This is a genomic window from Janthinobacterium sp. GW456P, assembly GCF_002127655.1.
Lineage (GTDB): Bacteria > Pseudomonadota > Gammaproteobacteria > Burkholderiales > Burkholderiaceae_D > Janthinobacterium.
Map to the genome: position 1 here is coordinate 1 of NZ_NEHB01000038.1, position 56,299 is coordinate 56,299.

The following is a 56,299-nucleotide window of genomic DNA, read 5'->3' on the forward strand; positions in this document are numbered from 1 at the left end:
GGCGCCGCGCCAGCCGCGGGGGCCGCCGCGCCGGCTCCCGCCGCCACGCCGGATGCCGGCATGCCGCGCGTGATCAATCTGCTGTCGATCGCCGCGCCGCAGCAGGTGATGCTGGAAGTGAAGGTGGCCGAAGTGTCGAAGGTGCTGGTCGACCAGCTGGGCGCCAGCCTGGGCATCAACAAGACCATCGGCAGCTGGTCGTATTCGCTGCTGTCCAGCCTGCTGAGCAACAATCCCAGCGGCTTGAGCGGCGCCAGCAAGAACAACTTCTTCAACCTCGACGCGCAAAAACGCGATGGCCTGATCAAGGTGCTGGCCGAGCCGAACATCATGGCCATCAGCGGCCAGGAGGCGAGCTTCCTGGCCGGCGGCAAGATCTTCATCCCCGTCAGCCAGACCAACAACGGCGGCGTGCCGACCATCACCTTGGAAGAGAAGGAATTCGGCGTGGCCGTGAAATTCACGCCCACCGTGCTCGATGGCGGGCGCATCAACCTGAAGGTGGCGCCGGAAGTGTCGGACCTGAACAAGGACGGCATCGGCATCACCGCCACAGGCATCTCGGCCACGGCCGTCCTGCCGTCGTTCACGACGCGGCGCGCCACCACCACGGTGCAGCTGTTCGACGGCCAGAGCTTCGCCATCGGCGGCCTGATCAAGAACAACGTGACCAGCAATATCAAGGCCCTGCCAGGCCTGGGCGAAGTGCCCGTGCTGGGCGCCCTGTTCCGCAGCACGGACTTCCAGACGGACCGCTCGGAACTGGTCTTCATCATCACGCCGCATCTGGTCAAGCCGCTGCCAGCCGACTACAAGCTGCCCACCGACGGCTACATCCAGCCGACGCGCGGCGACATGTTCATGCAGGGAAAAATGGAAGGCAGCGCGCCCGCCCCCGCAGCGCCGGCAGCCCCGATGCAGCCGCAAGCGGCCGCGCCCCAGCCTGCCGCCGGCTTCGACCTCAAATAGGAGAACACCATGAAAACCGCACATTGCCTGCCTTGCGCCGCCCTGTTATGCCTGCTGGCCGGCTGCGCCGCCACCACCACACCCGTGCTCGATTCACACTTCGGCGAATCGGTGGCCCTGCTCAAGGCGCAGCAGATCATGTATCCGGACGCCTACCGCAATGCCAACCCCGTCAGCGGCATCGATGGCAAGGCCGGCGCCAGCGCCTACCAGCGCTACCAGAAATCGTTCGCGGCGCCGGAACCGCAGCCGAATGTCTTCACCATCGGCGTGGGCGGACGCCAGTAGGCGCCAGTTTCGCGACGCACTCCCCCAGGCCACCAGGAGACAGCCATGAAGACCGCATTTCGCAGGCACGACAGGCAGCAGGGCGCGATCGCCATCGTGCTGGGGCTGACCCTGGTGGTGCTGTTCGCCATGGGCGGCCTGGTGCTGGACCTGGGCCACCTGTACATCGCCAAGACGGAACTGCAGAACGGCGCCGACAGCGCCGCCCTGGCGGGCGCCGTGGAACTCAATCAAAGCGCCGCCGGCATCGACAACGCGCAGACCAAGGCCATCGCCATCGCGCAAAAGAACCGCTATGACTTTTCCACCGCGCTGACCATCACGGCCGCCAACATCAGCTTTGGCCCCAGCCCGGACGGCCCCTGGACGTCCGGCGCCAGCGCCCGCACCAGCCCGCAGGGAATGACATTCATCCAGGTCGACACGGGCAGCAAGACCTTCGCCACCTACCTGATGGGCATTGCCGGCATTGCCAGCACCAGCACCTCGGGCGTGGCCGTGGCGGGCCGCTTCGTCAACGACGTCACGCCGATCGGCGTGTGCGCCGTCGATCCGGCCAACAAGACGGCGCAATACACGTATCCGGCCGCGCCGGCCGGCAGCGGCCTGACGGAGCTGGTGGAATTCGGCTTTCGCCGCGGCGTCACCTACAACCTGTTCGGCCTCAATCCGCTGGGCGGCTCGTCCGACCCTTACCTGATCAACCCGGTCGATGCGCCGCCCGGCAGCTGCAGCGCTTCGCACGCGAGCGCCGCCTCCACCGCGCCGTTCATGTGCACGGGCAGCAGCGCCGTCATCACCAGCGGCACGGGCCAGGTCTACACCAACACGGGCCTGACGGCCTCGCTGGCCGCCTCGCTCAACTCGCGCTTCGACGACTATTCCTCGCCCTCCGTGTGCGACCCCGCGTCGGCGCCGCCCGACACCAATATCAAGGAGTATCCGTGCGTGGGCGGCGCGTCCCCCTGCGCCGCCACTGCCGCCAACTCGCCGCCCACGGGCTGGATGCAGCCGGGCGCCAGCACCTTGCCCAGCCAGCAGCCAGTCAGCCTGGCCGGCAACAAGCCGAATTACCAGCTGCCATCGGCGGGCAGCGTGCCCGCGCCCTCGGCCACGTTCGCCCAGTTCGCCGGCTACGGCGTGCTGTGGTCCTACGGCCCCGCCTACCAAAGCAATGGCGCCACGCCGGCCAAGGCCGGCACGGCCTATACCGCAACGGACGGCAACGCCAATCCCATGTACAGCACAGCCAAGGCAAATTACTTCGACACGGCCAGCTACCCCGTCAGCGCCGGCGCCGGCTTTCCTGCCGGCACACCGCCGTCGCCGTACAACCAGACCAGCGGCCCCACGTTCCAGGCACCGTCGGTGGCCCATCCGGGCCAGCGCAACCGGCGCATCCTCAACGTGGTGCTGGTCGATTGCCGCACGGCGCCCGTGGGGCCGGCCTCGTGCGGCAGCATCAACGCGGTCGGCATCGGCAAGTTCTTCATGACGATGAAAGCCGATTTCAGCGGCGGCACCAAGCGCCTCGACGTCGAGTTCGCGGGCCTGATCGAGCCCGTGCCGAATTCCGAAATCAAACTCTACAAGTGAGGCGGCCATGCGCATCCCCCTTTCCCATCCCAGCCAGCGCGGCGGCGCCGCCGTCGAATTCGGCATCGTGCTGGCCCTGCTGGTTACCCTGCTGGCCGGCATCTTCGGCTTCGGCCGCGCCTTCTGGTACTACGACGCGCTGACCAAGGCCACGCGCGACGCGGCGCGCAATATGTCCGTCAAGGCCAAGGCCAGCATCGCCTCGCAGGGCGTGCCTGCCGCCAAACAGACGGTGGCCGATGCGGCCGTCAGCGCCGGCATCAGCGACTTCAGCACAGCCAACGTGACGGTCACCTGCCTGGACGCGGCGTTCAACGACAGCAGCTGCACCGATGGCACGGCGCCCGGCGGCATCCGCGTCGAAGTCGTCAACTACACGCTGTCGGTGGGCCAGTACCTGCCCTTCGTGATCGGCGCGGCCAGCAGCTATGCCACGCCGCTCTCGCCGCGCACCACCATGCGCTACATGCTGTAAGGAGAACGCCATGCGCCACCGCCTTTCATCGTCTCCTCCAGCCGGGCGCCAGCGCGGCGCCGCCGCCGTCGAATTCGCCCTGGTGTCGCTGCTGTTTTTCACGCTGCTGTTCGGCATCCTGGAATTCGGCCGCATGCTGTTCCTGTACAACACGGCGCAGGAAGTGAGCCGCCGCGCCGCGCGCGAAGCGGTGGTGCGCTGGATCGACCAGACCGACGCCGTCAAGACCCTGGCCCTGTTCGGCGGCACGGCCCTGCCGGCCGCGCCGGAACTGACGGCGGCCAACATCACCATCCGCTACCTGAACAAGAGCGGCGCCGAAGTGACCTTGCCGCCGACGGACCCGGGCGACAACCTGTCGGCCTGCGGCGACATCACGCGCACGGCCAGCTGCATCGACAGCGTGCGCGTCTCGATCGACAACGTCAGCTATACGCCGATGGTCAGCCTGTTCGGTTTTCTCAATATTGCCGTGCCCGCGTCGGTGGTCGTCATGCACGCCGAAAGCCTGGGTTTCCAGATCAACTGAACGCCATTACCGGGAGTGCCAAGTGAATATCGTCATCGTCTCGAAGAATGAAGCCCAGCTCAAGCGGCTTACCCGTTTGCTGCGCGAACGCAGCGCGGCCGACCGCGTCGCCCTGCTGGCGAGCACGCCGGACATGTTCGACAGCGGCGTCATGCCGGACCTGCTGCTGCTGGAACAGGAGCACATCGGCGAGGAAGAACTGGAACGGCTCGAACTGCTGGGAGGACGCCATCCGCACCTGGCCATCATCGTGCAATGTCCGCAGCAAAGTCCGCAATTTCTGCTGCGCTCGATGCGCGCCGGCGTGCGCGAAGTGCTGCAGCCCGACGACGATGCGGCCCTGTGCGCCGCCTTGCGCCGCATCGAGGACAAGCTGCACAAACAGGTCACGCGCAAGGGCCAGGTGCTGGCCTTCGTCTCGTGCAAGGGCGGCAGCGGCGCCACCTTCATCGCCGCCAACCTCGGCTACGCGCTGGCCGCCGGCGAACAGCGCAAGGTAGCGCTGTTCGACCTGAATCTGCAGTTCGGCGACGCCGCGCTGTTCGTCTCGGACCACAAGCCGGCCGCCACCCTGTCGCAGCTGTCGCAGCAGATCGTGCGCCTCGACGCCTCGCTGCTCAGCGCCAGCATGATCCAGATCACGCCCGCCTACAGCGTGCTGGCCGCCGCCGACGACCCGGCCCACGCGGCCGACGTCGAAGCCGACCATATCGACCGGCTGCTGACCCTGGCACGCAGCCAGTACGACTACATCCTGCTCGACGTGGGACGCGGACTCGATCCCGTCAGCGTGCGCGCGCTGGACCGGGCCGACCTGATCTTCCCCGTGCTGCAGGCAACCTTGCCGTATGTGCGCGACGGCAAGCGCCTGCTCGATGTGTTCCGCGGCCTCGGCTACCGCGAAGACAAGATCCGCCTGATCCTGAACCGCTATGCCAGCAGCGACAGCATCCGCGTGGCCGACCTCGAGGCGGCGTATGGCAAGCACGTCTACAAATCCATCCCCAACCACTACGAAGCGGTGGCGGCCTCCGTCAGCCAGGGCGTGCCCATCCTCAAGCTGGCGCCGCACAACGCCGTCTCGCGCGCCCTGCAGGAGCTGGCTGCCAGCCTGGCAGGCGAAACCCCGCCCGCCGCGCAAAGCTGGGTTTCGCGGCTGCTCGCGCGCGCCTGATACCGCCCCACTCACCGGAGACCGACCATGACTGCCGAAAAACTCACCCTGCGGGACCGCCTGGGCTATGCCCAGGATGACGCCAGCCTGAATGACGATGCCGCGCACCAGGGCGCAGCGAGCCACAGCTACCAGCAGCTCAAGCACCGCACCCACCAGGCGCTGCTCGACCGCGTCGACCTGGAGGGCATGCAGCGCCTGTCGCGCGAGCAGATCCGCGAAGAGCTGAAAATCCTCGTCAGCGACGTGCTCACGGAAGACAATGTGGTGATCAACGAGCTGGAACGGCGCTCGCTGATCCGCGACATCCAGGACGAGGTGCTCGGCTTCGGTCCGCTCGAACCGCTGCTGGCCGATCCCGGCGTGTCCGATATCCTCGTCAACAACAGCAGCCAGGTGTATGTCGAGCGCCATGGCCGTCTCGAACTGAGCGACATCCGTTTCACCGACGACGCCCACCTGATGAAAATCATCGACAAGATCGTCTCGCGCGTGGGCCGGCGCATCGATGAATCGAGTCCCATGGTCGATGCGCGCCTGCCCGACGGCTCGCGCGTAAACGCCATCATCCCGCCACTGGCCATCGACGGCCCCGTGATGTCGATCCGCCGCTTCTCGGCCCAACCGCTGCGCCTGGCCGACCTGCTGCTCAAGCACAGCCTGACCGAGGAAATGAGCACCACCCTGCAGGCGCTGGGCAAGGCCAAGGTCAACATCCTGATCTCGGGCGGCACCGGCAGCGGCAAGACCACCATGCTCAATGCGATTTCCGGTTTCATCAGCACGGCCGAACGCATCGTCACCATCGAGGACGCGGCCGAACTGCAGATGCAGCAGCCGCACGTGGTACGCCTGGAAACGCGGCCCGCGAACATCGAGGGCAAGGGCGAGGTGACGCAGCGGGCGCTGGTGCGCAACGCGCTGCGCATGCGTCCCGACCGCATCATCCTGGGCGAGGTGCGCGGCGCCGAGGCGCTCGACATGCTGGGGGCCATGAACACGGGCCACGAAGGCTCGATGGCCACCATCCACGCGAACACCCCGCGCGACGCCCTGACGCGGCTGGAAAACATGATCAGCATGGCTTCCGCGGCCCTGCCCGTGAAAGCCATGCGCCAGCAGATCAGTTCAGCCATCAGCGTGGTGGTGCAGGTATCGCGCCTGACGGATGGCAAGCGCAAGGTCACGTCGATCCAGGAAATCACGGGCATGGAAGGCGAGATGATCACCATGCAGGAAATCTTCACCTTCCGCCAGACAGGCATCGGCGAGGACGGCACGGTGCAAGGGCATTTCCATGCCAGCGGCGTGCGGCCGCGTTTCCTCGAACGCCTGCGCGCCTTCGGCATCAGCCTGCCGGAAACCCTGTTCGATCCCGCCCGCCAGTACCATTAAGGGGAGCATCATGGACTATCTCTATTACGTATTCGCCATCCTCACCTTCATCGCCGTGGTACTGCTGATCGAGGGCGTGTACCTGGCATGGAACACCTCGCGCGGTCCGGAAGCGGAAAGGGTCGCGCGCCGCCTGCGCATCATGTCGGCCGGCGCGCATGGCGACACGGGCAGCTCGATGATCAAGAAGCGCCTGCTGAGCGACACCCCGGCCCTGCAGCGCGTGCTGCTCAGCGTGCCCCGCGTGCATGCGCTCGACCGCCTGCTCGAGCAGTCGGGCCTGAGCTGGAGCGTGGCCAGCTTCGCCGGCGTGATGCTGGCCACGGCCGGCGCCGCATTTCTGTTGCTCAGCTACCTCAGCGTGCCGTGGCTGCTGCGCCTGCCGCTGGTGGCGGGCGCGGCCCTGCTGCCGCTGCTGGCGGTCTTGCGCGCCAAGGCCAAGCGCCTGCAGCGCATCGAGCAGCAATTGCCCGACGCGCTGGACCTGATGGCGCGCGCCCTGCGCGCCGGCCACGCCTTCCCCACCGCCCTGAAAATGGTCGGCGATGAAATGAACGCACCGCTGGCCGTGGAATTTCGCGCCACCTTCGACGAAGTCAATTTCGGCATCGCCATGCAGGACGCCCTGATGAACCTGGCCACGCGCGTGCCCAGCACGGACTTGCGCTACTTCGTCATCGCCGTGCTGATCCAGCGCGAAACGGGCGGCAACCTGGCCGAACTGCTCGACAGCATCAGCCGCATCATCCGCGAGCGCATCAAGCTGCTGGGGCAGGTACGCGTGCTGTCGGCCGAAGGCAAGCTGTCGGCCTGGATCCTGTCGCTGCTGCCCTTCGGCGCGGCGGCCATGATCCACCTGACCAATCCGCAGTTCCTGGAAATGCTGTTCGTCGACCCGGGCGGACGCAAGATGCTCGCCGGCGCCCTGGTGATGATGGTGTGCGGCATCCTGGTCATGCGCAATATCATCCGCATCCGCGTCTGAGCCCGCAAGGAGAACCCTCATGAATCCCGTGCATATCGCCTTTCTCGCCCTGCTCTTCATTGCCGTCTTCGGCACCGTGCTGGTGGCCATGCGCAGCTTTGCGCCCGATCCCTTGCGCCAGCGCATGGACAACGCCACCGGCAAGAGCGCGGCGGCGCCCGGCGCATCGGCGCCCAGCCCCTGGCTGGCGCGCATGGTGCGCCTGAGCGGCCCCCTGGCCAAACTGTCGCTGCCCGAGCAGGGCTGGGAAGGCTCGGTGATGCGCCGGCGTTTCATGAATGCCGGCCTGCGCCAGGCGTCGGCGCCCATCCTGTTCTTTTCCGCCAAGACCATGCTGGCCATCGGCCTGCCCCTGCTGCTGTTCCTGGGACTGAGCGCCTCGGGCAGCCAGATGGCGGGCAAGGCACTGCTGTTCTGGCTGCTGATCGTGGCCGCCGTCGGCTACTACCTGCCCAATATCGTGCTGGCGCAAATGATCAAGCGGCGCCAGCGCGATATCTTCGAAAGCTTTCCCGATGCGCTGGACCTGATGACGGTGTGCGTGGAAGCGGGCCTGGCCATGGATGCGGCGCTGGCCCGGGTGGCGGCCGAGATCGCCCTGAAAAGCGCGGTGCTGGCCGAGGAATTGCATCTGGTGATGCTGGAACTGCGCGCCGGTAACGCCAAGGAGCGGGCGCTGCGCAACCTGGCCCTGCGCACGGGCGTCGAGGATGTCGACGCGCTGGTGGCCATGCTGATCCAGGCCGAGCGCTTCGGCACCAGCATCGCCGCCTCGCTGCGCGTGCAGTCGGACCAGCTGCGCACCAAGCGCCGCCAGATGGCCGAGGAAGAAGCGGCGAAGATCGCCCTCAAGCTGCTGTTCCCGCTGATCTTTTTCATCTTCCCTTCGCTGCTGGTCGTCCTGATGGGACCAGCTTTCCTGCAAATCTACCGCGTGCTCCTGCCCAGCATGGGCAGCGGCAGCTGACCGGAGAACCGCCATGTCACAGCACACCACCCTGATGCTCATGCTCGCCTGCGCCGGCCTGCTGCCCGCCTGCGGTCACCTGCCCGGCCCGGCCAGCCAGCACAGCCAGGCCAATCACGCTGCGCCGCCCCAGGCGCGCAGCGATGACAGCCCCGCCACCCGCACGGCCGCGTTCTGCAAGCTGGGCAAGCGCCTGCAGGAACTGGGCGACCCGCGCGCGGCGTTGGCCGCATACCGCGAAGCGATGCTGCTGACGCCTGACTCGCCGGATGCACGCAATGGCGCCGCCGTGCTGCATGCGCAGCTGGGCCAGCTGGACACGGCGCGCGGCATGCTGCAGGCGCTGGCCCAAGAGAGCCCGACGGCCAGGACCTACAACAACCTCGGCTACGTGCTGTACCTGCAGGGCGACTACGCCCAGGCGGCGGCCGTGCTGCGCCAGTCGCTGCAGCTCGACAACGGCCAGCAGCCGGCGCGCGCCAACCTGGATCTCGCCATCGCGGCGCTGGCGCGCAGCGTCAGCACAGTCGATGCGGCCGATGCCACCGCGGACGCCGTCGCGCCCGACCTGACGCCGGCGCCCATGCCGGCGGCACCGGCCAGCCGCCTGCAGCTGACGCAATTGCAGCCGAATATCTTTGCGCTGAGCTGGCGCGACGCTCCCGTGGCGCCACGCGCCGCGCCGGCAGCCTTGCCCGCCCTGGCGAAGCAGGCGGCGCCGCTGCCACGGCTGGAAGTCATCAACGGCAATGGCGAAACCGGGATGGCGGCGCGCATGCGCGGCATGCTGGGCGGCATGGGCATCAGCGTACTGCGGCTGGGCAACCAGCGGCCGTACGGCATCCAGGCCAGCAGCATCGTCTACCGCCCCGGCCATGCGCAGGCGGCGGCCGCCCTGGCCCTGGCCTTGGGCGGCATGCCCCAGCTGCAGGCGGCGGACGACAGCGGCATCGGCGCGGGCGCCGATCTGCGTTTATTGCTGGGCAAGGATGCGGCGGCCAGCCTGCGCGCGCCGGACGTGCGCCTGGCATCAAACGCGCCGTAACGGCGACATCAGCGCGGCAGCAGGCGGCGGTCGGCGGGATCGATCAGGAAGCCTTGCAGGATGTCCTGCAGCTGCGGCAGCTGCGCCACGTAAGCGGGAATGCCCAGCTGGCGCGCGCCGAAGTAGTGGGCGATGATGTCGCCCTGCTGTTCCATGTTGAAATCGGACAGGATGCCGCCTGCCTGCGCATCGTAGCGGTAGGCGCGCTGGGCAATGTAGCCGCCGCGCAGCGCCAGCAGCACGCCATGCAGCAGCACGCTGTAGCCGAGCTGGTACTGCCACACATGCACCATTTCGTGGATGAAGAACAGCTTGCCGCTGTTGCCTTCGCGAGAAAAATCGTCGCGGTACTGGGCCGGCATGAAATGCAGGCTGCCGCGCGGCGTCATCGCCGTGTTCTGGTCCTGCAGGCCGAATGGAAGAAACGAGCCGCGCACGACGCGCACGCGCGCGTAGTCGATGGCGCCCTGGAAGACGCTGCGGGCCATGGCGGTTTCGCCGATGGTGAGGGGGCGGCGCAGTCTGCGCATGGCACTCCGTCAGAAGAAAGAAGCGGCAAGCACGCAAGCTTGCCGCTCCGGTGCCGCTTACGCGGATCGTAAACCGCTGGCAGCCTTGGCGATTTCCGTGATGCGGTCCCAGTTGCCGGCCGCGATCGCGTCTTTCGGCGTCAGCCAGGAGCCGCCCACGCAGGCGACGTTCTTGCACGCCAGGAACTGCGATGCCGTCTCTTGCGAGATGCCGCCCGTCGGGCAGAAGGTGATGTCCGGCAGCGGGCCGTAGATCGCGTTGAGCATGCCGATGCCGCCCGCCGGCACGGCCGGGAACAGTTTCAGCTGCTGGAAGCCGTTCTCGCGCGCCGCCATCACTTCGCCTGGCGTCATCACGCCTGGCAGCAAGGACAGGCCGCTGCTTTTCGCCGCCGCCACCAGGGCGGAAGTCAAGCCCGGCGAGACGCCGAAGACGGCGCCCGCGTCGCGCGCCTGGACGAATTCCTCGGGACGGGTCAAGGTACCCACGCCGACGATGGCGCCCGGCACGGCCGACATGGCGCGGATCGCTTCGAGGCCGTGCTTGGTGCGCAGGGTCACTTCCAGCACGCGGATGCCGCCCGCCACCAGCGCGCGCGCCAGCGGTACGGCGTGTTCAGGATCGTCGATCGCAATCACGGGGATCACGCTCGAGGTGCGCATAATTTCCAGTAGTGTCATGGTCATCTCTTATTTCCTAGCCAAAAAGTCTTCATCGGAACCCGGCACGGTATCGCCGACATTGTCGGCGTCGTGCAAGGCGACGGTGGTGGGAATCGGCGACGGCAGGCCGAAGGTGGTGGCACCCTCTTCCGCCGCGCTGACGGTGGAACGGAACATGGAAAACAGCTCGCGGCCCATGCCGATGTGGTTCGGCGACAAATCGGCCGTGACCAGCGAGCGGGCGTGCCAGACGTCGGCCGGCACCAGCGCTTCGAGCACGCCGGTAAAGGCGTCGAGGCGGATGATGTCGCCGTCGCGCACCAGGCCCAACGGGCCGCCGGCGAGGATTTCAGGAGAGACGTGGATGGCGGCCGGCACCTTGCCCGACGCGCCCGACATGCGGCCATCGGTGACCAGCGCCACGTGGCGGCCCGCATCCTGCAGGTTGGCCAGCGCGGGGGTCAGCGCATGCAGTTCCGGCATGCCGTTGGCGCGCGGTCCCTGGAAGCGCAGCACGGCGACGAAATCGCGGTCCAGCGTGCCGGCCTTGTAGGCGGCCATGAAGTCTTCCTGCGAGTTGAACACCAGCGCCGGCGCTTCCACCGTGCGGTGCTGCGGCTTGACGGCCGACACCTTCATCACGGCGCGGCCCAGGTTACCGGCCACCAGGACCATGCCGCCGTCCGGCGCGAACGGGTTCGAGGCCGGGCGCAGCACGCTGTCGTCGGCGCTGGCGGCCGGTGCATCTTTCCAGAAGACCTTGCCGTCTTCGCCGAGGAACGGCTCCATGCAGTGCGCGCGCAAGCCGTGGCCCAGGATGGTGTTGACGTCCTCGTGCAGCAGGCCCGCGTCCAGCAGTTCGCGGATCAGGTAACCGGTGCCGCCGGCCGCGTGGAAATGGTTCACGTCGGCGTCGCCGTTCGGGTAGATGCGTGTGAGCATCGGCACGATGGCCGACAGTTCATTGAAATCGTTCCAGTCGATGACGATGCCGGCCGCCTTGGCGATCGCCACCAGGTGCAGGGTGTGGTTGGTCGAACCGCCCGTGGCCAGCAAGCCGACGACGGCGTTGACGATACATTTCTCGTCGACGATATGGCCGACCGGCAAGTAGCTGCCGCTTTGCGCCGTGATGACGGCCGCGCGCTGGGCGGCGGCGGCCGTCAGCGCATCGCGCAGCGGCGTGTTCGGCGTGATGAAGGCGGCGCCCGGCAAGTGCAGGCCCATCACTTCCATCAGCATCTGGTTGCTGTTCGCCGTGCCGTAGAAGGTACAGGTGCCGGCGCCGTGGTAGGCTTTCGATTCGCCTTCGAGCAAGTCTTCGCGCGTCGCCTTGCCTTGCGCATACAGCTGGCGCACCTTGGCTTTTTCCTGGTTCGACAGGCCCGACGTCATCGGACCGGCCGGCACGAAGACGGCGGGCAAATGGCCGAAGTGCAGCGCGCCGATCAAGAGGCCCGGCACGATCTTGTCGCACACGCCCAGGTACAGGGCGGCGTCGAACATATTGTGCGACAGCGCCACGGCCGTCGACATGGCGATGGTGTCGCGCGAAAACAGCGACAGTTCCATGCCCGGCTGGCCTTGCGTCACGCCATCGCACATGGCGGGCACGCCGCCGGCGAACTGGGCCACGGCGCCCACTTCGCGCACGGCCTGCTTGATGATCTGCGGGAAGCCTTCGAAGGGCTGGTGCGCCGACAGCATGTCGTTGTACGAAGAGACGATGGCCACGGAAGGTTTCTTGTATTCCTTCAGCGACAGCTTGTCGTTGGCGGGAAAGGCGGCAAAGCCGTGCGCCAGGTTGGTGCACGACAGGGCGCCGCGCTGCACGCCCTGGATGCGGGCCGCATCCAGGTGCGCCAGATAGGCGCCGCGCGATGGCCGGCTGCGCGCGATGATGCGCGCTGTTACGGATTCGACTACTGGATGCAGCGCCATATGGATTTCCTTAAAAATGAGTATTTCGTGAAATTTTACTACAAAATGGTCGCGCAGAAGCACTCTTGCAGTGGACAGTGGCAGAAATAATCCATTTTCCCGCGACCTTTCAAGGCAAGACAACAGCGTGCCACGTTCACTCGTCTTGCTTGCCTATCTATTGCAGCACGGATAAAACGCTGAAAAAACGCTGAAAATGCCATGCGCCTGCACAAACTGTAGTGAAATTACGTTTTTCTGATGTATTATTCTCATACCAATGCCGGACCCGCTGTTCGCCACCACGAACGCGCCGCGCTCCTTTCAACCGAGACAAGCACCCAAGCCGACCGCCATGCGCCAGCCAGCACCTACTCCCGCCATCACCGCCACCGCCAGTTTCCAGTCCCTGCAAGCGCATAGCGCCAGCCTGCGCGAAGTGCATCTGCGCCAGCTGTTCGCCGCCGACCCCGCACGTTTCTCGACGATGACGGTCGATGCGGCCGGCCTGCTGCTCGATTACTCGAAGAACCGGATCGACGCCACCGCCATGGCGCTGCTGATGGACCTGGCCCGCGAGCGCGGCGTGGAAGCGCAGCGCGAAGCCATGTTCACCGGCGAGAAAATCAATCTTACCGAACATCGGGCCGTTCTGCATACCGCCTTGCGCGCGCCGCGCGGCACCAGGCTGGTGGTCGATGGCCAGGATATCGATGCCGACGTGCAAGCTGTACTGCAACGCGTCAAGGCATTTACGGACAAGGTCCGCAATGGCAGCTGGCTCGGCTACACGGGCAAACCGATCTGCGACATCGTCAACATCGGCATCGGCGGCTCGGACCTGGGCCCGAAAATGGCTTGCCTGGCACTGCGCTCGTATGCCAACCCGGGACTGGAAATGCACTTTGTTTCCAACGTCGACGGTCATGACATGGAAGCGACCCTGTCGAAAGTCGATCCGGAAACGACCTTGTTCATTGTTGCCTCGAAAACCTTTGTTACCGCTGAAACCATGCTCAACGCCAACACGGCGCGCGCCTGGTTCCTGCTCGAAGGCGAAGAAAAGGATTTGGCGCAACACTTCGTGGCCGTCTCGACCAACACGCAAGCCATCGTCGACTTCGGCATTTCGCCCGACAACATGTTCCCGTTCTGGGACTGGGTCGGCGGCCGCTATTCCGTCTGGTCGTCGATCGGCCTGGCCGTGGCCCTGTCCGTCGGTTTTGAATATTTCAGCGATTTCCTTGCCGGTGCGCATGCGATGGATCAGCATTTCCGCCAGGCGCCCCTCGAAGACAACATGCCCGTGGTGCTGGCCATGGTCGGCTTCTGGAACCGCCAGTTCCTCGATTGCGGCTCCGTGTCCATCGCGCCGTATCACCAGGACCTCTCGCGCTTCGCCGCCTATCTGCAACAGCTGGACATGGAAAGCAACGGCAAGCGCGTCACCAAGGATGGCGTGCCCGTCGACGTGCCGACCGGCCCCGTCATCTGGGGCGATTGCGGCACGAATGCGCAGCATGCGTATTTCCAGCTGCTGCACCAGGGCACGGACATCACGCCCATCGACTTTATTGCCGCCCTGCGCGCCACGCACGACTTGCCTGGCCACCACGACGCCCTGCTGGCGAACTGCTTCGCCCAGTCGGAAGCCTTCATGACGGGCAAGACGGGCGAGGAGGTGCGCGCGGACCTGCAGGCGCAAGGCTTGCCGGACAGCGAGATCGAAGCGCTAGTGCCGCACAAGACCTTCCCCGGCAACCGCCCCAGCAACACCATTTTGATGGACCAGCTGACCCCGACCACCCTGGGCGCCCTGATCGCGCTGTACGAACACAAGACCTTCGTGCAAGGCGTCTTGTGGAATGTCAACAGCTTCGACCAGTGGGGCGTGGAACTGGGCAAGGTGCTGGCCAAGAAAATCCAGGCCGAACTGACGGGCGAAGCCCGTCCCGACCACCACGACAGCTCGACCAATGGCTTGATTGCGCTGGCACGCGCAGCCAAGGCAGCTTACTAATAACGCATCACCAAACCTGCTGCGCGTCGGTATAGGTAGCCTGCGATGCTCACTGTGCTCAAGCACAGTTCCGCTTCTCGGCCACCTCTCCCTTCCGCTCGCTACGGTTTTGTTAAGCGTTCTCCACATTAAGAATAGATGAATATTTACGAAATCAAGGTAGTCAGCGACAAGCCCATGCAAGTGGGCGAATGCCCGCTATGGCATGGCAAGGAAGCGGCCCTGTACTGGGTCGACATCGACGGCCGCGCCGTGCACCGGCTGCACCCGGCCAGCGGCAAGCATGAACAGTGGAACATGCCGACGGAACCGTCGGCGCTGGCCATCAACGCGGGCGGCGGCCTGATCGTCGCCCTGCGCAGCGGCTTTGCCCACCTCGACACGAAGACGGGCAGCCTGGCGGAAATCGCGCCGGCGCCGTTCGACATGGCCACCACGCGCTTCAACGATGGCAAGGTCGACCCGGCCGGCCGTTTCTGGGTGGGCACGATTTTCGAGCCGCGCAACACTGATGCGGCGGAAATGTTCGTGCTGGAAAAGGGCCAGGTACGCAAGGTCTGGTCGGGCGGCATGACCGTCTCGAACGGCCTGGGCTTTTCCCCGGACAAGCGCACCATGTACCACGCGGACACCACCACGCACCGCATCGACCGCTTCGACTTCGACGCGGCCACGGGAACCATTTCCGCGCCGCAACCGTTCCAGCGCTTTTCCATGGACAAGAAAGCGTTTGATTACGGCGGGCGCCCCGATGGCGCGGCCGTCGACAGCGAAGGCAATTACTGGTCGGCCATGTTTGAAGGCGGCAAGATCTTGCGCTTCGCCCCCGACGGCCATTTGCTGGGCGAAATCACCGTGCCCGTGCGCTGTCCCACCATGGTGACGTTCGGTGGCCCCGACCTGCGCACCCTGTACATCACCAGCGCCAGCCACAACCGCTCGGCAGCAGAAATCGCCGACTACCCGTTGACGGGCCACGTGCTGTCCGTGCGCGTGGACGTGGCGGGACAAGCGGAAACGCCGTACCAGGCATAAGCGCCGCGGACATGAAAAAGCGCCGGCACCCGCGAGGGGCCGGCGCTTTTGTACGATAACGTAGCAGGTAGGTCGGATTAGCGGGGCAACGCCCCGCGTAATCCGACAATAGTGTTAGCCACGTCGGCGTCGGATTACCGCGACAATACCTTGCGGATCGTCTCGGCCAGTTCAGCCGCCACGAACTTGGCCACATACCCGTCGGCGCCCACGCCCTTGACGTGGTCTTCGTTGGTCGAGCCCGTCAGCGACGAGTGGATCACCACGGGGATGTTGGAGAAGCGGCCATCGTTCTTGATGTTGCGCGTCAGGGTAAAACCGTCCATTTCCGGCATTTCCAGGTCGGTCAGCACCAGCGCGACCTTGTCTTTCGCCGTCTTGCCTTCCGTTGCCGCCTGGACCGAGATCGCCTGCAGGCGTTCCCACGCTTCCTTGCCCGTCTTGGTCATGATGAAAGGCACGCCCATCGCTTCGAGGCCCTTTTCGATCAGCGAGCGGGCCAGCGAGGAGTCGTCGGCCGCGAGGACCACGGCGCCGGCCGGCAAGCGCACTTGTGGGCCGATGCTGTTTTCGTCCACGTCCGGGTCGCCCGACGGCAGCACGTTGCGCAGGATTTGCTCCACGTCCAGCACTTGCGCCAGGCGTGTCTTGTCCGTGTCGCCATCGAGGCGGGCGATGCTGGTGACGAGGCCGCCGCCGACGCTCGATTCGGCCGACAAGACCTGGTTCCATTCGAGGCGTACGATTTCATCGACCTCTTCCACGGCAAACGCCTGTGTCGAGCGGGCAAATTCCGTCACCATCAAAATCTTCAAACCGCTGCTCTTGCAGCCGACCGCCATCGGCAAGTCGATCACGGGAACGATCTGACCACGGATATTGACCACGCCCAGCATGTGCGGGTGCGAACCAGCCACCGCCGTGATGGCCGGCATTTCCATGATTTCACGGACTTTGAACACATTGATGCCGAACAGTTCGCGGCTGGCCGAGTGATCACTGGTCCCCAGCTTGAACAGGAACAGTTCGAATTTGTTATTGCCTGTCAGGCTGGTGCGTTCATCGACATCTTGCTGCATTGAATTCATTGCGTCCCCTTGAGCCGTCTTGTAAAGTTAAGTCGCCCGCCCCTGATGCTGCGGACAGTGCGGACTGCACGTCGCATGGACGCCGGACGGCGGGTTTGGGGCATGGCCGGCGCTAACGGTGCAGTGTATATCGTACAACTTCATACAACCAATAGTTGCTATCGATTCGAGCTTGAATTATACGGTTTTTTACTTTCTTCAAAGCTACTTTACGCTGCCAACGGCGATCCTGACAGCATTTCTTGATTTCCTTGTTGCTACAGCGCAAATGATGACGGAGAGAATGGGAAATTTCCCTGGCAACCATGGTTGCTTTGCAAAGCCGACAACAAGCATGCCACTGCGCCAGCGCCGGCGAACGGCATATAATGGCCATGCCGGCACCGCAGGCAGGCCTGCCGGGCAAAATGGCGACGGCGGCGGATGGAATGTAGTAAAATTTCTTGCAATTGCCTGTTCTACGTAGTAAATTTACACCATCGATTATAGTAGCGACAGACTGGCACTTCCGGTCGGCTTCCTCCCCGCTCCGGCCCTTTTACTTTTGCGACGACACTCACTTATGGCACTTACCGATTTTGACCTGGTCCTGTTTGGCGGCAGCGGCGATTTAGCAATGCGCAAGTTGTTGCCTGCAATGTATGCGCGCGACGTCGCGAACGATTTGCCGCCGACGGCGCGCATCATCTGCGTGGGCCGCCAGGACAGCGGCCAGGATGCCTTCCTGAAAATGGTGGAAAGCAACTCGCGCCCCCACATCAAGGCCAGCACCCTGAACGCCGCCACCTGGAGCAAGTTTTGCGCGCGCATCGTGTATGTGTCGCTCAACGCCAGCGATGCGGCCACATATGCGCCGCTGGTCGAAGCGCTGCGCGGCGACGCCGACCTGACGCGCGTGTACTACCTGGCGACGCCGCCGCATTTGTTCGCGCTGATCTGCGACAACCTGGAAGACAACGGCCTGGTCACGCCGAATTCGCGCGTGGTGCTGGAAAAGCCGCTGGGCCGCGACCTGGCCAGCGCCAAGCAGATCAATGCCGAAGTGGGCAAGGTCTTCCAGGAATCGCAGATCTACCGTATCGACCATTACCTGGGCAAGGAAACCGTGCAGAACTTGCTGGCCCTGCGCTTCGGCAACATCCTGTTCGAACCGCTGTGGCGCCGCGAATGGATTTCCGACGTGCAGATCACCATCGCCGAAAAGCTGGGCGTGGGCAACCGCATGGGTTACTACGACACCTCGGGCGCGCTGCGCGACATGCTGCAAAACCACTTGCTGCAACTGCTGTGCATCGTCGCCATGGAACCGCCGACCTCGATCGCGCCGGACGCCGTGCGCGATGAAAAGCTGCAAGTGCTGCGCTCGCTGAAAAAATTCACGCCGACCACCCTGGCGCAAAACATCGTGCGCGGCCAGTACCGCGCCGGCCACGTCGACGGCGCCACCGTGCCGAGCTACCGCGACGAGCCGGATGCGCCGGAACATTCGCGCACCGAAACCTTCGTCGCGCTGAAGGCGGAAATCGATACCTGGCGCTGGGCCGGCGTGCCGTTCTACCTGCGCACGGGCAAGCGCATGGCCGACAGCCTGGCCGAGATCGTCGTGCGCTTCAAGCAAATTCCGCATTCGATCTTCAACCAGCCGACGTCGAGCTTCCAGCCGAACTGCCTGGTGATCCGCTTGCAGCCGGACGAAGGCTTGCGCATGAACCTGATGGCGAAAACCCCGGGCGACGGCATGCGCCTGAAACCGGCGGAACTGGAACTCGATTTCCGCGAATCGTTCAAGACCCCGCGCATGGACGCCTACGAGCGTTTGCTGCTCGACGTCCTGCGCGGCCAGCTGACCCTGTTCATGCGCGGCGACGAACTGGAAGCGGCCTGGGAATGGGTCGAGCCGATTCTCGACAGCTGGGAACAGAACGACAGCGCGCCGATTCCGTACACGGCCGGCACCTGGGGCCCGGCAGCCGCCAGCGCCCTGATCGGCCGCGATGGCTTGCAGTGGCGTGAAGAAGCGCTTCCTGAAGACTAGTTTGGAAGCGCAAGGAACCTGGCCTTGCATGGCCAGGCCGTTACGCAGGCGCGGAGCGGTGCTCCACGAAACCCCTGCTCCACCCTTGCCTGAAGATAGAAGACTAATTTAATGCTGCTTGACTCCATCCGCACCCAGCTCGATTCGCTCTCCAAGTCGGAGAAGAAGGTCGCGCTGGCCGTGCTTGACCAGCCCAACCAGACGGTCAGCCAGAACATCACGGCGCTGGCGAAAAGCGCGCAGGTGTCGGAACCGACGGTGGTGCGCTTTTGCCGCACCCTGGGCTATGACGGCTGGCATGAATTCAAGCTGAAACTGGCGCAGGGCCTGGCGCTGGCCATGCCGGGCGCGAACGAGCAGCCGGCGCAGGACGACCTGGCGGCCGACCTGGTGAATAAAATCTGCAGCCGCTCGATCAACACCCTGCTCGACCTGCGCAACAACCTGAACCCGGAAGCGATCCAGCGCGCGCTCGACATCCTGTCGCGCGCCAGCAAGATCGAATTCTATGGCCAGGGCACGTCGGGCATCGTGGCGGCCGACGCGCAGCACAAGTTCTTCCGCTCGGGCGTGCCGACGGTCGCCTACAGCGATCCGAACATCCACAGCATCGCGGCGGCCCTGCTGCGCGGCGGCGACTGCCTGGTGGCCATCTCGCAGCGCGGCAACAGCCCCGCCCTGGTGCGCTCCGTGAAACTGGCGCGCCGCGGCGGCGCCGACGTCGTCGTGCTGGCCCCGTCGGGCACGCCGCTGGCCGACCTGGCCACCGTGCTGATCCCGATCGACCTGGTCTTCAACACCGACCCCTACACGCCGATTTCCGCCCGCCTGGCCTACCTGGTGGTGATCGACGTGCTGGCCGTGGGCCTGGCCCTGCAACGGGGACCGGAATTCCGCAAGAAGATGCAGAACGCGCAAAAAGCGCTGCAGGAATTCGACATGCAGTTTGATTCGTTTATTGGCTAAAAAGCGGCAATCAGGGGTCAGAGCCGCCGGGTCTGACCCCGGCACTTTAGCCCTTCGGTTAAAAGCGCCGCCACCGTCCCGCATTCGGTACAATACCCTGGCAAGCCCATTCACTCTTTCCTGTGCAGCCATGAACCAACTCGAACAACTGAAGCAATTTACTACCGTGGTGGCCGACACCGGCGACTTCCAATCGATCCAGGCCTACACGCCGCGCGATGCGACGACGAATCCGTCGCTGATCCTGAAGGCCGTGCAGAAGGATGAATACAAGCCGCTGCTGGAAAAGGCCGTGCGCGACCATCCGAACGCCTCGACCACCGAAATCATCGACCGCCTGCTGATCGCCTTTGGCGTGGAAATCCTGCAAACCATCCCCGGCCGCGTCTCGACCGAGGTCGATGCGCGCCTGTCGTTCGACACGCAGGGCACGGTGGCCAAGGGCCGCGACCTGATCGCCCTGTATTCGAACGCGGGCATTCCACGCGAGCGCGTGCTGATCAAGATCGCCTCCACCTGGGAAGGCATCCGCGCCGCCGCCATCCTGGAAAAGGAAGGCATCCGTTGCAACATGACCCTGCTGTTCTCGCTGGCCCAGGCGATTGCCTGCGCCGAAGCGGGCGCCCAGCTCATTTCCCCGTTCGTCGGCCGCATCTACGACTGGTACAAGAAATCGACGGGCATCGACTACATGGGCGCGGAAGACCCGGGCGTGCAATCGGTGCGCCGCATCTACAATTACTACCGCAAGTTCGGCTACAAGACCGAGGTGATGGGCGCGAGCTTCCGCAACACGTCGCAAATCCTCGAACTGGCCGGCTGCGACCTGCTCACCATCAGCCCCGACCTGCTGCAAAAGCTGGCCGACAGCGATGCGCCGGTGGAACGCAAGCTGAGCGCCGAAGCGGCGCCATCGACCAATATCGTGCAAATGTCGCTGAACGAAGAAGCTTTCCGTTTCATGATGAATGAAGACGCGATGGCGACGGAAAAACTGGCCGAAGGCATCCGCGCCTTCTGCGTCGATTCCGGCAAGCTGAAACAGATGATCGCGGCCTTGCGTTAAGCAGCGTCACGACGACGAAAAAAAAGCGGCGCCGTGCATTGCACGGACGCCGCTTTTTTCATGCGCGCGCGATCAGGAGCAGCGGAAGGTGGCCACGCCCTGGTAATTGGCGCCATTCGCCAGCTGCGCCTTGTAGGCGGCGACCAGCAGGTAGCGGCCAGCGCCGCCGTCGCCCAGCATCAGCTGCGCGCCCGTGCCGTTCGACAGGTAGCCGCCGGTGATGCTGCTCGACGCCGCCGACGCCATGGTCGTCGAGGCACTCACCTTGCCCGTGCTGCCGCCGGCGCTGGCGTCGATGGCCAGCACGACCTTGGCGCCGGAGGCATCGAAGGACATGCTGGCAATGCCGCTGGCCGTGCCGAAGTTGGCGGTCGACGAGACGCTGCTGCCGCCCGTATAGCTAGGCGCCGTGAACGTGCCCGCATCGCAGGTGAACGTACCGGTCGCTGGCAGCGCGGCGAGCACGTTATAGGCGACGTAATGCCCACTGGCATTGTTACCGCTCAACGTAGTGGCGCCCGTACTATTGCTGAACGCGCCCTTGAACCAGCGTCCCTGCGCAAAGGCCGCGTCGCCGCTGATTTCGCGCGTCACGGCCGGGTTGCCCGTCAGGACGATGCCGCCGATCGTGCTCAAGGCGCCGGAGGCATCCTGTACCAGCGGGCTGGCCTTGCCACTGCTCTGCAACCCGATCGACGTAAAGATGTAGCGGCTGTTGTCGCCATTGGCGAAACGGGCGCTGACGGCACCCGTGTTTTCGCCGGTGGCCGTTGGCACGACGGGAACGACGGGCGCCACCGGATCGGCAGGCTTGGCCGTATTCACGACAACCGCCGTGTCGGATGGGGAAGACGAACCGCCGCCACCGCAAGCGGCGAGCGCAGCGGCGATCAGGGTCAGCACAAAAGCGTGATTCAGTTGCATACGATTCCAATAAAAAAGCAAGACATAAGGAATCCTTGGCACATGCCAAAAATTCAACGTCCAATATTATGCAACATTTCTCAATAGGATGATTGCCTTAAAGAAATTTACTAATACTAACAATGTGACTATACCAAGCGCGTCTGTGCCGTGGCGCCGCGCTGACGGTAAAATACCCGGCTACAGGCCGCCAGCGACTACTCATGCAATCACCGATCACCATCCGCCTGGGCCGCCGCGCCCGGGCGCGCATCGCCGAAAACGGGGTGCGCGCCAGCGACATCGCCATCGTCCCCGCCGCCGCGGGCGGGCCGAAAGGCTTGATCCTGCACCAGCTCGATTGCTGGCTGTTCGGCGACTTCCTGCCGCAGGCGCCGCGCCAGCGCCAGTTCGTCGGCGCCTCGATCGGCGCCTGGCGCATGGCCGCCGCCGTGTTCCCCGACCCTGTCGCGGCGCAGCGGCGCCTGGTGCGCGAATATGTGGACCAGCGCTATCCCGACAAACCCGCTGCGGCGCATGTGAGCCGCACGTGCCGCGCCCTGCTCGACGCCGTCCTCGATGGCCAGGATGCGCAACTGCTGCGGCACGAGCGCCATAGCCTGTCGGTGCTGGCCGTGCGCGGCATCGGCGCGCTGGCGCAGCCTGGCAAATGGCGCGACCGGCGCGGCTTCCTGCTGGCCGCCGCCGGCAACGCCGTGGCGCGCGCGCGGCTGGCCGCCTCGCTGGAACGCACCGTATTCCATGCCGGACCGGACGGCGCCAGCTGGCTGCGCTCGCGCTTCGACGCCTTTCATTCGCATTTCGTGCCGCTGGCGCAGAACAACCTGCGCGACGCGCTGCTGGCTTCCGGCTCCATCCCGCTGGTGCTCGACGCGGTCACGGACATCGCCGGCGCGCCGCCCGGGCGCTACTGGGACGGCGGCCTGGTCGACTACCATCTGCACCTGCCCTACCAGCGTGAACCGGATCTGGTGCTGTACCCGCATTTTGCCGACCATATCGTGCCGGGCTGGCTGGACAAGACCATGCCCTGGCGCCGCGCGCGCCGCGGCGATAGCGCACTCGACAACATGATCCTCGTCTCGCCCTCGCCCGCCTTCGTGGCCAGCCTGCCCAACGGCAAATTGCCGGACCGGCGCGACTTCCCCCACTATGGCCAGGACCACGCGGCGCGCATGCGCGACTGGCGCCGCGCCATCGCTGAAAGCGAGCGCATGGCGGCCGCCTTCGCCCGCTGGGCCGAGCAGCCGGACTTGCGCCAGGCGGGCGACCTGTAGCACGGGCGTGGCTGCAACAGGCGCAAAGACCAGCGCGCTTTTCCCTCGCCTCTTGGTCACTTATCAGTGCATACTATGTCGCACAGGTAATTTAAATCCCCTCTGCGACAGGAGTTCCAACCATGCACGCCCTCTCCCACCTTCGTATCGGCACGCGCCTGGCTGCAGGCTTCGCGCTGGTGCTGCTGCTGTCCGTGATCTCCACCTCGTACGCGCTGTACAGCGCCAGCGTGAATGCCGAAGCGACGCGGCAAATGATGGAAAAGCCGCTGGCCAAGGAACGCCTCGTATCGGACTGGTACGTGCTGATTTACTCGGCCATCGCGCGCACTTCGATGATCGCCAGGAGCACGGATGAAACCCTGTCAAACGTGTTTGCCGACACCATCGCCGACAGCACCAAGCAGGGCGGCGAGCTGCTGAAGCAAATCGAAACCCTGCTCGTCAGCGACGAAGAAAAGGCCATTTTCAAGGCGTCCATTGCCGAGCGCGTCAAGTACCAGGATGCCAAGACCCTGGTGATGAATGCGCGCAAGGGCGGCAATGCGGCGCAGGCGGAGAGCGCCTACCGCGACAGCTTCGCGCCGGCCGCCGCCAAGTATCAGAACAACGTCAAGGCCCTGCTGTCGCAGCAGCGCCAGGCCATCGACACGACGGCGCACGCCATCGAAGCGGCCAACGCCCGCAGCTTCACCCTGCTGCTGACCTTGTGCGCGCTGGTGGTGGCGCTGGGCAGCGTCTGCGCCTGGCTGATCACGCGTTCGATCACGCAGCCCTTGAAGGCGGCAGTGAAGGTGGCCGAGACGGTGGCCGACGGCGACTTGCGCACGCATTTCGGCAAGGCGGCCAGCGATGAAATCGGCGACCTGATGCGCGCGCTGCACGGCATGAACGAGGCGCTGCGCAAGGTAGTGTCGGAAGTGCAGACGGGCACCAACGCGATCGCCACGGCCTCGGGCGAAATCGCCGCCGGCAACCAGGACTTGTCGGCCCGCACGGAGCAGCAGGCCAGTTCGCTGGAAGAGACGGCGTCGTCGATGGAAGAGCTGACCAGCACCGTCAAGCAGAATGCGGACAACGCGCGCCAGGCCAACCAGATGGCGGTGGCGGCATCCGGCGTGGCCGAACGGGGCGGCAGCATCGTCAGCCAGGTGGTCGACACCATGGGCGCCATCGATACGGCCTCGACGAAAATCGTCGACATCATCGGCGTCATCGACGGCATCGCCTTCCAGACGAATATCCTGGCACTGAACGCGGCCGTCGAAGCGGCGCGCGCCGGCGAGCAGGGGCGCGGCTTTGCCGTCGTTGCCACGGAAGTGCGCAGCCTGGCGCAGCGCTCGGCCGCGGCGGCGCGCGAAATCAAGACCCTGATCGGCGACTCGGTGGAACAGGTCAACAACGGCACGCGGCTGGTGCAGCAGGCCGGCAGCACCATGGGCGAAGTGGTCGACAGCGTGCGCAGGGTCACCGACATCATGGCCGAGATCACTGCCGCCAGCGCCGAGCAAAGTCTGGGGATCGACCAGGTCAACCAGGCCATCGCGCAGATGGACCAGGTAACGCAGCAAAATGCGGCGCTGGTGGAAGAGGCGGCGGCGGCGGCCGAAAGCATGCAGGACCAGGCGGCGCGCCTGGCGCAGGTGGCGGCCGGCTTCCAGCTCGACCACGTGGCCACGGCGGCGCCGGTGCGCCCTGCGGCGCGGCCGGCCAAGGCCGCTATTGCCACCACGCAAAAACTCGCGCCACGCCCGGCCCAGGCCAGGCCCGGCGAACCGGCAGCCCCCAAGGCGGCCAGTGCCGCGGCGCGCAAAACGCCATCGCACATCGCCGGCGAGCAGGACTGGGAGGAGTTTTAAGCCCGCGGTTTTAAGTCCGGCGTTAAACCCGCTTTGAAGCACCGTGCAGGCGGCGGCAAGGCGTTTGAAACCATTTGACAGCGGCGCCAGGCACGCCGATACTGGCTTCAGGTGGGACTGGCGCGCCACCGCGACATGAGACAGCCGGCGCCTCCAGGGAAAGACCATGCGCCCCTATCTTATTTTCGCCTCTTGCTTCCAGCGCCTGGGAGCCGCCCTGCTCTGCGGCGCTTTGGCGGCCTGCAGCGTAGCACCGCCCGCCAGCCTGCCCCCCATCTTCAACGACAGCGATTTCGCGCCGGCCGCCGCCATCGACGCCAGCCAGGTCTTTGCCATCGACGAGACCATGCGCCAGTATGTGCGCACGCAAGTGCGGCGCGAAGCGCGCAACAAGAATGACCGCGCGGCCCTGTATGACGCCCTGTACGACAAGAGCAGGCTGAAACTCGAGTACGATGCGGCCATGACCCGCAATGCGCGCGAAACGTTCGCCGCGCGTCAGGGCAACTGCCTGTCGCTGGTGATCATGACGGCGGCGCTGGCACATGAAATGGGCTTGCAGGTGCGCTACCAGGAGGTGCTCGGTGAAGAAAGCTGGAGCCGCAGCGGCGACATGTATTTTGTCGCCGGCCACGTCAACCTGGTACTGGGCCAGCGGCTGGACGACAAATCCGGCAAGTACGATGCCAAGGGCATGATGGTGATCGATTTCCTGCCGTCCGCGGAGATGGGCGGCTACCGCACGCGAGAACTCGACGAAGCGACCGTGCTCGCCATGTACATGAACAACCGCGCCGCCGAAACCATGAGCGAGGGCCAGCTGAACCAGGCGTACTGGTGGGCCCGGGCAGCGCTGCTGCAAGACCCCTCGTTCAGCGGCGCCTACAACACCCTGGGCGTGATCCAGTTCCGCCATGGCGACCTGGCGCAAGCGCGGCGTACTTTCACCCATGCGCTGACGCGCGCGCCGGACAACACGGTGCTGCTGTCGAACCTGGCGCAGGTGCTGGAAGCGTCGGGCCTGCCCGATGAAGCGCTGCCGCTGCGCCGGCGCCTGCTGGCGCTGCAGCCGCAGCCGCCTTTCCACTACTTCAACCTGGGCAAGGCCGCCATGCAGCAAAACGATTACGTGCGGGCGATACAGCTGTTTTCACGTGAAATCGCGCGCGACCCGTACTACCACGAATTTCACTTCTGGCTGGCGCAAGCCTATGCGCGCCTGGGCCAGATGGAGCAGGCCGGCAAGCAGCTGGAACTGGCGATGGACAACAGCACCACGCGCAGCGACCATACTCTGTATGCGGCCAAGCTGCAGCGCCTGCGCGCCGTCACCACGCATTAATCTTCCAGAAACATCTGCTGCAGGTCGTTCAGGAAGCACAATCCCCGTTCCGTCGGGCGGATGACTTGATGGTCGCGATACAGCAAGCCTTTCGCTTCGGCCGCATTCAGCGGCCGCTCGATGGCGTTGAAGGCCAGGCCCGTGCGCTCGGCGAACAGGTTCGGCGCAAAGCCCTGCGTCAGGCGCAGGGTATTCAACATGAATTCGAAGCCCATTTCCTCGCGCGCCAATTCGCGCTCTTCCTGCACCGGATTACCGGACAGTACCGCGTCCATGTAGGCGCGCGGCTGCTTGTAGCGGGCCTGGCGCAGCACGCGGTGCGGGAACGAAATCTTCGAGTGCGCGCCCGCGCCGATGCCCAGATAATCGCCAAATTCCCAGTAATTGCGGTTGTGGCGCGCCTGGCGGCCGCTCTGCGCATAGGCCGACACTTCGTAGCGGCCATAGCCGGCCTGCGCCGCACGCGCGGCCACCATGTCGGCGATGTCGGCGCTCTCGTCGTCGTCCGGCAGCGCGGGCGGATACTTGGCGAACAAGGTGTTCGGTTCCAGGGTCAGGTGGTACAGCGACAGGTGCGGCGGCGCGAACGACAGCGCCGTTTCCAGGTCCTGCCGCGCCTCGTCCAGCGTCTGCGTGGGCAGCGCGTACATCAGGTCGAGGTTGAAATTGTCGAAGTTGGCATGCGCGATCTCCACCGCGCGGCGCGCCTCGTTGTCGTCATGGATGCGCCCCAGCGCCTGCAAATGGCGCCCATTGAAACTCTGGATGCCGACCGACAGCCGGTTGATGCCGCTGGCCCGGTAGGACTTGAATTTTTCCGCTTCAAAGGTGCCCGGATTGGCTTCCATGGTGATTTCGCAATCGGGCTCCAGGGGCAGCAAGGTGCGCACATCGGACATCAGCCGGTCCAGCCCTGCCGCCGACATCAGGCTGGGCGTGCCGCCGCCGATGAAGATGGTGTGGATCTTGCGGCCCCAGATCAGCGGCAGCGCCATCTCCAGGTCCAGCCGCAGCGCGGCCAGGTATTCGGCTTCCGGCAGGTCGCCGCGCACCTCGTGCGAATTGAAGTCGCAATACGGGCATTTTTTCACGCACCACGGAAAGTGGATGTACAGCGACAGCGGCGGCAGCGCCGTCAGGTTCAGCGCGCCCGGCTGCAGGTACTTCAGGGCCGCCCCGGCCGCGCCGGAAATACCCTCCTGCGGAGCGGGCCTGGCTGCCGGCTTCTCGGCCGATTTGGCAACGGCGCCCACCAGTTTGATCGGGATCATCGCAGCTTTTCCACCAGCGCGCGCAGGGCCTGGCCGCGGTGCGACAGCGCGTTCTTTTCAACGGACGTCAGTTCGGCCGCACACTTGCCCAGCGCGGGAATGAAGAAATGCGGATCGTAGCCGAAGCCGCCGTTGCCGCGTGGCGTGGCGATCATCTCGCCGTTCCAGCGGCCGTCGGCGATCACCGGCTGCGGGTCGTCCGCATGGCGCACATACACCAGCACGCAATAGTAATACGCGGACTTGTCGGCATGCGCCTCGAGGTCGGCGATCAGCCTGGCGCTGTTGGCCGCATCCGATTTCGGCTCGCCCGCATAGCGGGCCGAGTACACGCCGGGCGCGCCGCCGAGCGCATTGACGCACACGCCCGAATCGTCGGCCAGCGCCGGCAAGCCCGTCAGGCGCGATGCATGGCGCGCCTTTTGCAGGGCGTTTTCAACGAAGGTGTGGAACGGTTCGTCGCTTTCCGGCACATCGTATTCGCCCTGGGCGTGGACGGAAAAACCGATGGTCGAGAGCAGCTCGTTGAATTCCTTGAGCTTGCCGGCGTTGTTGGAGGCGAGGATGAGGCGTTGGGTCATGTCAGTAGTCCGGTTGAAGTGCCGACATTGTAAACCTTTTGCGCTCCCCTCACCCTGGCCTGCCGCTGCCGAAAAAAACGGCAGACGTGGGTTTTTTGCCCGGCGCGGCGGGCGATGAGATGTAAATCTATGTAAAGATTACAGGCCGAGCGCTTGCTTTTGCAGGGCGATCAGGTCGGCGATGCCGCCCTGCGCCAGGTCCAGCAGGCGGTTCATGCCGGCGCGGTCGAAGGCGGCGCCTTCGGCCGTGCCCTGCACTTCGATGAAGTGGCCCGCTTCCGTCATCACCACATTCATGTCCGTGTCGCAGCCCGAGTCTTCCACGTAGTCGAGGTCCAGCACCGGCATGCCCTGGTAGACGCCCACCGAGATGGCGGCGACAAAGCTTTTCACGGGGATGGCGGCGATCGCGCCGCGCGCCTGCAGCTGGGAAAACGCGTCATACGCGGCCACCATGGCGCCCGTGATCGAGGCCGTGCGCGTGCCGCCGTCGGCCTGGATCACGTCGCAATCGAGGTGCAGGGTGCGTTCGCCGAACGCCTGCAAATCGAAGGCGGCGCGCAGCGAGCGGCCGATCAGGCGCTGGATTTCCTGCGTGCGGCCCGACTGCTTGCCGCGCGCCGCTTCGCGGTCCATGCGCGTGTGCGTCGAGCGCGGCAGCATGCCGTATTCAGCCGTCAGCCAGCCCTGGCCCTTGCCCTTCAGGAAACCCGGCACCTTGTCTTCGATGCTGGCGGTGCAGATGACCTTGGTGTCGCCGCACTCGATCAGCACCGACCCTTCGGCATGCTTGGTGTACTGGCGGGTGATGCGGATGGCGCGCAGCGCGTCGACGGCGCGGCCGCTCGGGCGGGATTCGAATGTCATGGAGTGTCCTGTGTGATTGGGGTTGCGGCAGCGATTCTACCACCGCGCGCCCGTCCATTTGCAGCCATGCAACAGCGCAGGGCGCAATGGCGGGCGGCGCACACATGATCCCTACAATCCTGCCCCGCCAAACACAATTTTCTTTACAATGCCGTAAAACGCACACTATTCAGCAATTTTCAGGCCATCGGGCACTTCGGTCCTGTTTCGCGGCGCGGGCGGTATTGCCTGTGCCGGCTGATTAAGTGTATAAGTGACTGTATACAAGATCAAATCGGGGAATCCTTTGAGCATTTCAAGCATGACAGGCTACGCGGTTGCCACCAGCGAAGGTGCTGCAGGCACACTGACAATTGAAATCAAGAGCGTCAACTCACGCTTTCTCGACCTGCAATTCCGGATCAACGACGATCTGCGGGCCCTGGAACCTGACTTGCGCGCCGCCGTCATGTCCGCCATCACGCGCGGCAAAGTCGAGGTACGCCTGAGCTTTGGCCGCAAGGCCGCGACCGCCGGCACGCAGGCGCTGAACGTGCCCCTGCTGACCGAACTGGCGCGCCTGCAAAACGAAGTGGGCCAGCATTTTGTCTCCGCCCCCGTCATGACGGTGGCCGAACTGCTGCGCTGGCCTGGCGTCATCGAAGAAGCGCAAGTGGGGCAGGAATCCTTGCAGGCGGACGTGGGCGCGCTGACCAAGCGCACCGTGGCCGCCTTCGTCGACAGCCGCAAGCGCGAAGGGGCGGCGCTCGAAGCGGTGCTGGTGTCGCGCATCGAAGCGATGGAAGCCATCGTCAAGCGCATCACGCCCTTGATTCCGCAAGTGGTGGCGGCCTTCCAGCAAAAAGCCATCGAGCGCATGCAGGATGCGCTGGGCCTGGCCAGCCAGGGCTCGAATTCAGCCCTGTCGCGCCAGGACGCCATGGAGCGCATCCGCCAGGAAGTCATTTTGTACGGCATCCGCATCGACGTCTCGGAAGAACTGGCGCGCCTGTCGGCCCACCTGGGCGAAACGCGCCATATCCTCACCAAGGGCGGGCAAGTGGGCAAGCGCCTCGACTTCATGATGCAGGAACTCAACCGCGAAGCCAATACGCTGGGCGCCAAGGCGTCCGTCAAGGAACTGGCCGACGCCTCGATGGACCTGAAGCTGCTGATCGAGCAGATGCGCGAACAGGTGCAGAACCTGGAATAATCGCCCCGCCTCAGGCCGGGCGCGCCGCGGCGCGCCCCTGGTCGCTGGCGGCGATGACGACGCAGGCGACGAACAGCACGATGCTGTACTCCACGCCGCCGGCGCCATGCTCGCCCACGAACCAGCCCTTGGCCGCATGCACGATGACGATGCCGCCAAGGCAGATCGCCATCAGGCCGGCCGCCGCCCAGCGCATGTATTTGCCGGCGATGAGCAAACTGCCGCAAACGATCTCGACGACGGTAATCGCCCACACCACGGCCAGGCCGTAAATAAATCCCTTGTCTTCCAGAAAACCGGCAAAGCGGGGAATGGTGCCGTTGGCGATGCGCGTGATGGCGTGCGCCATGAACATCACGGCGATGGCCACGCGCAGCAACAGCATGGCCTGGGCAATACTGAGAAACGGGAAATTTTTCATGCACGCATCCTGTCGATAAAATAGTTATCAAGAAAAAAGCATTCCAAATTAGATAACTATTTCTTCAGGATAACAAGCAAAATATGCGCAAGCGCGGCGGCGAGGCGCATCGCGGGGCTGGCTCGCCGCCTTGCCTCTTGGTAAAATACCGAATTGGGCGGCGCCCATGCAAGCGCACACGCCGCCATCACACGCATATGGAAAGATCCGCATGAGCCACCCTACCGCCTTCTCCGGCAGCCTGTTCGTGGTCGCCGCGCCATCGGGCGCCGGCAAATCGACACTGGTCAATGCATTGCTGGCGCAAGAGCCCGGCATCAAATTGTCGATCTCGACCACCACGCGCGCCCCGCGTCCGGGCGAGCAGCATGGCCGCGAATACTATTTCACGACGGCGGAAGACTTTGTCGCGCGCGCCGACCAGGGCGAATTCCTGGAATGGGCGGAAGTGCACGGCAATTACTACGGCACTTCGCGCATCATGGTGGAACAGCAAATGGCCGCCGGCACCGATATCTTGCTGGAAATCGACTGGCAGGGCGCGCGCCAGGTGCGCAAGCAATTCCCCCGCGCGGCCGGCATTTTCATCCTGCCGCCATCGATCGATGCGCTGGAAGAACGCTTGAACAAGCGCGGCCAGGACGAGCCGCACGTGATCACGCGCCGCCTGCTGGCGGCCGGCGGCGAAATCGCACACGCTCCCGAGTTCGAGTATGTTATTATCAATGAAGAGTTTACGGTCGCTTTGTCCGAACTGAGCGCGATCGTGAGAGCGGCCCGTTGCCGGTTTGCGCAACAAGCGGCCCGCAACGCATCGCTATTCGCCCAGCTGGGCCTGCACGCGGAATAAACGCCGCCACCGCACGCCAGTTCATACACAGCACCACGCAAAACAATTTTAGGAGTTACCATGGCCCGTATCACAATCGAAGATTGCCTGAAGCAGATCCCTAACCGTTTCCAGCTGACCCTGGCCGCAACCTACCGCGCCCGTCAGTTGTTGCAAGGCCACACCCCAAAGGTGGAAGCCAAGGACAAGCCTACCGTCGTCGCACTGCGCGAAATCGCTGCCGGTAAAGTCGGCATCGAGATGCTGAAAAAGGTCCCGATGTAATTCGGAACCCGCGTGCCGGAACAGTGCTGACCCCTGGTTCTACCGTATCCTTTATTCACACTGTGAAGCAACGCGACGTTTTATGAGTCTGACCCCAGCCGACACGACTTCCGCAGCACTGCCGCCCCTGGCCCCGCGCCAGGCGGCAAAATCGCAGGGCGCTTCCGCGTCCGGCGTCGGCACGCCCGCCAACGGCGGCGCAGCGCCGGCACCCGCCCTGGGCGTGGCCTCCGTCAGCCACCTGGCCGACAAACTGGCCGAATACCTGTCTCCCGCCGACCTGAAAAAAGTCAAGGAAGCGTACCGCTTCTCCGACGAAATGCACCTGGGCCAGATGCGCCGCTCGGGCGAGCCGTATATCTCGCATCCGATCGCCGTCGCCGAAATCTGCGCCGACTGGAAGCTCGACGCGCAAGCCATCATGGCCGCCTTGCTGCATGACGTCATGGAAGACCAGGACGTCAAGAAGGAAGAATTGATCGAGCGCTTCGGCGCACCGGTGGCGCACCTGGTCGACGGCCTGTCGAAGCTGGAAAAGATCGAATTCCAGACGCAGATCGAAGCGCAGGCGGAAAACTTCCGCAAGATGCTGCTGGCCATGGCGTCCGACGTGCGCGTGATCCTGATCAAACTGGCCGACCGCCTGCACAATATGCGCACCTTGGACTTCATGACGGCGGCGAAAAAACGCCGCATCGCCAGCGAGACCATGGAAGTGTACGTGCCGATCGCGCACCGCCTCGGCCTGAACAACATCTACCATGAGCTGCAGGACCTGTCGTTCTCGCACCTGTATCCGATGCGCTACCGCACCCTGGCGAAAGCCGTCAAGGCGGCGCGCGGCAACCGGCGCGAAGTGGTCAACAAGATCATGGAAGCGGTGAAAAGCACCTTGTCCATGGCCGAGCTCGAAGCCGACGTCACAGGCCGCGAAAAGACCCTGTACGACATCTATAAAAAGATGCGCAGCAAGCATTTGTCGTTCTCGCAAGTGCTGGACGTGTACGGTTTCCGCGTGGTGGTGGGCAGCTTTGCCGACTGCTACGTGACCCTGGGCACCCTGCACAGCCTGTACAAGCCCATGCCGGGCAAGTTCAAGGATTACATCGCGATCCGCAAGCTGAACGGCTACCAGTCGCTGCACACGACCGTCATCGGCCCCTACGGCACGCCCGTCGAATTCCAGATCCGCACGCAGGAAATGCACCGCACGGCCGAATCGGGCGTGGCGGCGCATTGGCTCTACAAGAGCGGCGAATCGAACCCGTCCGACTTGCAGCAGCGCACGCATGCCTGGCTGCAATCCTTGCTCGACATCCAGCAGCAGACGGGCGACTCGGCCGAATTCCTCGAACACGTCAAGGTCGACCTGTTCCCCGATTCCGTCTACGTGTTTACGCCGAAGTCGAAGATCATCGCCCTGCCGCGCGGCGCCACGGCCATCGACTTCGCCTATTCGATCCACACGGGCATCGGCGACCAGACCGTGGCCGTCAAGATCAACAACGAAACCTCGCCCCTGCGCACCGAGCTGCACAATGGCGACATCGTCGAGATCATCACCGATTCCTCGTCGCGCCCCAGCCCCACGTGGCTGTCGTTCGTGCGCACCGGCAAGGCCCGTTCGGCCATCCGCCACCATTTGCGCACGATCAACCTGCCAGAATCGATCGCCCTGGGCCAGCAACTGCTGTCGCAGGCGCTGCACACCCTGAACATCGACGCCGACCTGCCGGCGCCATTGGTCGAACGCCTGCTCAACGAATCGAGCGCCAATTCCATGGACGAGCTGTACGCGGACATCGGCATCGGCAAGCGCATGGCCACCCTGGTGGCGCGCCACATTTTTGGTTTGATCGGCGGCGAAGCGGCCAGCATGCCGGTGGAACACAATAGCGGCAGCGAGCTCGACCCCGTCACCATTTGCGGCAGCGAAGGCGTCTCGGTGCAACTGGCGCCCTGCTGCTTGCCGATTCCGGGCGACCAGATCATCGGCCAGCTGCGCCGCGACCAGGGCTTGCTGGTGCACACGAGCGACTGCTCGCAAGCGAAACGCCAGCGCGCCAAGGAACCGGACCGCTGGATCGCCGTGCGCTGGGGAACCGAACTGAACCGCCGCTTCGACTGCCGCATCAAGGTGCTGATCAACAGCGAACGGGGCATCCTGGCCCGCGTGGCGGCCGAGATCGGCGAATCGGACGCCAACATCATCTATGTCGGCATGGACGAAGACAAGGACAACGTGCTCGACCAGCTGCGCTTCACCGTGCAAGTCAAGGACCGTGTCCACCTGGCCGCCCTGCTGCGCAATGTGCGCCGCGTGGCCGGCGTCAACCGCATCTTGCGCGAGCGTAATTAAAAAAACGGCTGGCCAGACTCTCTGCCCAGCCGTTTTTTTATACCGCTCACATCACTTCAAGCTTCCCCCGGCGCCGGATACGTCACTTCCAGCAATTCCAGTTCCTGCTCGCCCAGCGGCGTGTTGAGGGTGACCACGTCGCCTTCGCGTGCCTTGGTGATGGTGCGGGCCATGGGGGAGACCCAGCTGATCTTGCCGTTCAGGGGGTCGAATTCGTCGATGCCGACGATGGTGATGGTGTGCGTTTCGCCATCCTCCGTGCGGTATTTGACGGTGGCGCCGAAGAACACCTGGTCGTTGCCATGGTGCACGCTGGGGTCGACGATGGCGGCCAGGTCCATGCGCTTGGTGAGAAAGCGGATGCGGCGGTCGATTTCGCGCAGCCGGCGCTTGCCGTAGATATAGTCGCCATTTTCCGAACGGTCGCCATTCGACGCCGCCCAATGGACGATGCGCACCACTTCCGGACGGTCGACGTCGATCAGCTGCAGCAGTTCATCCTTGATGCGCTGGTAGCCGGCCGGCGTGATGTAGTTCTTGGCGCCGGCGGGAATGGCCAGCGCCAGCGCGGCCGCTTCTTCATCGTCGTCGTTGTCCGATTCTTTTACAAAGGCTTTATTCATCCGTCTATTGTAGCCCCGCCAGGAAGCCATGGGCACACGGGATGCGGGGGCAAACGGGCTTTTTTGACGTATCATCGTGGCAATCGCGGCAAACGTGGCCGCACACGGAGACGGATGAAAAAATTCTACAGAGCCAGGCGCTGGCTGTTCGCGCCGCTGGTCTACCTGGCCGCCATCTGCCTGCTGATCGAGGAATGGCTGTGGGCGACGGGCGCGCGCATCATGCAGGTGGTGTCGCAATTCCCGCCCCTGCATGCGCTCGAAGCGTGGATCAAGCGCCTGCCGCCGTACTGGGCGCTGGCCATCTTCGTGCTGCCGGCCGTGCTGCTGTTTCCCGTCAAGCTGCTGGCCCTGCTGGCGATCGCGCGCGGCCATGCGTTTTCCGGCATCGGCGTGATCGTCATCGCCAAGCTGGGCGGGGCCGCCGCCGTCGCGCGCCTGTATTCGCTGACGCGCCCAACCCTGCTCAGTTTGCCGTGGTTTGCGCGCTGGCATGGCCTGTTTATGGAAACCAAGGACCGTTGGATCGCCCGCCTGCGCGCCACGCGCCCGTGGCGCCGTGTCAGCCGCCTGTCGGCCGCGCTGGGCCGCGCCCGCCGCGCCTGGTGGCAACGCTTGCGCAAGGGCACGCCAGGGCGCCATAATTCCCGCCCAGCAAGAGTGCTGCGCCGCTTCGCCGCCTTCTGGCGCGCCCGCCGCTGATGAAGAAAGGCAACTCCATGCACGACACTCCCCGGCTGGCCCCCGCCCTGCGCGCGGCGGCGCCGGAAATCTACCTGTACGACGCTGCCAGCTTGCAATTGCTGGACGCCAACGATGCCGCCTGCGACAACCTGCAGTATGCGCGCAAGGAATTGCTGGCGATGACGCCCTTCACCCTGGCGCCGCAGCTCGACGCGCAGCAGCTGGCGGCCGTGCTGGCCACCCTCGACGACAGCATCGGCGCGCAAGCCCGGCTGCACGTGCAGCAACGGCGCCGCGACGGCAGCCTGTATTCGCTCAGCCTGCACCTGTCGCGCGCCCAGCGCCAGGGGCGTGCCCTGCTGCTGGCCGAGGGCGAAGACTTGCGTACGCCGCAGGCGACGGCCGCCGCCCTGGCGCAGGTGCAGTCGCGCTTCAACGCCATCGTCTCGAATACGCCGGGCCTGGTGTATCAGTTCTGCCTGCATGCGGATGGGCGGGCCTCCTTTGCCTACCTGAGCGATGGCTGCCAGGCCCTGCTGGGTCTGAGTCCGGCACTGCTGCATGCGCGCCCGGAACTGTTCTACCAGCTGATCCTGGCCGACGACCGCGCCTCGTACCTGGAATCGATGCAAGCCTCAAAAAGCGCCTTGTGGAGCTGGAACTGGGAAGGCCGCATCTGGATCGATGCCTGGAAGGACGTCAAATGGATCAACCTGCGCTCGACGCCGCGCGCGCTGGCCGACGGCACGGTGCAGTGGGAAGGCATCATGACGAATATCACGGAAAGCCGGCTGGAACAGATCGAAGTACGCCAGTCGCGCGCGCGCCTGGCCGAGCTGACGGCGCATATCGACAAGGTCAAGGAACATGAACGCACGCGCCTGGCGCGCGAATTGCACGATGACCTGGGCGGCAATCTGACGGCGATCAAGATGGCGCTGGCCATGCTGGCGCGCCGCCTGCCGCCGGACGACCCGCAGTTGCAGGAAAAGGCCGACTATGTCGATGCCCTGGTCGACCGCAGCATCGATGCCGTGCACCGCATTTCGCTGGACTTGCGCCCCTCCATGCTGGACCTGGGCCTGGTCGCCGCGCTGGACTGGCAAGTCAAGGAATTCGCGCGCCAGGCCGGCATCGAATGCCAGTTCATTTCCAACCGCCAGCATATCGACCTGGAGCTGGACCAGGCGACCAGCCTGTTCCGCATCGCCCAGGAGGCGCTGACGAATATCGCCAAGCATGCGCAGGCAAGCAAGGTCAGCGTGCGCCTGGCCCGGCAGCGCCAGCATATCAGCCTGACCATCGCCGACAATGGCGTCGGCATGCGCCTGTCCGACCGCGCCAAGCCGCAGTCGTTCGGCATCCGCGGCATGGCCGAACGGGCCAGCGCGCTGGGCGGCAGCCTGAGCCTGATGGATGGACCGGACGGCGGCACCATGCTGAGCATAAAAATCCGTCTGACCACCCCGCGAGAGGCGATAATAGCGGCTGCAGCCAGTGCGCCCGCGCACAGCGGGCCGCCGCCAGACGCGGCCTAGTGGGTGAATTAGATAGGAAACAATGCAGTTATGAAAGAAAAAGCCACCATCCGGGTATTCATCGCCGACGATCACGCGATCGTGCGCGAAGGCTTGAAGCAAATCCTCGCCGACACGAAGGACATCGTCGTGGCCGGCGAGGCTGAAAATGGCCACGACGCCATCAAACTGTTCCGCGGCTCGAAATGCCAGGTGTTGTTGCTTGACATCTCACTGCCCGACCGCAGCGGCATCGAGGTACTCAAGCAGATCAAGAAGGAAAAGCCGGAACTGGCCGTGCTGATGCTCTCCATGCACCGCGAAGACCAATACGCCATCCGCTCGCTCAAGGCGGGCGCCGCCGGCTACCTGACGAAACAGAGCGCGCCGCGCGAGCTGGTCACGGCCATCCGGCAAGTGGCGCAAGGCTTGAAATACATCAGCGCCTCGCTGGCGCAGGAACTGGCCAACACGGTGGGCGAAGACCACGAAACGGCCTTGCACGACACCTTGTCGGACCGCGAGTACCAGACCCTGGTCATGATTGCCTCGGGCAAGGCGGTGGGCGCCATCGCCGAAGAGCTCAAATTGTCCGTGAAAACCGTCAGCGAATACCGCGCCCGCCTGCTGGTCAAGATGAAACTCAAGAATAGTGCGGAACTGACACATTACGCCATCCGCAACCAGCTGGTGGATTGACGGCAAAGCGGCATGCCCGCTGGCATCGGGCGAATTGACAGGACTTCTCCTTGCTTCTCGCACAATAAGTTCTTTGCCAACTCGCATATCATGAGGATAATGAGAAATATCTAAAAAGGCTGTGCCTACATGTCCAGTAAATTGCCATCCTCACCAGCAGGCGCTACCGCTGGCGCCACGAATACCGCCGCCGCTGCGGCGATGAACCCGGCCGATATCGCGCGCGAAGCGTTTCGCCGCCTGGCCACGCGCCGCATCGCCCCCACGCCGAGCGCCTACCGCGATATCTACAATGAAATCGCGGGCATCAGCGAACCGGCCGAAACGCCAGCTACGCCGGGAGCCGTGCTGGCCGCCAGCGCCCCCACGGAGAGCGGCGCGGAAAACGTCCTGACGCAATTCGCCGCCAAGATGAGCGAATCGGCGGGCGAACTGGGCGACTTTGGCAAGCGTTTCCAGCGCGCCCTGAAAGCGCGCGACTGGGACGGCTATGCACGTACCCTGGCGCAACTGGCCGAGAAACAGGTCAAGAAAGGCGGCGGCATCGAATTGCCGCCCCTGCCGGATGGCGAACAGACGCGCACCCTGCGTGAATTGCTCAGCCGCACCCTCGGCTTTGCCGTCGCCACCTTGCTGACGGGCACGCCCGCCCTGGTGGAAGAGGCAGAGTCCTTGGGCGCCGCCATCAAGCTGGCCCATACGGAAGAAGCGCTGAACGAAGCGGCCCTGCGCCTGAAACAGCTGTGCTACCAGATCGAACTGAAGAGCGGCGACACGGCAGAGCAGCAGGAACTGCTGCTGCGCCTGTTCAAGCTGCTGCTGGACAACGTCAGCCAGTTGCTCGACGACGACAGCTGGCTGCGCGGCCAGGTCGATGCCGTGCAAAACCTGATCGCCGGTCCGCTCGACCAGCGCGCGCTGGAAGACGCCACGCGCAGCCTGAAGGAAGTCATCTACAAGCAAAGCCAGCTCAAGCACAGCTTGTCCGACGTCAAGCTGACGGTCAAGAACATGATGATGACCTTCATCGACCGCCTGAGCCAGGTGGCGGCCAGCACGGGCGACTTCCACGAAAAGATCGGCGGCTATTCGGAAAAGATCAGCCAGGCGGAAAATATCAGCGAACTGAACAGCGTTCTCGACGAAGTCCTGCGCGAAACGCGCATGGTGCAGACGGAAGCCTTGCGCGCACGCGACAAGATGGTGCTGGCGCGCCAGGAAGTGCAGGAGGCGGAGCAGCGCATCCACACGCTGGAAGCGAAGCTCCAGCATATGAGCGAACTGGTGCGCGAAGACCAGCTGACGGGCAGCCTGAACCGCCGCGGCCTGGACGACGTGTTCGAGCGCGAGACGGCCCGTTCCGACCGCCGCGGCACGCCGCTGTGCATCGCCATGCTGGACCTGGACGACTTCAAGCGCCTGAACGACACCTACGGCCACCTGGCCGGCGACGCCGCCCTGAAACACCTGGTGAAGATCGTCAAGGAAACCCTGCGCTCGATGGACGTCATCGCCCGCTTCGGCGGCGAGGAATTCCTCATCCTGCTGCCGGAAACCACGGTAGAGGCGGCCTCATCGACGATGACGCGATTGCAGCGCGAGCTGACCCGGCACTTCTTCCTGCACGATAACGAAAAAGTCCTGATCACCTTCTCCGCCGGCGTGGCCCTGCGCCAGCCCAACGAAGACCAGGCCGAACTGGTGAAACGCGCCGACCGCGCCATGTACCAGGCCAAGCAGACGGGCAAGAACCGGGTGGTGGTGGCGGACTGAATCTTATTCATCTCACGCCATGCCGTCCCGCCGTCCGGCCGGACGGCATTTTTCATGCTAAAACAATAATAAATTTACCCTGCGCCCATGTTTCCATGATCTACGCGACATAAAAATAAAACTATTTTCACCCTCAAGTTTCCCTAAATCATGTCGCCTAGCGCATGGCCAGCGACAAACTGAAGGGCAAAAAAATAAAATTTAAAGCTGTTTTCGCCATAAATTTTCCCGCAGAGCAACCGTTACCCTAAACAACAGCGGCTTGATTGTCCCGGAACAGCGGGGCAGGCCAAAGTGAACGGCACTTAGCACAATGTAGTACCTGTTTGGAGAATTATCATGGCTGCAGTAATTAATACCAATATTTCGTCTCTGAATTCGCAACGCAACCTGTCGACCTCGCAGTCGGCCTTGACCACCTCGCTGCAACGCCTGTCCTCCGGCTTTCGCATCAACAGCGCCAAGGATGATGCCGCTGGCCTGGCAATTTCCGACCGCATGACGTCGCAAATCCGCGGCATGACGCAAGCGACCCGCAATGCAAACGACGGCGTCTCGCTGGCTCAAACGGCCGAGGGTGCACTGTCGAGCTCTGGCGACATCCTGCAACGTATCCGCGAACTGGCAGTGCAATCGTCGAACGCCACCAACTCGTCGAGCGACCGTCAGGCTCTGCAAACCGAGGTAGGCCAATTGGGTTCGGAACTGAACCGCATCGCCCAAACCACGTCGTTCAACGGCCAGGCGCTGCTGGACGGTACCATGGGCACGGCCAACTTCCAGGTCGGCGCGGACGCCAACCAGCTGATTTCGGCCAGCGGCGCAAACTTCCTGACCAATACCTACGGCAACAACCGTATTGAGAACGATGCTGTTGCAGTCAAAGCAACGACGACCAACGTTGCCGATGCAAAAACCATCACCATCAACGGCAAGCTCGGTTCCGCTACCTACACGACGGCCACCGCCGCCGTAGGTCCTCCAGCTGTTCTGTCGGATACGGCTCAATCGATCGCTGCTGGTATCAACCAGAAAACCAGCGCCACCGGTGTCACCGCTACGGCAAAAACGGAAACCAACCTGGCCTTGGCCGCTGAATCGTATTCGTTCGAGATCGCTTCGGACAACGATCCAGCAAAGACTCCTGTTACCGTCTCGTTCGCAGTGGGCGGCAGCGCAAGCAGCGCCACCGACTTCGCGGCAGGCATCAACGCCATCAATGCCCAATCGGCAAAGACCGGCGTAACGGCCCAGTACGACACGAAAAACGGCGGTATCAAGCTGAGCAATTCCAATGGCGCTGACATCAAGCTCACCAACGGCGCGACGGCCAACACCAAGTTCGACGTTGCCAGCTACAAGCTCGACGGCACCAAGACGACAGCAGTCGACAACAAAGGCGCTTCAGGTGTCGCTGTTGCCAACGGCAAAGTGACGTTTGACTCGGACAGCAGCTTCTCCGTCAGCGATGCCGGTTCGGGCTTGGGTCTGGGTGCCACAGCAGCTGGCACCGCCAACCAGGGTTCGTCACTGAAGTCCGTCGCCTCGATCGACATCACGACGTTCGACGGTGCCCAGCTGGCCTTGAAAATCGCCGATGCAGCCTTGTCGACGGTCAACAGCCAACGCGCTCAGTACGGTGCATTGCAATCGCGCTTCGCCTCGGCGATCTCGAACCTGCAATCGACCACGGAAAACCTGTCGGCATCGCGCAGCCGCATCGTCGATACGGACTTTGCGGCGGAAACGGCCAACATGACCCGCGGCCAGATCCTGCAACAAGCTGGTACGGCCATGCTGGCGCAAGCGAACTCGCTGCCAAACGGCGTCCTGAGTCTGCTGCGCGGCTAATCTCCGATTAGCCAGGCAACAACGTAGGACTCTGATTCCCCTGCCGGATTTTTTCGGCAGGGGAATTTTCACTAGGAGAGCACCATGACTATCGATACGATAGCGGCCGCCTCCGCGGCCAGGATAGATAAGAGTTATACCGCGACGGATACGTCGGCGGCGCGCCCGGCGGCGCCACGCACGACGACGGAAAACGACACAGTTGCACCACAGCAAGCCAGCAAGGAACCCAGCCGCGAGCAGTTGAACAAGGCGGTATCGGAGCTGAACCAGTCATCGCAAATAAAAACGCAAGGCATTGAATTTTCCATCGACGAGGACAGCCAACGCACGGTGGTCAAGGTCATCGACCAGGAAACCAAGGAAGTGCTGCGCCAGATTCCCACGCGGGAAGCGCTGGAGCTGGCCAAGACGTTCGATTCGGCCAAGGGTTCCCTGATTAGCCAAAGCGCATAAGATGATGGCATTGTCCACGCAAGCGCAGCATCGTGGCAGCACGCATCAGCAGTATCCCGGGGCCAGGTAGCCTGACTACCGGCCTCGCATTTTATTGCGAATAAAGCAATATTTTCTTTTTTCCCTCCCGCCTTTTTGCTTCGCCTGAAAACAGCGCGGTAAATCCCCCTCTCAAGTCCTGATTGATTCTGCCGATAACAGCTTATATTAGCGTTTTCCTAGGAGCATTCCGTGGCCATCACCCCTACAATTTCATCCGTTGGCATCGGCGCCGGCGCCAGCGGCCTGGATGTGAATGCCCTCATCGACAAGCTGATGGCGGCCGAAGCTGTGCCGCTGAATACCTTTGACAAGAAAACAGCGTCCTACCAGGCCAAGCTCAGCGCGCTGGGCACCCTCAGCGGTTCCGTCAGCAGTTTCCAAAGTTCGCTGTCGGCACTGACCAACTCGAATAACTTCCGCGCCGTCAGCGCCACGCCATCTGATCCGCTGGTGTTGTCGGCCAGCGCTGGCGCCAAGGCGGTGGCCGGCAGCTACAACATTAACGTTTCCCAGCTGGCCCAGGCGCAGACACTGACGTCCGGCGGCATGGCCAGCAAACTGTCGACCATCGGCAGCGGCGCCAAGACCACCGTGTCCTTCCAGCTGGGTTCGCTCGCCGGCGGCACCTTTGGCGTAACAGGCACGGCACTGGGTGGCAGCACCCTGCTCACGGGCGTCAGCAACGGCTCGCTGATTATCAATGGCACGGCCATCCCGACGGATGCCAGCACCAAGAGCGCGCGTGCGCTGGCTGACGCCATCAATGCCAAGAGCAGCACCACGGGCGTGACGGCCACTGCCCAGCCGACGGCCAGCAGCGCCAGCATGTTCACCGGTTTCGGCAACATTGCCACCGGCGCGGATGGCACGTATTCACTGTCGGTTGGCGGCATCGAGATCGTTACGCAAGGCAACGGCGTCGCCGCAGGCAGCGGCATCACCGCCGCCTCGCTCGATACGACACTGGCTGGCCCGAATGCCGTCTCGAACGCGCTGGCCGCCGCGAATATCACCGTCACAGGCACGGCAGCCGGCGGCAATCTGCAATTTACGCGCGCCGATGGTTCCAATATCAATATCGAGGAAGTGGTCACGGGCAGCACCATGGGCGGCATCGGCCATGCCTCCAATGCCGCCAACAACGGTTCGAACGTGACGATTGCCAGTTCGATCACCCTGGCTTCGGGCAATGCCAGCCCCATCACCATCGCCGGCAGCAATCCGGCGGCAGCCGGACTGACGGCGGGTTCGGGCGGCGCCTATATGAATACGGGCTTCACGCAGGATGGCACGCAAGCCACAGGTTCGGTGGTGATCGACTCCACCAACAACACCTTGCAGGGCATACGCGACGCCATCAACAACGCCAGTCTCGGCGTGACCGCCAGCATCGTTTCCGATGGCAGCGACAAGCCGTATCACCTGGTGCTCAGCTCGACCAAGACGGGCGCCAATTCAGCCATGAAGATCACGCTCAGCGGCAGTGATGGCCAGCCCGCCGACAGCGCCTTGAGCAGTCTGCTGGCTTACGATGTGGCTGGCGCACAAAACTTGAAACAGAACAGCGCGGCCCAGAACACCATGTTCAGCGTCAACGGCATCGCCATCACCAGCAGTTCGAACAGCGTCGATACGGCGATCGAAGGGGTCACCCTGGGCATCAGCAAGATAGGCACGTCCAGCCTGTCGGTAGCCAAAGATACAACAACGGTCAAGACCAGCATCACCGCCTTCGTCAAGGCCTACAACGATCTGAATTCCGCGATCGGCAAAATGACGGCGTATAACCCCGATACCAAGACGGGCGGGGTACTGCTCGGCGACTCCACCGTGCAATCGATCCAGACCCAGTTGCGTCGGCAGCTGGGCATGCCGATTACAGGCTTGGGCAGCAGCATGAACACCTTGAGCCAGGTAGGCATTTCCTTTCAAAAGGATGGCAGCCTGACCCTGGACACAAGCAAACTCGACAAGGCGATCAGCGCGAACTTCAGCGACATCGCCGGCCTGTTCTCGGCCATCGGCAAGGCCAGCGACAGCAACGTCGCGTTTACCAGCTCGACCGCGGCCACCAAGCCCGGGACCTATGACCTGACCATCACCACCATGGCCAGCCAGGGTTCGCTCACATCGGATGCCGCGATACCGGCCAGCACCACGATTGCCAGCGATACCACCTGGAATGTCACCCTGAACGATACGGAACCCTCGGCCGCGAAGAACACGGCCAAGGTGACGATCCCGGCTGGCACCTACACCCCGACGCAGCTGGCCTCGCTGGTGCAGTCGTCGATCAACGGCGTGAAGGCGTTCTCGGACATCGGCTCGACGGTTTCCGCCGCGATCGATGGCACCGGCAAACTGGTCCTTTCCTCAAGTCGCTATGGTTCCGTCTCCAACCTCGCCGTGAGCAGCGACACCGGGACTGGCATTGGAACCCTGTTTGGCACAGCCAAACCCATCAAAGGCACCGACGTGGCCGGTACGCTGGGCGGGCAACCGGTCGTCGGCTCGGGCCAGACCCTGACGGGCGCCCCGGGCTCGCCAGCCGAAGGCTTGAAAATTGAAGTCACTGGAGGCGTCACCGGCTCGCGCGGCACGGTCAGCTTTTCGCAAGGGTATGCCTACCAATTGAACAACCTGGCGACTTCCTTCCTGGGCACGGATGGCATGATCACCGGACGCACGAACGGCATCAATGAAACCCTGAAGTCAGTGGCGGCGCAGCGCGATAAATTCAGCGCAAAGTTGACCGAAATCGAAGCACGCTACCGCGCCCAATACACGCGCCTCGACGTTACGCTAAGCAAATTGCAGTCCACGCAAACTTATTTGACCCAGCAGTTGGCTTCCATCGCCGCCAACCGTTAAGCGCTATCATCAGGAGAAATATATGTTTGGAACCCAACAACGCGGCGTCAACGCCTATGCCAAGGTCGGCCTGGAAACGGGCATCGGCTCGGCCTCGCCGCACAAGCTGATCGTCATGCTGTACGACGGCGCCCTGGTGGCCGTGCTCAGCGCGCAGATGCACATGAATTCAGGCAACATCCCGGAAAAGGGCAAATCCATCTCGAAAGCCATCCAGATCATCGACAATGGCTTGCGCGCCAGCCTGGACAAGGAAGTGGGCGGCCAGATCGCCGAAGGCCTCGACGCCCTGTATGAATACATGAGCGCGCGCCTGCTGGCGGCCAACATCCACAACGATCTTGGCATGCTGGAAGAAGTACAGCGCCTGCTGACCGACCTGCGCGAAACCTGGAACGCCATCGGCGCCACGCCGGCCGCCATTCCCGGCGCCGATTTGAAACGTATGCCCAGCCTTGCGAGCGCCTGATCCATGATGACCCATCAAGAAGTCCTGACCACCTACGAAGCCATGCAGACCCTGACGGGCCGGATGGTGACCGCCGCTACCAACGCCGACTGGGACGAGCTCGAAGCGCTGGAACAGCGCATCAGCGCGCATGTGGCTGCGCTGAAGGCGAATGAAGAAAAAGTCGTGCTGGAAAGCGCCGGACGCCAGCGCAAGGTCGCCCTGATCAAGCAGATCCTGGAAGACGACCGCAAGATCCGCGACCTCACCATGCCGTGGATGGCGCAATTGTCCAAGCTGATCAACAGCACGGGCACCGAGCGGCGCCTGGCCAACGCCTACGGCGTCTAAACGCCCACGGGGCAAGGCTAGCTATCATGTTGCCGAAGATGGATGCGATCGGCATGACGCCCCTGACTCCGGTCAAGTCCACGCGGGCAGCCGATGCCGTCGCCGACCCGCGCCAGGCCGAGTTCCAGCGCTCGCTGCAGGGACTGATCGGCAAATCCATGCAGGGTCAAGTGCTGGCCCGCATGGGCGACGGCAGCTTTCTCGTGCGCGTGGCCGGCACGCCAGCCCGCATGCAGCTGCCCGCCGGCGCCCAGCCGGGCACTGAGATTCCCCTGACCTTGATCGGTATCCATCCCCGCCCTTCTTTTCAAATCGGCAATAACCGCGACCAGCCCGCCAGCCCCCTGCTCACCTATGCGGACGCGGAAGCCGAGCCCGAGGCTGCCGACCTGCGCGGCCCCCAGGCCGGCGCCGCCCAGGCCGGCACGCGCGCCAGCAGCACGGCCGCCACCCTGCTCAGCCGCGCACCGCTGACGCCAGCCAATCTGCTGCCCGCCCTGGCCAGCGACACGCCGGCGCCCGAGCTGAGCACCACCGCGCGCGCCATCAGCACGGTGCTCAGTCAGGCGGAAAGCGTGCCCGGCGCGCCCCTCTCGCTGGTCGGCAAGACGCCGCTGATGGCCACGCCAAACGCCGCCCCGGCCCAGGTAGCCCAGAAACTGCAGGATGCCGTCGGCAGCAGCGGCCTGTTCTATGAATCGCATGTGGCCGAATGGGCCGAGGGCAAGCGGCCGCTGGCGTCGCTGCTGCTGGAGCCGCAAATGCAGAAGGCGGCACAGGGCGACATCGCCAAAACGGGCACCGACCTCGCTTCGGCGCAACTGATCAATTTGCAGCTGCATACGCACGAACAGGCACGCGTGCAATGGCAGGGCGAAGCCTGGCCCGGGCAGAAGATGCAATGGGATATCAGCCGCGATGCGCCGGAGGGACAGCAGCACGCCGGCACGCAGGACGACGAGGAAGCGACGGCCTGGCGCAGCAATGTGCGCTTCCAGTTCCCCCTGCTGGGCGATTTGGCCGCGCACGTGGTATTGCAGGGCGGCAGCGTGGCCATCCAGCTGCAAGCGGGCAACGAAGGCAGCGCCGATACCTTGCGCCAGCATGCGGCGCGGCTGGAAGCGTCGCTGGCCGCGGCCGGATGGCCATTGTCATCATTGACGATCGCCGGCAAGCCGCAGGCGGCGGCTGGAGAAGACGATGCTTGACGACGCCAGGCGCAAGGTGCCGCAGACAGCCGTCGCCCTCGCCTACCAGAGCGGCACGCCGGCGCCGAAGGTGGTGGCCAAGGGCAGCGGCCTGATCGCGGACCAGATCATCAGCACGGCGCGCGAACATGGCGTCTTCGTGCATGAGTCGAAGGAATTGGTGGCGCTGCTGATGGATGTCGACCTGGACCGCCAGATTCCGCCCGGCCTGTATCGGGCGATTGCGGAACTGCTGGCCTGGTTATATCATATTGAATCTGCGAATGGCGGACCGATTCCGCCGCCGCCCGACACCAGCGTCAACCTCACCGATACATAGACAGGCATCAATGCAAGCACATATTTTGGATTCCGGCCTCGAAAACTGGCATGATTTTGAAGTGGAATCGCGGCGGGAAATCATTGCCTTGCTGCGCGGCATCAGCGAAAAGAACCAGCTGATCCGCATGCTGGTCCACGGTGAGTCCGATGTGTGCGTCACGTCCATCCTGGAAGTCGATGCCGACCACAACACCGTCATCCTCGACCGTTCCGTGAACGCCGACCAGAATCGGCGCATGGTGGCCGCCACCGGCATTTCGTTTGAAACCTCGCTCGACAAGATCCGCATCCTGTTTACCAGCGCCTTGGTGGAAGAGTGCAACTATGGCGGCACGCCCGCCCTGAAAATTGCCATTCCTGAAACACTGATCCGCTTGCAGCGGCGCGAGTATTACCGCATGACAACGCCCGTGAGCAATCCCGTGCGCGTGGCGATTCCCCTGCCGCCCTCGCTGGGCGGCGCCGATACCCTGTTTCCGCTGGCCGACATCAGCTGCGGCGGCATCGCCATCCTCGACAATAAACTGATGCTGGGCGAAACCATCGGCAGGGACTATCCCGGCTGCCGCATCGACTTGCCCGATGTCGGCATCGTCACCGCGACTTTACAAATTCGCAATTCGCTGGACATGACCCTGCTGAACAACAAGCTGAACCGCCGCCTCGGCTGCCAGTTCGTCGACCTGCCGCGCAGCATGCTGGCGCACGTGCAGCGCTATATCACGCGGCTGGAGCGTGAGAGAAATGCACGGATGGCGGGGTTGGGTTAACAGCGGGGGCCAGACCTGATCGGTCTGTCCCCAGCCTTATACCTGCATATTCATGATCTCATGATACGCAGCAACTAATTTATTCCTTACCTGTACCGTCGCCTGGAATTCGATGCTCGACTTTTGCATCGCTACCATCACGTCCGACAGGCTGACCTTTTCGTCGCCCATGGTAAAGCGCTGCCCAAGCGCCGACGAAGCCTGTTGCGCGCCGCTCACGGAGTCCAGCGCGCTCTTGAAGGCATCGGCAAAACTCACCTTCGCCGCCGGCATCTCGGTCTGGATCGCCGGTATTTTCGCCTCCGGCCGCGTGGCCGCCGACTTCAGTTGCGCGATCATCGCCTCGATCCTGCTGCTATCGATACCGCCTGTTTTCACTTTGCCTCCCGATTCTCGTGTGCTTCATGACTGTTCCATGCCTGTTGCACCCAGAGAACAAAACCCTGGCTTGCAAGGCAACGACGGGTACAATAACTTCCGTCACATGTTGCCAGGGTTCCACAATACCAGCGCCAACGCCAGCCGCTCGGCCGAGCAGGCGGCAAAAGCGCCTTCTATTTGGACGATTGAAGCGCGTGACAGTGGCGGATAATTCTGCATATCGCCCCCTCCTCCAGTGGAAGCGGCCCCCACTCATTAGCAAACATACGCGCCCCGGAAGGCAATCATGGCTGTAGCCGAAGAAATCGATGTGAACCGCATACCACCGGAACCGGCGCCTGGCCGCTCGCCCGTGGAGTCCGTGCAAGCCTTCGCCAAGACGCCGATGGGCAAGAATTTTCTGCGCGGCCTGGGCGTGGCGGCACTGGTTGCCATCGGCGTGGCCCTGTACATGTGGAACCAGCCGCCCGAATACAAAGTCCTGTTTTCCAACTACACGGACCGCGACGGCGGCGCCATCACCGCGTCGCTGGACCAGCTGGGCATCAAACACAAGTTTTCCGAAGGCGGCGGCGCCATTCTCGTGCCGTCCGAGCAAGTCCATGACGCCCGCCTGAAACTGGCCGCGCAAGGCTTGCCGAAGGGCGGCAACGTGGGCTTCGAGCTGATGGAAAACCAGAAGCTCGGCGTCTCGCAATTCCTCGAACAGGTCAATTTTCAGCGCGCCCTCGAGGGCGAACTGGCGAAATCGATCGAATCGGTGTCCGCCGTCGATACGGCGCGTGTCCACCTGGCGCTGCCCAAACCGTCCGTCTTCGTGCGCGAACAGCAAAAACCGACAGCTTCCGTGCTGCTGAACCTGCACCCGGGCCGCGGCCTGGACCAGCTGCAGGTGAGCGCCATCGTGCACCTGGTGGCGTCGAGCGTGCCGGAATTGCTGCCGATCAATGTCACCGTGGTCGACCAGGCCGGCACCCTGCTGTCGAACCAGGAAAAGGACAAGGACCGCGCCAACGGCATCAAGAGCCTGGACCCGAACCAGCTGAAATACGTGCAGCAATTGCAGCAAAGCGTGATCAAGCAGGTCGAATCGATCTTGCTGCCCATCGTCGGCGAAGGCAATGTGCGCGCCGAGGCGACGGCCGACGTGGATTTCTCGCAAAGCGAGCAGGCGGCCGAAACCTACAAGCCGAACTCGCCGCCGGAAGCGTCGACCATCCGCAGCCAGCAAACGAGCGAATCGACGGGCGCCGGCAATGCCAATCCTTCCGGCGTGCCGGGCGCGCTGTCGAACCAGCCGCCAGGCGTGGCGACGGCGCCATTGACGGCCGAGGCGCCGGGCGCCCCGGCTGGCGCGCCGACGGCGCCGACACAGAAGGAATCGACGACGAATTATGAAGTCGACAAGACCGTGCGCTACGAGCAGAAATCCATGGGCGGCCTGCGCCGCCTGTCGGTGGCCGTCGTCGTCAACTACCGCCGCAGCTTCGACAAGGATGGCAAGGTCACGGTCAAGCCGATTTCGCCTGCCGAAATGGTCCAGATCAACAATCTGGTCAAGGAAGCGATGGGCTACAACAAGGAGCGCGGCGACAGCTTCAGCGTGGCCAACTCGCCGTTCGACGGCATCGAGCGCGCGCCGGAAGGCAAGCTCGAGTGGTGGCGCGATCCGGCCAACTTGCCGCTGGCCAAGGAACTGGCGAAATTCCTCATCACGGCCCTGATCCTGCTGTATATCTTCATCAAGATCGTGCGCCCGATGCTGCGCCCCGTGATGCGCAAGATCGACGATTTCGGCGCCCCGCCGCCCGTCATCGAGCCGGAACTGCCGAAGACGGACGAGGAAAACGAAGTCCTGCTCAGCGAAGCGGAGCTGGAAGAACTGGAAGAAGACACGGCGCGCGGCTACCGCGAAAACCTGGCGATGGCCCGCAAACTGGCGCAGGAAGACCCGCGCGTGGTGGCCAACGTCATCAAAGCATGGATAGGCAATAATGACTGAGACAACGGGACTGCAAAAAGCATCGATCCTGATGCTGGCACTGGGCGAGAGCGAAGCGGCCGAGGTCATGAAATTCCTCGGCCCGCGCGAAGTGCTGAAACTGGGCGCCGCCATGGCCACCATGAAGGGCATCGCACACGAGCAGGTGGTCGAGGTGCTCGGCGACTTCCGCGCGCAGACGGAACTCAATTCCACCGTCGGCCTCGATTCGGACGAATATATCCGGCAAGTGCTCACCAAGGCGCTGGGCGACGACAAGGCGTCCGTGCTGCTGTCGCGCATCCTGGGCGGCAAGGATGCGTCCGGCATCGAATCGCTGAAATGGATGGATTCGCAATCCGTGTCCGAGCTGATCCGCAACGAACACCCGCAGATCATCGCCACCATCCTGGTCCACCTGGAACGCGACCAGGCGTGCGAAATCCTCGGCCACTTCACGGACCGCCTGCGCAACGACGTGGTCTTGCGCATCGCCACCCTGGACGGCGTGCAGCCGGCCGCCTTGCGCGAACTCAACGACGTGCTGACGAAACTGCTGTCGGGTAACGAAAACATCAAGAAATCATCGCTGGGCGGCGTGCGCGCGGCAGCCGAGATCCTGAACTTCATGAGCGGCGAGCAGGAAGGCTCCGTCATGGACAATATCAAGAACTACGACAACGACATGGCGCAAAAGATCATGGACGAAATGTTCGTGTTCGACAACGTGATCGATATCGACGACCGCGGCATCCAGCTGCTGCTGCGCGAAGTGCAGTCGGAAATGCTGATCATCGCCCTGAAGGGCGCCTCGCAGGAACTGCGCGACAAGATCTTCAAGAACATGTCGCAGCGCGCCGGCGAGATGATGCGCGAAGACCTCGAATCGAAAGGCCCCGTGCGCCTGTCGGAAGTGGAATCGCAGCAGAAACAGATCCTGCAGATCGTGCGCCGCCTGGCGGACGAGGGACAGATTGTCTTAGGCGGAAAAGGCGAGGATTCGTTTGTCTAATTTGATTCCCAAAGAGCAGCAAACCGCTTACCAGCGCTGGGAAATGACCTCGTTTGGCGACGAGCGCCCCAGCGTGGTGGCGGCGCGCAAGCTGCTCGAACCGGAGCCCGAACCGGAATTCGATCCATTTGCCGAGCTGCACGAGGAAGAGCCGGCCCCGCCGCTCGAATACCCGACGCAGGAAGAACTCGACGCGATCCGCGAGGAAGCGCGCGCCACGGCCTTCGAGGAAGGCCGCGCTGCCGGCTATGCGGAAGGCCACGCGGCCGGACATGCCGACGGCCATGCCGAATCGTACGCACAAGGCAAAGCTGCCTCGGCCGTGGAACTGGCGCATTTGCAAACCATCGCCGTCGACTTCGGCACGGCCGTGCACCAGGCCGACGAACTGATCGCCAACGACGTGATGGAACTGGCCCTGCAGCTGGCCAAGGGCATGCTGAAAACGGCCCTGCCCGTGCGCCCCGAGCTGATGCTGCCGATGGTGCGCGAAGCCATCGAATACTTGCCCGTGCTGCAACAGCCGGCCTTGCTGATGCTCAACCCGGAAGACGCGCAGGTGGTGCGCGACGGCATCGGCGATGAGCTCGACAAGGGCGGCTGGAGAGTCATCGAAGACCCCAGCGTGGAACGCGGTGGTTGCAAGATCGACACGGCCAGCAACCAGATCGACGCGCAAGCGTCCACCCGCTGGCAGCGCCTGACGCATGCGCTGGGCAAAGACCTGGACTGGCTGGCGCCGTGAGCGAGCCCGTCAAAGGCCCTGCTGCCCATGCGGGGCGCTGGCGCGCCTACCTGAGCGATTGTTCGGCCGTGGTCGGCTTTGTCGAACCGATGCAAATTTCGGGCCGGGTCACGCGCGTGGCCGGCCTGGTGATGGAAGCCGTGGGCTTGCGCCTGGCCGTCGGCGCCGCCTGCACCGTGCCGCTGCCCAATGGCGGCCGGGTCGAGGCGGAAGTGGTGGGTTTTGAAGGCGACCGCCTGTTTTTGATGCCGCAAAGCGACGTCGAGGGCATCGTGCCCGGCACGCGCGTGTTTTCCGTCGAGCCGGCCATCCCCCGCCCCGGCAGCGTGGCGCACCCGCGCCGCCGCCCCAGCGACCGCGCGCGCCACCTGCCCGTCGGGCCGCAACTGCTGGGCCGCGTGCTCGACGGCGCGGGCCGTCCGCTTGACCAGCTGGGCCCGCTGCACACGACCGACAGCGCCCCCATCAACGTGCGCCCCGCCAATCCCCTGGGCCGCGCGCCCATCGTCGATACGCTCGACGTGGGCGTACGCTCGATCAACGCCATGCTGACTGTGGGCCGTGGCCAGCGCATGGGCCTGTTCGCCGGTTCCGGCGTCGGCAAGAGCGTGCTGCTGGGCATGATGGCCCGCTACACGGAAGCGGACGTGATCGTCGTCGGCCTGATCGGCGAACGCGGACGCGAAGTCAAGGAATTCATCGAGCAAATCCTCGGCCCCGAAGGCCTGGCACGCTCCGTCGTCGTGGCCGCGCCGGCCGACACGCCGCCGCTGATGCGCCTGCAAGGGGCCGCGTATGCGACGGCGATTGCCGAACACTTCCGCGACCAGGGGCAAAACGTGCTGCTGATCATGGATTCGCTGACCCGCTATGCCATGGCGCAGCGCGAAATCGCCCTGGCCATCGGCGAGCCGCCCGCCACCAAGGGCTATCCGCCCTCCGTCTTCGCCAAGCTGCCCGTGCTGGTGGAGCGGGCCGGCAATGGCGAGGAAGGCGGCGGCTCGATCACGGCCTTCTACACCGTGCTGACCGAGGGCGACGACCAGCAGGATCCGATCGCCGACTCGGCGCGCGCCATCCTGGACGGGCATATCGTGCTGAACCGCCGCCTGGCCGAAGCGGGCCATTATCCCGCCATCGACATCGAGCAATCGATTTCGCGTGCCGCCCACTCGATCACCACGCACGAGCACCAGCAGCGGGCGCGCAAGCTCAAGCAACTGTATTCGCGCTATGAACGCAGCCGCGACCTGATCAGCGTCGGCGCCTACAGCGCCGGCACCGACCCCGTGCTGGACCAGGCCATCGCCCTGCATGAAAAGATCGAGGCGTTTTTGCAACAGCAGATCACGGAGCGGGTCAGCATGGACGAGAGCTTGGGGCAACTTACCGCTCTATTCGACTGATTGGGACTTGCATAGCGGGAATATAATCAGCCATGGCTTCTCCTTCCCAACTTGCAACCCTGATCGACCTCGCCCAGCGCGAAACGGACGATTGCGCCAAGCGCCTGGGCGCGGCCCTGAAAGCGCTCGACGATTGCCGCCAGAAGCTGGACATGCTGTCCGGCTACCGCGACGACTATGCCAAGCGCTTCGAAGCGAGCATGAGCAGCGGCATCACGCCCATGGCTTACCGCAACTTCCAGGCTTTCATGGTCAAGCTCGACAGCGCAATCATGGGCCAGCAGCAAGTGGTCGAGCATGCGCAGGCGCGCAGCGAGAATGAAAAGATGCGCTGGCAGCTGGCCGAACGCAGGCGCATGTCGTACACCACCCTGAACAACCGGGCGCAGGAACAGGCGCTGAAGCTGGAAAACAAGCGCGACCAGAAAGCAATGGATGAGCACGCGGCGCGACAAGCCTATTACAAACGCTAAGCAACACTGAGGCAGCATCATGCAAACCCAGCCAACACCGATTTCCCAGATCATCTCGCCAAACGCCACGCCCGGCGCCGCCAACCGCGGCCAGGCGCCCGCCAGCGGCACGCCGGGCGACTTCCAGCGCACCCTGAACCGCCAGATCGAGCAACGCCAGGCCAGCCGTAATATGGCGCAAGCGCCGGCGCCGGCACGCCCCGCCAGTCCTGCGGCCACGCCAGCGCCCGCGACGCCGGCGCCCGCCAATGAAGCGAAGCCGGCGCAAGCGGGCACCGAACAGGCGGCCAGCAGCGAACAGCCGCCCGCATCAGCTACCGAGGCGGCGCCCCCCGCCAACGGCGACGGTGACAGCGCCACGGCAGAGGCCAGCGTGCCCGCCGTTCCCGCGACGACAGTCACGCCGCCGGCCGATCCGGCCGCCGAGATGCTGGCCCTCGTGGGCAGCATCCAGCTGGCCATCCAACCGCCAGTGGCAGCCGCCAAGGCCGTGCCGGAACTGCCGGCGCGCGCCAGCGTCAAGGCCGACGGCAAGGGCCTGGCAACCGGGCCGTTACTGGCAGCCGGCCAGGGCAGCGGCAAGGCCGCCGCCACCGTCATCGCGCAAGCGGACAGCGGCGACTTTGCCGACAGCCTGGGCCAGGCCCAGGGCAAAGTGGCCGCCACACCAGGCGCCAGCGTGCCGGCAGGCAAGGCCGAGCCGGGCAAGCTGGCCGTCGACGCCCAGTTGGCGGCCACCGCCAAGGCGGGCGCCGCCGTAGCCGAACCAATCCTCAAGGAAACGCCTGCCGACCTGAGCCGCCTTGCGGCCCAGTTGCAGCCGAGCGCGCTGCAGCAGGCCGCGGCCGCCGTGGCCGTGCCGGCCGACAAGCTGACGGGCCGGGTCGGCTCGCCGGCCTGGGACCAGCAACTGGGGCAGAAAGTCGTGTGGATGGCGGCCGGCGGCGACCAGAGCGCCACCCTGACCCTGAATCCGCCCGATCTGGGGCCCGTGCAGGTGGTCCTGACAGTCACCAATGACCAGGCCGATGCCGCCTTCATGTCGGCCCAGCCGGAAGTACGCCAAGCGCTGGAGGCGGCCATGCCGCGCCTGCGCGAAATGATGAGCGAAGCGGGCATCGCCTTCGGCAGCGCCACCGTCTCGGCCGGCACGCCGGAACAGCAAAACCATGGCGAGCGCGCCGCCTCGGGCGAACGCCGTGGCAATGGCCAGGGTGGCGGCGCCTCCGGTGGCGAGATCGCCATCGCGCCGGCATCTGGCGGACGCAGCCGACCCAGCCTGAGTGCCGTCGATACCTTTGCCTGAGGACAATTCGTCGTCCGCAGGCCACAGGCGCGCGCCGCGGCATAACTTTTCGTCTAAAAACAGCGAGTTGAGGGCGCTTCCGCCCTCTTTTCACTGCATCCTTCTGCGCAGAATTTGCCGATAATGACATAATGGCGTCGTGATCCACTTCCATGCACCCGAGTACCATTGAAAGCAAATCCAAAAATGAAAGCAGATCCGAAAGCAGATGCAGGCCTGGCCCCCGCCGGCGCCTCGAAAAAGAAGCTTCTGATCATCGTGCTGGCCTCGGTGCTGGTGGCCGGCGGCGTCGGTGGCGGTGCCGCCTGGTACTTCTTGCATGGCAAGGCCGATAAAGAAGAAGCGGCGCCCAGCAAGAAAAAACACGCCGCTTCCAAGGCCGGTCCGCCCGTTTTCGTCCCCGTCGATGCCTTCACCGTCAACTTGCAGCCGGAAAATGGCGAACAATATCTGCAGATCGCGTTTACCCTGCAGGTGGGCAGTCCGGAAGAAATGGATAGCATCAAACTGAACATGCCGAAAGTGCGCAGCCGCTTGTTGCTGCTACTGTCCGGCAAGAAGGCGTCCGAACTCAATACCGTGGAAGGCAAGCAGCAGCTGGCGGCCGAAATCATCAATCAGGTGAACCAGCCGTTCGAGGACAAAGGGCCGGAGCAGGACGTGACGGACGTATTATTTACCGCATTCATCATTCAATAAGCAGCCATGGCCGATAATTTCCTCTCCCAGGAAGAAGTCGATGCCCTTCTGAAGGGCGTCAACGGAGACCAGGACGACGCGCAGACGCCGGAAGATGTCACGGGAGTTCGTACCTACAACCTGGCAACCCAGGAGCGCATCGTGCGCGGCCGGATGCCGACGTTGGAAATTATCAACGAGCGTTTCGCCCGGCTGCTGCGCGTGGGCCTGTTCAACTTCCTGCGCCGCAGCGCCGAGGTGTCGGTCGGGTCCGTGCGCGTCTCGAAGTACAGCGAGTTCATCCGTAATCTGGTGGTGCCGACCAATCTGAACCTGGTGCACATGAAGCCGCTGCGCGGCACGGCCCTGATGGTCTTCGATCCGGGCCTCGTCTTCCTGCTGGTCGACAATCTGTTCGGCGGCGACGGACGCTTCCACACACGCGTCGAAGGGCGCGACTTTACGCAGACGGAGCAGCGCATCATCCTGCGCATCCTCGACATCGTCTTCGAGGCCTATACCAAGTCGTGGGAGCCGGTCTTCCCCGTCGAATTCGAATATATCCGTTCAGAAATGAACACGCAGTTCGCCAACATCGCCACGCCGAACGAGGTGGTGGTGGCGTCCACGTTTACGGTGGAACTGGGTTCCGTTTCCGGACAGATCCACTTCTGCATGCCGTATTCGATGATCGAGCCGATCCGCGATTCGCTGACCTCGAGCCTGCAGGGCGAGGCGCTGGAAGTGGAC

Annotated in this window: 55 protein-coding genes (1 of these 55 cut by a window edge); 44 read left to right on the top strand and 11 right to left on the bottom strand. The window is 64.0% G+C overall.

Annotation, left to right across the window (positions count from 1 at the left end; translation table 11 throughout):
* The 10 genes from CBW66_RS25215 to CBW66_RS25260 form a co-directional block, all read left to right on the top strand.
* The coding region (locus tag CBW66_RS25215; RefSeq protein WP_367301878.1) for a type II and III secretion system protein family protein at positions 1-969 on the top strand (969 nt) is incomplete at its 5' end.
* A 9-nt stretch (positions 970-978) separates the two neighbouring features.
* The gene (locus CBW66_RS25220; protein WP_086140104.1) at positions 979-1,257 is read left to right on the top strand and encodes a hypothetical protein; all 279 of its coding nucleotides are present in this window, start codon (positions 979-981) and stop codon (positions 1,255-1,257) included.
* Positions 1,258-1,302: 45 nt separating this feature from the next.
* On the top strand, positions 1,303-2,853 hold the full coding sequence (locus tag CBW66_RS25225; RefSeq protein WP_086140105.1) for a TadE/TadG family type IV pilus assembly protein: 1,551 nt from the start codon (positions 1,303-1,305) through the stop codon (positions 2,851-2,853).
* A 7-nt stretch (positions 2,854-2,860) separates the two neighbouring features.
* Positions 2,861-3,328: a TadE/TadG family type IV pilus assembly protein gene (locus tag CBW66_RS25230; protein WP_086140106.1), complete on the top strand. Its 468-nt coding sequence runs from the start codon at positions 2,861-2,863 to the stop codon at positions 3,326-3,328.
* A 10-nt stretch (positions 3,329-3,338) separates the two neighbouring features.
* Positions 3,339-3,857 carry a TadE/TadG family type IV pilus assembly protein gene (locus CBW66_RS25235; protein ID WP_086140107.1) on the top strand — a complete coding sequence of 173 codons (519 nt, stop codon included), beginning with the start codon at positions 3,339-3,341 and terminating at the stop codon, positions 3,855-3,857.
* 22 nt (positions 3,858-3,879) lie between these two features.
* Positions 3,880-5,031, top strand: a complete 1,152-nt coding sequence (locus CBW66_RS25240; protein ID WP_086140108.1) for an AAA family ATPase — start codon at positions 3,880-3,882, stop codon at positions 5,029-5,031.
* Between the two features lie 27 nt (positions 5,032-5,058).
* A complete protein-coding gene (locus CBW66_RS25245) occupies positions 5,059-6,426 on the top strand; it encodes a CpaF family protein (RefSeq protein ID WP_086140109.1) in 1,368 nt (455 codons plus the stop codon).
* Between the two features lie 10 nt (positions 6,427-6,436).
* Positions 6,437-7,411 carry a type II secretion system F family protein gene (locus tag CBW66_RS25250; protein ID WP_086140110.1) on the top strand — a complete coding sequence of 325 codons (975 nt, stop codon included), beginning with the start codon at positions 6,437-6,439 and terminating at the stop codon, positions 7,409-7,411.
* Positions 7,412-7,430: 19 nt separating this feature from the next.
* A complete protein-coding gene (locus CBW66_RS25255) occupies positions 7,431-8,378 on the top strand; it encodes a type II secretion system F family protein (RefSeq protein ID WP_086140111.1) in 948 nt (315 codons plus the stop codon).
* A gap of 13 nt (positions 8,379-8,391) precedes the next feature.
* The gene (locus CBW66_RS25260) at positions 8,392-9,423 is read left to right on the top strand and encodes a LytR C-terminal domain-containing protein (protein WP_086140112.1); all 1,032 of its coding nucleotides are present in this window, start codon (positions 8,392-8,394) and stop codon (positions 9,421-9,423) included.
* 8 nt (positions 9,424-9,431) lie between these two features.
* On the opposite strand, the gene CBW66_RS25265 is transcribed toward CBW66_RS25260, so the two are convergent.
* Genes CBW66_RS25265 through edd form a run of 3 tightly spaced genes read right to left on the bottom strand, consistent with a single transcriptional unit; the run spans position 9,432 to position 12,557 of the window.
* Entirely contained in the window at positions 9,432-9,953 is a 522-nt protein-coding gene (locus CBW66_RS25265) for a hypothetical protein (protein ID WP_086140113.1), read from the bottom strand.
* A gap of 57 nt (positions 9,954-10,010) precedes the next feature.
* Positions 10,011-10,640: a bifunctional 4-hydroxy-2-oxoglutarate aldolase/2-dehydro-3-deoxy-phosphogluconate aldolase gene (eda, locus tag CBW66_RS25270; RefSeq protein ID WP_086140114.1), complete on the bottom strand. Its 630-nt coding sequence runs from the start codon at positions 10,638-10,640 to the stop codon at positions 10,011-10,013.
* 3 nt (positions 10,641-10,643) lie between these two features.
* A complete protein-coding gene (edd, locus tag CBW66_RS25275) occupies positions 10,644-12,557 on the bottom strand; it encodes a phosphogluconate dehydratase (RefSeq protein WP_086140115.1) in 1,914 nt (637 codons plus the stop codon).
* A 334-nt stretch (positions 12,558-12,891) separates the two neighbouring features.
* Here edd and pgi point away from each other — a divergent pair, with 334 nt between their 5' ends.
* Together pgi and CBW66_RS25285 are read left to right on the top strand one after the other, a co-directional pair.
* Complete coding sequence (pgi, locus tag CBW66_RS25280; protein ID WP_086140149.1) at positions 12,892-14,556, top strand: glucose-6-phosphate isomerase; 1,665 nt, start codon at positions 12,892-12,894, stop codon at positions 14,554-14,556.
* 138 nt (positions 14,557-14,694) lie between these two features.
* Positions 14,695-15,591 (top strand): SMP-30/gluconolactonase/LRE family protein, encoded by an 897-nt coding sequence (locus CBW66_RS25285; RefSeq protein WP_086140116.1) that lies wholly within the window; start codon positions 14,695-14,697, stop codon positions 15,589-15,591.
* A 134-nt stretch (positions 15,592-15,725) separates the two neighbouring features.
* Here the strand turns inward: CBW66_RS25285 and CBW66_RS25290 are convergent, their stop codons facing one another.
* Positions 15,726-16,679 carry a chemotaxis protein gene (locus CBW66_RS25290; RefSeq protein ID WP_086140117.1) on the bottom strand — a complete coding sequence of 318 codons (954 nt, stop codon included), beginning with the start codon at positions 16,677-16,679 and terminating at the stop codon, positions 15,726-15,728.
* A 172-nt stretch (positions 16,680-16,851) separates the two neighbouring features.
* On the opposite strand from CBW66_RS25290, the gene CBW66_RS28765 reads away from it, so the two are divergent.
* From CBW66_RS28765 to tal, 4 genes are all read left to right on the top strand, one after another.
* Positions 16,852-17,145, top strand: coding sequence for a hypothetical protein (locus tag CBW66_RS28765; protein ID WP_139841753.1), 294 nt, complete (start codon positions 16,852-16,854; stop codon positions 17,143-17,145).
* Positions 17,146-17,241: 96 nt separating this feature from the next.
* Complete coding sequence (gene zwf / locus CBW66_RS25295; RefSeq protein ID WP_086140118.1) at positions 17,242-18,714, top strand: glucose-6-phosphate dehydrogenase; 1,473 nt, start codon at positions 17,242-17,244, stop codon at positions 18,712-18,714.
* Between the two features lie 111 nt (positions 18,715-18,825).
* Positions 18,826-19,680 carry an SIS domain-containing protein gene (locus CBW66_RS25300; RefSeq protein ID WP_034750862.1) on the top strand — a complete coding sequence of 285 codons (855 nt, stop codon included), beginning with the start codon at positions 18,826-18,828 and terminating at the stop codon, positions 19,678-19,680.
* Between the two features lie 130 nt (positions 19,681-19,810).
* Positions 19,811-20,746, top strand: coding sequence for a transaldolase (gene tal / locus CBW66_RS25305; protein WP_086140119.1), 936 nt, complete (start codon positions 19,811-19,813; stop codon positions 20,744-20,746).
* A gap of 72 nt (positions 20,747-20,818) precedes the next feature.
* On the opposite strand, the gene CBW66_RS25310 is transcribed toward tal, so the two are convergent.
* A complete protein-coding gene (locus tag CBW66_RS25310; protein ID WP_086140120.1) occupies positions 20,819-21,670 on the bottom strand; it encodes a hypothetical protein in 852 nt (283 codons plus the stop codon).
* Between the two features lie 203 nt (positions 21,671-21,873).
* Between CBW66_RS25310 and CBW66_RS25315 the strand changes: the two genes are divergently transcribed.
* The 3 genes from CBW66_RS25315 to CBW66_RS25325 all read left to right on the top strand — a co-directional run bounded on the left by CBW66_RS25315 (position 21,874) and on the right by CBW66_RS25325 (position 26,148).
* On the top strand, positions 21,874-22,947 hold the full coding sequence (locus CBW66_RS25315) for a patatin-like phospholipase family protein (protein ID WP_086140121.1): 1,074 nt from the start codon (positions 21,874-21,876) through the stop codon (positions 22,945-22,947).
* Between the two features lie 122 nt (positions 22,948-23,069).
* A complete protein-coding gene (locus CBW66_RS25320) occupies positions 23,070-24,806 on the top strand; it encodes a methyl-accepting chemotaxis protein (protein WP_086140122.1) in 1,737 nt (578 codons plus the stop codon).
* Between the two features lie 166 nt (positions 24,807-24,972).
* The gene (locus CBW66_RS25325) at positions 24,973-26,148 is read left to right on the top strand and encodes a tetratricopeptide repeat protein (RefSeq protein WP_086140123.1); all 1,176 of its coding nucleotides are present in this window, start codon (positions 24,973-24,975) and stop codon (positions 26,146-26,148) included.
* Here CBW66_RS25325 and hemW read toward each other — a convergent pair.
* From hemW to rph, 3 genes are all read right to left on the bottom strand, one after another.
* Positions 26,145-27,419 carry a radical SAM family heme chaperone HemW gene (gene hemW, locus CBW66_RS25330; protein WP_086140124.1) on the bottom strand — a complete coding sequence of 425 codons (1,275 nt, stop codon included), beginning with the start codon at positions 27,417-27,419 and terminating at the stop codon, positions 26,145-26,147. The genes CBW66_RS25325 and hemW overlap by 4 nt on opposite strands.
* Positions 27,416-28,000: an RdgB/HAM1 family non-canonical purine NTP pyrophosphatase gene (rdgB, locus tag CBW66_RS25335; RefSeq protein ID WP_086140125.1), complete on the bottom strand. Its 585-nt coding sequence runs from the start codon at positions 27,998-28,000 to the stop codon at positions 27,416-27,418. Before rdgB ends, hemW begins: the two co-directional genes overlap by 4 nt.
* A 138-nt stretch (positions 28,001-28,138) precedes the next feature.
* Positions 28,139-28,867 (bottom strand): ribonuclease PH, encoded by a 729-nt coding sequence (gene rph / locus CBW66_RS25340; protein WP_086140126.1) that lies wholly within the window; start codon positions 28,865-28,867, stop codon positions 28,139-28,141.
* A gap of 301 nt (positions 28,868-29,168) precedes the next feature.
* Here rph and CBW66_RS25345 point away from each other — a divergent pair, with 301 nt between their 5' ends.
* Positions 29,169-30,059: a YicC/YloC family endoribonuclease gene (locus CBW66_RS25345; RefSeq protein ID WP_070222388.1), complete on the top strand. Its 891-nt coding sequence runs from the start codon at positions 29,169-29,171 to the stop codon at positions 30,057-30,059.
* Between the two features lie 10 nt (positions 30,060-30,069).
* Here the strand turns inward: CBW66_RS25345 and CBW66_RS25350 are convergent, their stop codons facing one another.
* A complete protein-coding gene (locus CBW66_RS25350) occupies positions 30,070-30,480 on the bottom strand; it encodes a DoxX family protein (RefSeq protein ID WP_086140127.1) in 411 nt (136 codons plus the stop codon).
* A gap of 211 nt (positions 30,481-30,691) precedes the next feature.
* On the opposite strand from CBW66_RS25350, the gene gmk reads away from it, so the two are divergent.
* From gmk to CBW66_RS25365, 3 genes are all read left to right on the top strand, one after another.
* A complete protein-coding gene (gmk, locus tag CBW66_RS25355) occupies positions 30,692-31,330 on the top strand; it encodes a guanylate kinase (protein WP_080753685.1) in 639 nt (212 codons plus the stop codon).
* 60 nt (positions 31,331-31,390) lie between these two features.
* Positions 31,391-31,594, top strand: a complete 204-nt coding sequence (rpoZ, locus tag CBW66_RS25360; protein ID WP_010400723.1) for a DNA-directed RNA polymerase subunit omega — start codon at positions 31,391-31,393, stop codon at positions 31,592-31,594.
* Between the two features lie 82 nt (positions 31,595-31,676).
* Complete coding sequence (locus CBW66_RS25365; RefSeq protein ID WP_086140128.1) at positions 31,677-33,953, top strand: bifunctional (p)ppGpp synthetase/guanosine-3',5'-bis(diphosphate) 3'-pyrophosphohydrolase; 2,277 nt, start codon at positions 31,677-31,679, stop codon at positions 33,951-33,953.
* 56 nt (positions 33,954-34,009) lie between these two features.
* Here CBW66_RS25365 and greB read toward each other — a convergent pair whose 3' ends face one another.
* Positions 34,010-34,576 carry a transcription elongation factor GreB gene (gene greB, locus CBW66_RS25370; protein WP_086140129.1) on the bottom strand — a complete coding sequence of 189 codons (567 nt, stop codon included), beginning with the start codon at positions 34,574-34,576 and terminating at the stop codon, positions 34,010-34,012.
* Between the two features lie 114 nt (positions 34,577-34,690).
* Between greB and CBW66_RS25375 the strand changes: the two genes are divergently transcribed.
* The 12 genes from CBW66_RS25375 to CBW66_RS25430 all read left to right on the top strand — a co-directional run bounded on the left by CBW66_RS25375 (position 34,691) and on the right by CBW66_RS25430 (position 47,567).
* Positions 34,691-35,278, top strand: a complete 588-nt coding sequence (locus CBW66_RS25375; RefSeq protein ID WP_086140130.1) for a hypothetical protein — start codon at positions 34,691-34,693, stop codon at positions 35,276-35,278.
* 17 nt (positions 35,279-35,295) lie between these two features.
* Positions 35,296-36,798 (top strand): sensor histidine kinase, encoded by a 1,503-nt coding sequence (locus CBW66_RS25380; RefSeq protein WP_230492067.1) that lies wholly within the window; start codon positions 35,296-35,298, stop codon positions 36,796-36,798.
* A gap of 30 nt (positions 36,799-36,828) precedes the next feature.
* Positions 36,829-37,476, top strand: a complete 648-nt coding sequence (locus CBW66_RS25385) for a response regulator transcription factor (RefSeq protein ID WP_086140131.1) — start codon at positions 36,829-36,831, stop codon at positions 37,474-37,476.
* A gap of 201 nt (positions 37,477-37,677) precedes the next feature.
* Positions 37,678-39,249 carry a diguanylate cyclase gene (locus CBW66_RS25390; RefSeq protein ID WP_086140132.1) on the top strand — a complete coding sequence of 524 codons (1,572 nt, stop codon included), beginning with the start codon at positions 37,678-37,680 and terminating at the stop codon, positions 39,247-39,249.
* A 339-nt stretch (positions 39,250-39,588) separates the two neighbouring features.
* Positions 39,589-41,100, top strand: a complete 1,512-nt coding sequence (locus CBW66_RS25395) for a flagellin (protein ID WP_086140133.1) — start codon at positions 39,589-39,591, stop codon at positions 41,098-41,100.
* Between the two features lie 84 nt (positions 41,101-41,184).
* On the top strand, positions 41,185-41,556 hold the full coding sequence (locus CBW66_RS25400; RefSeq protein WP_086140134.1) for a flagellar protein FlaG: 372 nt from the start codon (positions 41,185-41,187) through the stop codon (positions 41,554-41,556).
* 231 nt (positions 41,557-41,787) lie between these two features.
* The gene (gene fliD / locus CBW66_RS25405; RefSeq protein ID WP_230492066.1) at positions 41,788-44,469 is read left to right on the top strand and encodes a flagellar filament capping protein FliD; all 2,682 of its coding nucleotides are present in this window, start codon (positions 41,788-41,790) and stop codon (positions 44,467-44,469) included.
* A 22-nt stretch (positions 44,470-44,491) separates the two neighbouring features.
* Positions 44,492-44,938: a flagellar export chaperone FliS gene (fliS, locus tag CBW66_RS25410; RefSeq protein WP_086140135.1), complete on the top strand. Its 447-nt coding sequence runs from the start codon at positions 44,492-44,494 to the stop codon at positions 44,936-44,938.
* 3 nt (positions 44,939-44,941) lie between these two features.
* Complete coding sequence (locus CBW66_RS25415) at positions 44,942-45,268, top strand: flagellar protein FliT (protein ID WP_070222370.1); 327 nt, start codon at positions 44,942-44,944, stop codon at positions 45,266-45,268.
* Positions 45,269-45,294: 26 nt separating this feature from the next.
* Entirely contained in the window at positions 45,295-46,476 is a 1,182-nt protein-coding gene (locus CBW66_RS25420; protein ID WP_086140136.1) for a flagellar hook-length control protein FliK, read from the top strand.
* Positions 46,469-46,795: an EscU/YscU/HrcU family type III secretion system export apparatus switch protein gene (locus CBW66_RS25425; protein ID WP_086140137.1), complete on the top strand. Its 327-nt coding sequence runs from the start codon at positions 46,469-46,471 to the stop codon at positions 46,793-46,795. The genes CBW66_RS25420 and CBW66_RS25425 overlap by 8 nt, the downstream gene beginning before the upstream one ends.
* Positions 46,796-46,805: 10 nt before the next feature.
* Positions 46,806-47,567, top strand: a complete 762-nt coding sequence (locus tag CBW66_RS25430) for a flagellar brake protein (RefSeq protein WP_086140138.1) — start codon at positions 46,806-46,808, stop codon at positions 47,565-47,567.
* A gap of 36 nt (positions 47,568-47,603) precedes the next feature.
* Here the strand turns inward: CBW66_RS25430 and fliE are convergent, their stop codons facing one another.
* Positions 47,604-47,906: a flagellar hook-basal body complex protein FliE gene (gene fliE / locus CBW66_RS25435; RefSeq protein ID WP_230492065.1), complete on the bottom strand. Its 303-nt coding sequence runs from the start codon at positions 47,904-47,906 to the stop codon at positions 47,604-47,606.
* 76 nt (positions 47,907-47,982) lie between these two features.
* Between fliE and CBW66_RS29130 the strand changes: the two genes are divergently transcribed.
* The 9 genes from CBW66_RS29130 to fliM form a co-directional block, all read left to right on the top strand.
* Entirely contained in the window at positions 47,983-48,159 is a 177-nt protein-coding gene (locus CBW66_RS29130) for a hypothetical protein (RefSeq protein WP_170933031.1), read from the top strand.
* A 75-nt stretch (positions 48,160-48,234) separates the two neighbouring features.
* On the top strand, positions 48,235-49,950 hold the full coding sequence (gene fliF, locus CBW66_RS25440; RefSeq protein WP_086140140.1) for a flagellar basal-body MS-ring/collar protein FliF: 1,716 nt from the start codon (positions 48,235-48,237) through the stop codon (positions 49,948-49,950).
* A complete protein-coding gene (gene fliG, locus CBW66_RS25445) occupies positions 49,943-50,941 on the top strand; it encodes a flagellar motor switch protein FliG (RefSeq protein ID WP_034754023.1) in 999 nt (332 codons plus the stop codon). The genes fliF and fliG overlap by 8 nt, the downstream gene beginning before the upstream one ends.
* A gap of 43 nt (positions 50,942-50,984) precedes the next feature.
* Positions 50,985-51,686 (top strand): flagellar assembly protein FliH, encoded by a 702-nt coding sequence (locus tag CBW66_RS25450; RefSeq protein WP_086140152.1) that lies wholly within the window; start codon positions 50,985-50,987, stop codon positions 51,684-51,686.
* An 89-nt stretch (positions 51,687-51,775) separates the two neighbouring features.
* Positions 51,776-53,092, top strand: a complete 1,317-nt coding sequence (gene fliI, locus CBW66_RS25455) for a flagellar protein export ATPase FliI (RefSeq protein ID WP_230492076.1) — start codon at positions 51,776-51,778, stop codon at positions 53,090-53,092.
* Between the two features lie 32 nt (positions 53,093-53,124).
* Positions 53,125-53,565: a flagellar export protein FliJ gene (fliJ, locus tag CBW66_RS25460; RefSeq protein ID WP_086140142.1), complete on the top strand. Its 441-nt coding sequence runs from the start codon at positions 53,125-53,127 to the stop codon at positions 53,563-53,565.
* 19 nt (positions 53,566-53,584) lie between these two features.
* Complete coding sequence (locus CBW66_RS25465; protein WP_086140143.1) at positions 53,585-54,871, top strand: flagellar hook-length control protein FliK; 1,287 nt, start codon at positions 53,585-53,587, stop codon at positions 54,869-54,871.
* Positions 54,872-55,057: 186 nt separating this feature from the next.
* Positions 55,058-55,570 (top strand): flagellar basal body-associated protein FliL, encoded by a 513-nt coding sequence (gene fliL, locus CBW66_RS25470; RefSeq protein ID WP_086140144.1) that lies wholly within the window; start codon positions 55,058-55,060, stop codon positions 55,568-55,570.
* Between the two features lie 6 nt (positions 55,571-55,576).
* Positions 55,577-56,299: the 5' portion of a flagellar motor switch protein FliM gene (gene fliM / locus CBW66_RS25475; protein WP_070220128.1), read on the top strand. The gene runs 264 nt beyond the window's last position; 723 of the gene's 987 nt are visible here — the first part of the coding sequence; its start codon is at positions 55,577-55,579; its stop codon lies beyond the right edge, outside the window.

Bases quoted from the DNA above. Each gene is read 5' to 3' on its own strand.
- fliG (WP_034754023.1), top strand. From the start codon at position 49,943: ATGACTGAGACAACGGGACTGCAAAAAGCATCGATCCTGATGCTGGCA.
- fliS (WP_086140135.1), top strand. From the start codon at position 44,492: ATGTTTGGAACCCAACAACGCGGCGTCAACGCCTATGCCAAGGTCGGC.
- CBW66_RS25415 (WP_070222370.1), top strand. From the start codon at position 44,942: ATGATGACCCATCAAGAAGTCCTGACCACCTACGAAGCCATGCAGACC.
- CBW66_RS25345 (WP_070222388.1), top strand. From the start codon at position 29,169: ATGACAGGCTACGCGGTTGCCACCAGCGAAGGTGCTGCAGGCACACTG.
- CBW66_RS25430 (WP_086140138.1), top strand. From the start codon at position 46,806: ATGCAAGCACATATTTTGGATTCCGGCCTCGAAAACTGGCATGATTTT.
- tal (WP_086140119.1), top strand. From the start codon at position 19,811: ATGAACCAACTCGAACAACTGAAGCAATTTACTACCGTGGTGGCCGAC.
- CBW66_RS25245 (WP_086140109.1), top strand. From the start codon at position 5,059: ATGACTGCCGAAAAACTCACCCTGCGGGACCGCCTGGGCTATGCCCAG.
- greB (WP_086140129.1), bottom strand. From the start codon at position 34,576: ATGAATAAAGCCTTTGTAAAAGAATCGGACAACGACGACGATGAAGAA.
- CBW66_RS25395 (WP_086140133.1), top strand. From the start codon at position 39,589: ATGGCTGCAGTAATTAATACCAATATTTCGTCTCTGAATTCGCAACGC.
- CBW66_RS29130 (WP_170933031.1), top strand. From the start codon at position 47,983: ATGCCTGTTGCACCCAGAGAACAAAACCCTGGCTTGCAAGGCAACGAC.
- pgi (WP_086140149.1), top strand. From the start codon at position 12,892: ATGCGCCAGCCAGCACCTACTCCCGCCATCACCGCCACCGCCAGTTTC.
- CBW66_RS25265 (WP_086140113.1), bottom strand. From the start codon at position 9,953: ATGCGCAGACTGCGCCGCCCCCTCACCATCGGCGAAACCGCCATGGCC.
- CBW66_RS25230 (WP_086140106.1), top strand. From the start codon at position 2,861: ATGCGCATCCCCCTTTCCCATCCCAGCCAGCGCGGCGGCGCCGCCGTC.
- gmk (WP_080753685.1), top strand. From the start codon at position 30,692: ATGAGCCACCCTACCGCCTTCTCCGGCAGCCTGTTCGTGGTCGCCGCG.
- CBW66_RS25225 (WP_086140105.1), top strand. From the start codon at position 1,303: ATGAAGACCGCATTTCGCAGGCACGACAGGCAGCAGGGCGCGATCGCC.
- CBW66_RS25300 (WP_034750862.1), top strand. From the start codon at position 18,826: ATGCTGCTTGACTCCATCCGCACCCAGCTCGATTCGCTCTCCAAGTCG.
- CBW66_RS25385 (WP_086140131.1), top strand. From the start codon at position 36,829: ATGAAAGAAAAAGCCACCATCCGGGTATTCATCGCCGACGATCACGCG.
- CBW66_RS25250 (WP_086140110.1), top strand. From the start codon at position 6,437: ATGGACTATCTCTATTACGTATTCGCCATCCTCACCTTCATCGCCGTG.
- CBW66_RS25425 (WP_086140137.1), top strand. From the start codon at position 46,469: ATGCTTGACGACGCCAGGCGCAAGGTGCCGCAGACAGCCGTCGCCCTC.
- CBW66_RS25260 (WP_086140112.1), top strand. From the start codon at position 8,392: ATGTCACAGCACACCACCCTGATGCTCATGCTCGCCTGCGCCGGCCTG.
- CBW66_RS25420 (WP_086140136.1), top strand. From the start codon at position 45,295: ATGTTGCCGAAGATGGATGCGATCGGCATGACGCCCCTGACTCCGGTC.
- CBW66_RS25220 (WP_086140104.1), top strand. From the start codon at position 979: ATGAAAACCGCACATTGCCTGCCTTGCGCCGCCCTGTTATGCCTGCTG.
- CBW66_RS25325 (WP_086140123.1), top strand. From the start codon at position 24,973: ATGCGCCCCTATCTTATTTTCGCCTCTTGCTTCCAGCGCCTGGGAGCC.
- CBW66_RS25390 (WP_086140132.1), top strand. From the start codon at position 37,678: ATGAACCCGGCCGATATCGCGCGCGAAGCGTTTCGCCGCCTGGCCACG.
- rph (WP_086140126.1), bottom strand. From the start codon at position 28,867: ATGACATTCGAATCCCGCCCGAGCGGCCGCGCCGTCGACGCGCTGCGC.
- CBW66_RS25350 (WP_086140127.1), bottom strand. From the start codon at position 30,480: ATGAAAAATTTCCCGTTTCTCAGTATTGCCCAGGCCATGCTGTTGCTG.
- CBW66_RS25465 (WP_086140143.1), top strand. From the start codon at position 53,585: ATGCAAACCCAGCCAACACCGATTTCCCAGATCATCTCGCCAAACGCC.
- eda (WP_086140114.1), bottom strand. From the start codon at position 10,640: ATGACCATGACACTACTGGAAATTATGCGCACCTCGAGCGTGATCCCC.
- hemW (WP_086140124.1), bottom strand. From the start codon at position 27,419: ATGATCCCGATCAAACTGGTGGGCGCCGTTGCCAAATCGGCCGAGAAG.
- rdgB (WP_086140125.1), bottom strand. From the start codon at position 28,000: ATGACCCAACGCCTCATCCTCGCCTCCAACAACGCCGGCAAGCTCAAG.
- CBW66_RS25235 (WP_086140107.1), top strand. From the start codon at position 3,339: ATGCGCCACCGCCTTTCATCGTCTCCTCCAGCCGGGCGCCAGCGCGGC.
- CBW66_RS25375 (WP_086140130.1), top strand. From the start codon at position 34,691: ATGAAAAAATTCTACAGAGCCAGGCGCTGGCTGTTCGCGCCGCTGGTC.
- fliJ (WP_086140142.1), top strand. From the start codon at position 53,125: ATGGCTTCTCCTTCCCAACTTGCAACCCTGATCGACCTCGCCCAGCGC.
- CBW66_RS25310 (WP_086140120.1), bottom strand. From the start codon at position 21,670: ATGCAACTGAATCACGCTTTTGTGCTGACCCTGATCGCCGCTGCGCTC.
- CBW66_RS25290 (WP_086140117.1), bottom strand. From the start codon at position 16,679: ATGAATTCAATGCAGCAAGATGTCGATGAACGCACCAGCCTGACAGGC.
- CBW66_RS25400 (WP_086140134.1), top strand. From the start codon at position 41,185: ATGACTATCGATACGATAGCGGCCGCCTCCGCGGCCAGGATAGATAAG.
- CBW66_RS25380 (WP_230492067.1), top strand. From the start codon at position 35,296: ATGCACGACACTCCCCGGCTGGCCCCCGCCCTGCGCGCGGCGGCGCCG.
- CBW66_RS25285 (WP_086140116.1), top strand. From the start codon at position 14,695: ATGAATATTTACGAAATCAAGGTAGTCAGCGACAAGCCCATGCAAGTG.
- edd (WP_086140115.1), bottom strand. From the start codon at position 12,557: ATGGCGCTGCATCCAGTAGTCGAATCCGTAACAGCGCGCATCATCGCG.
- zwf (WP_086140118.1), top strand. From the start codon at position 17,242: ATGGCACTTACCGATTTTGACCTGGTCCTGTTTGGCGGCAGCGGCGAT.
- CBW66_RS25450 (WP_086140152.1), top strand. From the start codon at position 50,985: ATGACCTCGTTTGGCGACGAGCGCCCCAGCGTGGTGGCGGCGCGCAAG.
- fliI (WP_230492076.1), top strand. From the start codon at position 51,776: ATGCAAATTTCGGGCCGGGTCACGCGCGTGGCCGGCCTGGTGATGGAA.
- fliF (WP_086140140.1), top strand. From the start codon at position 48,235: ATGGCTGTAGCCGAAGAAATCGATGTGAACCGCATACCACCGGAACCG.
- CBW66_RS25255 (WP_086140111.1), top strand. From the start codon at position 7,431: ATGAATCCCGTGCATATCGCCTTTCTCGCCCTGCTCTTCATTGCCGTC.
- CBW66_RS25365 (WP_086140128.1), top strand. From the start codon at position 31,677: ATGAGTCTGACCCCAGCCGACACGACTTCCGCAGCACTGCCGCCCCTG.
- fliE (WP_230492065.1), bottom strand. From the start codon at position 47,906: ATGATCGCGCAACTGAAGTCGGCGGCCACGCGGCCGGAGGCGAAAATA.
- CBW66_RS25320 (WP_086140122.1), top strand. From the start codon at position 23,070: ATGCACGCCCTCTCCCACCTTCGTATCGGCACGCGCCTGGCTGCAGGC.
- rpoZ (WP_010400723.1), top strand. From the start codon at position 31,391: ATGGCCCGTATCACAATCGAAGATTGCCTGAAGCAGATCCCTAACCGT.
- CBW66_RS25315 (WP_086140121.1), top strand. From the start codon at position 21,874: ATGCAATCACCGATCACCATCCGCCTGGGCCGCCGCGCCCGGGCGCGC.
- fliL (WP_086140144.1), top strand. From the start codon at position 55,058: ATGAAAGCAGATCCGAAAGCAGATGCAGGCCTGGCCCCCGCCGGCGCC.